We start from the raw sequence: 55,240 nt of genomic DNA on the forward strand, positions 1-55,240 counted from the left end.
TCGCGGGGGGGGGTTGAGGTTGAAATAGGTTTTGTGCTGGGGTTTGTTTTGGCGCACACCCCCCCCGGGCCGTGGGGTCCTAAAACCCCCCCCGGGGTTTGGGGGGGGGGGGGGGGGGGCTGCGCCCCGCGACCTCAACCACTCGCCCCGGAGGGGCTGTTCACAAACGGGTGGGGTGGGGGACCTAAAGCGCGACCCCGAGCAGCGCGTCAACGGCCCGAGAGACCACACCCGGCGCACCCTCGTCGTCCCCGCCGTCGGACGACTGCAGCGCGGCCCAACGATCGACGGCGGCCAGCGCCGCGGGTGCGTCCAGGTCGTTCGACAGGGCCTCGCGGACCTCCGCGACGAGCGCGTCGGCCGACGGCCCGTCCGGCCGGGACACCGCGGCCCGCCAACGGCCGAGCCGCTCGACGGCGTCGCTGAGCACCTGGTCGGTCCACTCCCAGTCGGCCCGGTAGTGGTGGGCGAGCAGCGCGAGCCTGATGGCGGCCGGGTCGACGCCCTCGCGCCGCAGCGCGGACACGAAGACGAGGTTGCCCTTGGACTTGGACATCTTCTCGCCGTCGAGCGCGACCATGCCGGCGTGGACGTACGCCTTGGCCATCGGGAACTCGCCGGTCAGCACCTGGGCGTGCGAGGCGCCCATCTCGTGGTGCGGGAAGGCGAGGTCGGAGCCACCGCCCTGGACGTCGAAGCCCATGCCGAGGTGGTCGAGGGCGATGGCCACGCACTCGATGTGCCAGCCGGGCCGCCCCGCGCCGAGCGAGCCGCCGTCCCAGCTGGGCTCGCCCTCACGGGCGGCCATCCACAGCATCGGGTCCAGCGGGTTCTTCTTGCCCGGACGGTCCGGGTCGCCGCCGCGCTCGGCGGACAGGAGCCGCATCGCCGCGGCGTCCAGGTTCGAGACGGACCCGAAGTGCGGGTCGGCCTCCACGGAGAAGTAGATGTCGCCGTCGAGCTCGTAGGCGGCACCGGCGTCGCGCAGTCGCTCGACGAGCGGCACGATGCCGGGTATCGCCTCGACCGCGCCTATGTAGTGCTGCGGCGGCAGCATCCGCAGGGCGGTCATGTCCTCGCGGAACAGGGCGGTCTCGCGCTCGGCGAGGCCGGTCCAGTCGATACCGTCGCGCACGGCCCGTTCAAGGAGAGGATCATCGACGTCCGTCACGTTCTGGACGTAGTGAACCTGCCGCTTGGTGTCGAGCCACACGCGCTGAACGAGGTCGAACGCGTTGTAGGTCGCCGCGTGACCCATGTGGGTCGCGTCGTACGGCGTGATGCCGCACACGTAGATACGGGCGACGGGACCGGGCTCGAGGGTGACGAGTCCTCCGGTCGCGGTGTCGTGGATCCTCAGGTCGCGGCCCTTGCCAGGCAGGGCGGGGACCTCAGAAGCGGGCCAGGCATGCATGCATTGAGCCTAACCGGACGCAGCTTCCACATACGAACCGGACCGGGTCCCGGGGCCGAAGAGGCCCTCTTGCGCGCCCATGATCCGTCCGCTAGGCGACGACCGTGGCCCGGATCGCGTCCGAGAGCCCGAAGTGGCGGATGCCGTGCTCCAGATAGGCGCGCAGGTCGCACACGAAGTACGTCCAGCCCTGTGTCTGCCCGACGGCGCGGGCGGCCCCCTCGACCCCGTCGCCCATGGGCTGCTCGGTGATCGTCAGCCGCGTGGCCTCCTCCTCGGCCGCGAGCTCGATGGTGACGTCGCCACCGGGCCAGCTCCAGGAGATCAGCCGATCCGTCTCGATCTCACCGATCCGCACGTCGAACGTGGCGTCCGCATGCCCGAAACGCCAGGTCACGGTCGTGCCGGGGATCATCGCGGCGGACGCCTCTGACGTGAAGAAGCTCGACAGGCCCTCGGGCGAGACGATCGTGTTGAACACATCTTTGACCGGGCGGTCGATCCGGTCCTCGACAATCAGCTTGGTCATGGGACCGAACGTAGCCCCGCCCACTGACAATCGCCCGTGGACGGGGAAAACCCGCAGGTCAGAAAGGTGCAGGTGGAGGTCGGGCAGGGACGGGCCGGAGAGCGACGGATCAGATCGGCGGCCAGGGAATCGCGGGCCATTCGCCGCCGGGCTCGCGGTGCCGACCGCTCTTCAGCAGGGCCGCCACCCGCTCCCGTACGGCCTCCAGCTCGGCCTCGGTGATCAGCTCGGCGAGACGCACGGCGAGCGGTTCGCCCGCGCCGAGGCGCTCGCGCAGCGCCTCCAGGGCCGCGGTCGCCTCCTCGGTCAGCGGCTCCCCCGCCCAGCCCCACAGCAGCGTGCGCAGCTTGTCCTCGGCGTTGAAGGTGACCCCGTGGTCGATGCCGTACAGGTGCCCCTCGGCGTCGACGAGCAGGTGGCCGCCCTTGCGGTCACCGTTGTTGATCACCGCGTCGAGTACGGAGAGCCGGCGCAGCCGGGGGTCGTCGGCGTGCACCAGCAGTGCGGTGCGCCCCTCCCCCACCTCGGCGAACGCGACGGCCTTCCAGCCCTCCTCCGGCTCCTCGGCGTCGACGAGGGCGAGCAGCTGCTCCGGCTCCCGTACCGCATCGCCGTCGGAGCCGTCAGAGCCGTCCGTGTTGTCGGAGCCGTCCGTGCTGTCAGAGCCGTCCGTGTTGTCGGAGCCGTCGGGACCGTCGATCCACAGCTGGCACATGCCCTCGCCGTACGGTCCGTCGCGCAGCACGGTCGGCGGCACGAGGGCCCAGCCGAGCGCCTCGGAGACCTCGTAGGCGGCGACCTCGCGCTGCGCGAGCGTCCCGTCGGGGAAGTCCCACAGGGGGCGCTCGCCGCGCACGGGTTTGTAGACGCAGGCGGCCTCGCGGCCCTCGTACGTGACGGTGCACAGCAGGACGGCGTTCGACGCGTCGCGGATCTGTCCCTCGACGTGCAGCTCACCCAGGGCGAGCAGGTCCAGGTCGCTCACGCGTCGCGCCGGTATCCGTTCTGGCGCGGACATACGTGTCCCTCCGGGTCGAGCGGCAGGCTGCACAGCGGGCAGGGCGGGCGGCCCGCGTTCACGACGTCCAGGGCCCGCTTGGCGAAGGCGCGGGCCTGCGTCCCGGTGAGGCGCACGCGGAGCATCGGCGGGCCGTTCTCCTCGTCCTGGAGAAGCCTTTCCTCTGCTTCCGCCAGGTCCTCGTCCGAGTCGGCGTCCAGCTCGACGAGGGCCTGGGCCTCGACGATCATGCGCTGTTCGTCGCCGTCCCAGGCGAGCGCCATGGTGCCGACGCGGAACTCCTCCTCGACGGGCGAGTCCAGGGGTGCCGTGTCACTGATCTCGGTGGGCACCACGGCGGGCACCGGAGCGTTGCCCCCGCTGCGTCGCACGACCTCGTCGAGGAGCTCTTCCATGCGCTCGGCGAGCGCGGCCACCTGGGTCTTCTCCAGCGCGACGCTGGTGACCCTGGTTCCTGCCGAGGCCTGCAGGAAGAAGGTGCGGCGCCCGGGGAGTCCGACCGTGCCGGCCACGAAACGCTCCGGAGGGTCGTAGAGGAACACCTGACGGGACACGTCCTGATCTCCTGGGATCTGGGAATCGACTGGCTGTGGTGCGGGCCGCGGCCGGCCGGACCCGACCGTGCCTACGGCTGCTTCACCCTACTGCGGCCGACGATCACGGTGCGCCCGCGTCGCCGCCCACGGGTGCGTCCGGGCCCTGGGGTTCCTCACGCGGCGCCAGGGAAGCGAAGTCCCCGGTGTCACCGAGGCGTACGAGAAACGGGCGCAGACGCGTGTAACGGATCGCGGTGATGGAACACGGCTCTACGGAGATGCGCTGAAAGAGGTCCAGATGCAGCCCGATGGCGTCCGCGACAAGGGACTTGATGATGTCGCCGTGCGAGCACATGAGGTACACGGCGTCCGCGCCGTGCTCGCGCTCCACGCGCGCGTTCCACTCACGTACCGCCTCGGCGGCCCGGTGCTGCATCTGCCGCATGGACTCACCGCCGGGGAACGCGGCGGCGGTCGGGTGCTGCTGGACGACCTGCATCAGCGGTTCGTCGGCGAGTTCGGCGAGCTTGCGGCCCGACCAGTCGCCGTAGTCGCACTCGCCGATCCGGTCCTCGCTGTGCACCGGCACGCCGGGCCGCGCAGCGATCAGCGGGGCGAGCGTCTCCCGACAGCGCTGCAGCGGGCTGGTGACGATCCCGGCGAGCGGCAGGTCCGCGAGGCGCTCGGGCAGCGCCGCGGCCTGCGCGGCCCCGCGCTCGTCGAGGGCCACGCCGGGGGTCCACCCGGCGAGCAGGCCCGCGGTGTTGGCGGTGGAGCGTCCGTGCCGGACGAGAATCAGCGTGGGCATGGCAGCCACCCTAAGTCAGGCCACGTGCCGGGACGGAAGTGTGCCCCGAGCGCCTCCCAGGGAGAATGCGGTTCATGATCGTCGACTGCGCCATCTATCGGGACGGGCGCCGGACCGAGGGCCCCGCGGACTTCTCCGACGCGCTCGCCCAGGCCCGCGCGAGCGGCGACGCGTTCGTCTGGATCGGCCTGCACGAGGCGACCGAGGACGAGTTCGCCCTGGTCAGCGAGGAGTTCGGGCTGCACCCGCTGGCGGTCGAGGATGCGCTGAAGGCACATCAGCGGCCGAAGCTCGAGGTGTACGACGACTCGCTCTTCGTCGTCCTCAAGCCGGTCGTCTACGAGCCGAAGAGCGACCAGGTGTCGACGGGCGAGCTGATGCTGTTCCTGGGCGACTCGTTCGTGGTGACGGTGCGGCACGGCGAGGGCGCCCCTCTGGCGGCCGTACGCAAGCGGCTGGAGGACGACCCCGAGTTCCTGGCCCACGGGCCCACGGCGGTCCTCTACTCGGTGACGGACGCGGCCGTGGACCACTACCTGGAGGTCGCGAACGAGCTCGGCACCGACCTGGAGGAGCTGGAGGCCGAGGTCTTCTCGCCGGATCGCGGCGGCTCGCGGGACGCGGCGTCGCGGATCTACACGTTCAAGCGGCAGATCCTCGAATTCCGGCGCGCCACCGGCCCGTTGGCGCTGCCGCTGGCCCGGCTGTCCGGCGTGGGTCCGTGGGGGCTCGCGTCGGTGCCGTTCGTGAACGAGGACGCGAAGCCGTTCTTCCGTGACGTGAACGACCACCTGACGCGGGTCAACGAGTCCGTGGACAGCCTCGACCGCCTGGTCTCGGACATCCTGTCGGCGCACCTGGCGCAGATGAGCGTGCGGCAGAACGACGACATGCGGAAGATCTCGGCGTGGGCGGCGATGGCCGCGGTGCCCACGATGATCGCGGGCGTCTACGGCATGAACTTCGACCACATGCCCGAGCTGCACTGGGTGTGGTCGTACCCCGCGGTGATCCTGCTGATGGCCGCTCTGGAGCTGGGCCTGTACCGGTTGTTCAAGCGACGCGGCTGGCTGTGAGCGCGTACCTGCCCACACGGGCGTACGTGCCCACGCGCGCGGGTCAGGCGAACTCCACCGACGTGGTCGCCGGGCCGCCGAGCGCGTCACGCCGCTGCGGCATCTTCAGGGACACCATGCGCCGCCAGCCGCCTGCCCGTTCGTACGCGTACACGGCGTGGATGCCCGCGGCGAGCACGGCCGACTTCGCCTTCGGCCAGCCCAGGATGCGGCCCATGTGGTCCATGACGGCCAGACTGACGTCCCGGTAGACGGCGATCTCCGCGAGGGCGCACTCGCGCAGGACGCGCTGGATGGTGCGGCCGTGGCCCGCGTACGCGAAGCGGAGCAGTTCCTCGTGGCAGTAGGCGAGGTGGTTGTCCTCGTCGTTGGAGATCATCTTCACCGCGCGGCCGATGTCGGGGTGGTCGGCGAAGTGCTTGCGCAGGAGCTCCATCTGCTCGGAGGCGCGCTGTTCGGTGACCCGGCTGTGTGCCAGGTACGTGACGATGTCCTGCACGGTCAGCGGTTCGTCGCGCCGGAGCTGTTCGTGGGCGAGCCCGATGCCGTGCCGTTCCAGGAGCATCGTGTAGTCGGCCTCGTCGGGGACGGGCACCGGTTGCAGGCCGCGCTTCTTCATGAGGGCGTGGAAGATGCGTCCGTGCTTGTCCTCGTCGGCGCCGTGCCGGGCCACCTTGGGGGCGAGGGCCCGTTCGCTCTCGGGGACGAGGGCCGCGATCCGCCCGTTCTCCCAGCCGCCCTGGGACTCACCGCTCGCCGCGATGGAGCAGAACAGCCGGAACGACTCGTCGTCGTCGAGGATCTCCTGGAACAGACTCTTGGCCGACAGCATCGGGGTACCTCCATGCCTCCACGCGGGATCCGATGTTCCGCAAAGAACGAGTCAAATGCGGTGCGTGAAGAGGGGCAACAGGTACCGCGGACGACTCGGCCGAACGGAGGACCCGAACACCGGGGAAGGGCGTAACCGCGCGCCGCATGGCGCGTTGTTCCCGTGACGGCCGTGGCGGGGAAGACCCCCCGAGCCCCCACCACGGCCGCAGACTTCCCTAGGCGAGACCCGCGCGCTCCAGCGCCTCGGTGCCCGCCCGCAGCGCCGCCACCCGCTCGTCGAGCGTGAAGCCGGCCGGATTGATCGTCAGCGTGGTGACCCCGGCCGCGGCGTAGGCCTGCATCCGGTCGGCGATCCGCTCCACGGAGCCGAGCAGCGTCGTGGAGTCGATGAGCTGGTGCGGGATGGCCGCGGCCGCGCCCTCCTTGTCGCCGCCGAGGTACTTCTGCTGGATCTCGACGGCCTCCTTCTCGTAACCCATGCGCTGGGCGAGCCGGTTGTAGAAGTTCTGCTTGGGGCTGCCCATGCCGCCCACGTAGAGCGCCGTGTACGGGCGGAAGAAGTCGGCGAGCGCGTGCACGTCCTTGTCGGCGCCCACGGCGAGCGGCAGCGTCGGACAGACGTCGAAGCCCTCCATGGTCTTGCCGGCCTTCTCACGGCCCGCGCGCAGCGGCGCGATGGTGGTCTCTTCCAGGTGCTCGGCGGACGGGAAGATCAGCAGGGCGCCGTCGGCGATCTCGCCGGTCTGCTCCAGGTTCTTCGGGCCGATCGCGGCGATGTAGAGCGGGATGTGCTCGCGCTGCGGGTGCAGGGTCAGCTTGAGGGGCTTGCCCGGGCCGTCCGGCAGCGGCAGCGTCCAGTGCGCGCCTTCGTAGGAGACCCGCTCGCGGCTCATCGCCTTGCGCACGATCTCCACGTACTCGCGCGTGCGCGCCAGCGGCTTGTCGAACTTGACGCCGTACCAGCCCTCGGAGACCTGCGGCCCGGAGACGCCGAGGCCGAGGCGGAAGCGGCCGCCGGAGAGCGAGTCGAGGGTCGAGGCCGTCATCGCGGTCATCGTGGGCTGGCGGGCGGGGATCTGGAAGATGGCCGAGCCGACGTCGATGCGCTCGGTCTGCGCGGCGACGTACGCGAGGACGGTCGCGGCGTCCGAGCCGTACGCCTCGGCGGCCCAGCAGACCGCGTAGCCGAGCCGGTCGGCCTCCTTCGCGACCGCCAGGTTGTCCGCGTCCATGCCCGCGCCCCAGTACCCGAGATTGATGCCGAGCTTCATTGACCACATCCCCTTAACGCCGTGCGGATCCGCTGGTTTACCCATCGGTAACGTCCCTTGCCGGGCACCCTAGCGCGCCGGGCCGCGCGACAGTTGTCCACAGGGGCCCCGATCCTGACCTTCGGCCAGTAATCTCAGCGCCCATGGAGCAGAGGCATCTCGGCCGCACCGGCCTGCGCGTGTCCCGGATCGGGCTCGGCACCCTCACCTGGGGCCGGGACACCGACGAGCACGACGCCGCCGACCTGTTGAAGGCGTTCTGGGAGGCGGGCGGCACCCTCGTCGACACGGCCGACGTGTACGGGGACGGGGAGTCGGAGTACCTGCTCGGCCGGCTCGTCGAGGGGCTCGTGCCGCGGCGGGACCTGGTCATCTCCACGAAGGCGGGCAGCGTGCCCGACCCGGACCGCCGCTTCGACGGATCGCGCGGCCATCTGCTCTCCGCGCTCGACGCCTCGCTGGCCCGGCTCGGTACGGACTACGTCGACCTGTGGCAGGTGCACGCGTACGACCGCGAGACGCCGCTGGACGAGACGCTGCAGGCCCTGGACATCGCGGTCAGCAGCGGCCGCGCGAGATACGCGGGCGTCTCGAACTTCTGCGGGTGGCAGCTGGCCAAGGCCGGCACCTGGCAGCTGGCGGCGCCGGGCATGCGCACGCGTCTGGCCAGTACGCAGATGGAGTACTCGCTGCTGCAGCGCGGCGTGGAGCGCGAGGTGCTGCCCGCGGCGCTCGACCTGGGCATCGGCCTGCTGCCGTCGTCGCCGCTGGGCCGAGGGGTGCTCACGGGCAAGTACCGCAACGGCACGCCGACGGACTCGCGGGGCGGGTCCGACCACATGGCGCCGTTCGTCGCGCCGTACCTCGACGAGGCGGCCGGGCACATCGTGGACGCGGTCTCGATAGCGGCGGACGGGCTCGCCGTGACGCCGCTGCAGGTGGCTCTGGCCTGGGTCAGGGACCGGCCGGGGGTGGCCGCGCCGATCGTCGGCGCGCGCAACGCGCAGCAGCTCACGGCGGCATTGTCAGTGGAGGCCCTTAGTCTTCCTGACGAGATCTGCCAGGCGCTCGACGACGTGTCGGCGCCCGTGCACCGCTATCCCGATCAGGACTGGAGCACGTTGTGAGTACGGAGTCCGCTGCCGCGGAGAACGAGTCCGGGGCGCGCCCCGACGCCGGGCCGGACACGGAGACCGAGACGTCTGCCGAGACGTCTGGCGAGACGTCTGCCGAGACGTCTGGCGGCGCATCGGTCGAGACGCCTGCCGAGATGTCGGCCGCGTCCTCCGAGGACGCATCCTCGCAGGACGCGGAGCCGGCGGCCGAGGGCGCCTCGGGGACCGCGTCCGCGGAGAGCGCCGAACTCTCCGAGGCGCAGGCCGAGTTGGCCGCGCAGCGTGAGCTCCGGGAGAAGATCGCGGAGCGCAGGGCCGCCAAGGAGGGGCCGGTCGACGCCGGCGCGAAGCTGAGCGGGAAGGCCGCGGACCTGCTGGCCGCCGTACGCGCGGTGGAGAGCGGCGAGAAGCCGTCCGCGGCCGTGTTCGCGGAGCCGGTGCCCGAGCCGCGCAGGCCCGTCGCGCCCGAGCCGGTGCGCAGGCCGGCACCTTCCGCGCCCGTCGTCGACGCGGGCCCCGACGCCGACACCGTGGGCGCGGTGCGGGCCGTGCTCGTCGAGGGCGGGGCGCCCGACGCCCTGGCCGCCCAGGCCGCCCGGACGCTCGGCGAGGGCGCGCAGGAGCAACTGCGGGCGGACCCCTGGCAGTTGCTGCGGGTCCCCGGAGTCCGCCCCGAGCAGGCCGACGGGTTCGCGCGGGCGCTGCTCGGCGCCGAGTGCGCGCCCGACGACGAGCGGCGCGGCCGTGCCGTCACCGTCTGGCTGCTCGAGCAGGCCGCGACGGCCGGGCACACCGCCCTCGATCTGCCCGTCCTCGTCGAGGCGCTGGGCAAGCGCGGTGTGCCGGAGCCGGACGCCGCCGTGCAGGGCGCCGTCGCGGAGGGGGACGCGCTGCTCTTCCAGGACGCGCTCGACGACGCACCCGTGCCGGAGCCGGCCGGGGACGAGGACGACGAAGAGGGCGCCGAGCGGCCGGTGCGGGTCCTGGTCGGCCTGGAGCGGTGCGCACTCGCCGAGGAGAGCCTCGCCGACGGACTCGCCCGGCTGATCAACTCCTCGGACAAGGAAGGCGGTTCGGTCGCCGGCGACTGGGAGGCGGCCGCCGTCGCCGCGGGCGGTACGACGGCCGAGCTGCTGCGCGCGATCGGCACGCAGCGCCTGGTCCTGCACACCGGCGGCGAGGCGGCCCGCGCGGAGCCGGTCGCCACCGCGGCGGCCGCGGCGCGACTCGGGCTGCGGGTGTGCGTCGCGGCACCGGGCGCGGACGGGCGGCGACGGGCCGCCGCACTGCTCGGGCCCGACGCCCCCGAGTCGGCGACGGCCACCGTGGAGGGGCTGTTCGCGGAGACGGAGGGCCCGGGGCGGGAGGCCGACGGGTCGCTCGCCCTCGACCTCCTCGTCGTCCTGGACGCGCCACAGCTGGACGTGGACGATGCCGCACTGCTCGTGGAGCTCCTGGCCGACGACACCTGTCTGCTGCTCAGCGGCGACCCGGGCACCCTGTGGTCGGCGGGGCCCGGCCGGGTGTTCGCGGATCTCCTGGCCGCCGGGATCTGCCCGCGGATCGCCTCCCGCACACCGGACTTCGGGCCGATCGGCGAGCTGGTCTCGGGCATCGGCATCGGCGAGCTGAACCAGGTGGAGGCGCCCGGCAAGGAAGTCGTCATCGTGCCCGTGCGGGACGGTGCGGAGGCGATCCACCGCACCGTGCAGCTCGTCGCCGACTCCGTGCCCCGGGCGATCGGGGTGCCGGCCGACCAGACGCAGGTGATCACTCCGGGGCACGGCGGCGCGGCCGGGACGCGGGCGCTGAACGCGGCACTGAAGGAGCGGCTGAACCCAGGACCCGGGCGGTTCGGGGGGTACGACCCCGGGGACCGGGTGGTGTACGTACCGGCTCCCGGACGGGTACGGCCCGGGCGGGTGCTCGGCGCCGACGCGGAGGGGTTGCGCCTCGAGTGCGAGGGCGAGCCCATCGTCGTACCGAAGGAGCAGGTCGAGCGGGTCGTGCGGCACGGATGGGCGGTGACCGGGCACCAGGCCGTGGGGCTGCGGTGGCCCGCGGTCGTGGTGGTGCTGCCCGGCGATGCGACGCAGGCGTTGAGCCGGCCCTGGGTGTACTCGGCGTTCAGCCGCGGGGAGCGGCACCTGTCCGTGGTGCACGGGGCGGACGCGGCGCTCCCCCGCGCGGTGGCCGAGGTCCCCGCCAAGCCGCGGACGACGCGCCTGCAGGGGCTGGTCAGGGCCCAGGTTCCCGGAGCCTAGGCCCTGGTGCCACAAGCAGCAGGCGGCCGCCCCCGTCGGGAGCGGCCGCCTCGGCAGGTGCGGGGCCGTCAGCGCTCCGCCTCCTCCAGCGGCTCGTCCAGCTCCACGTCGTCGTCCACTTCCGGGTCCGGGTCGTCCTCGTCCAGCTCGTCGTCGAAGACGGCACTGACGTCGAACCGGCACACGACCTGCTGGGGGTCGGTCTGGTCGAACGGGGCCTCCAGCCATTCGCCCGGTTCCGACGGCTCGTCCGCGGCGGTGACCCAGAGCGTCGAGTCGCCCTCCTCCAGGCCGAACTCCTTGTGCCGGGAGGCGATTTCGTCGGGTTCGAACTCGCCGAAGAGGACGCCGAGCGCGGCGTGCACGCTGCTGCCCGCGCCGGTCGCCGACTCGGTGTCGATGTCCGGGTCCCCGTCGAGGTCGGCGACCCGGCCGGCCTGGGCGAGAAGACGCTGCGGCTCCACCACGGCGTAGTCGCGTCGGATCAGCACGCTCAGCGCGTTCGGCTCCTGCGGTCCGGTGTACGGCGGCAGCCCGTCGTCGCCGCCGGGGATCTCGAAGGGAGTGACCTCGTCGTAGCGGTCGTAGAGGAGCTCGTCGTACTCCTCGGCCGCGGCGGCGAGTTCGTTGAACGCTTCGTAGACGGCCGGGTCGTCCTCTCCCAACCTGCGCTCGACAGCCGCCAGGTGGCGGTCGAGCGCAGCCTTGACCGCCTCGGCGGCGGCGCGTACCTCGGCAGCGGTGGGCTGCGCAGCATCAGACATAGTGCAGACGCTATCCGTACCGGGGCTCTGCCCGCACAATAGATGCGATGCCGGAATACGAATTTGTCGACGTGTACGTACCGCGCGGGGTCTCCCGCAAGGACGCGACGCGACTGCTGACGGACCATGCCGAGTACGGACACTGGGAGTTGGACCGACTGAGCCTGCACCGCGACGGCAGTCGCCGGGTGCGTCTGCGGCGGCGGATCATCCGCCAGCTGCGGGCCACGTGGTGACCTGAACCTGACGGGTCGGGCCACGCAAACGGAGCGGGCCCCGCCGATGCGGGGCCCGCTCCGTTCGTACTGCCTGCTCGGCTCACGCCGTCATGCGGCCGCCTTCGACCGCCGGTAGAGCACCGCTCCGCCGAGCAGCGCACCCGCGGCCAGCGCACCCGCCGCGCCGATCGGCAGCTCGCTGCCGGTCATCGCGAGCTGGGACTCGCCCTTGGGCTTGGTGACGGTCTGCGTCCCCGGCTGGTTGGGAGTGTCCGCACTCGGCGCACCCGGCTTGTCCGGGTGGTGCCCGGCCGGGGTCGTCGGGTGGTGCGGCTTGCCCGGGGTGTGCGGCTTGCCCGGCTGGTGGGGCTTGCCCGGGGTGTGCGGCTTGCCCGGCTGGTGGGGTTTGCCGGGGCCGCTGGGTGGCGTGGTGGTGTGTCCGCCACCACCGGTGTTCGTGCACTCGTTGCCCGCGGTCGCGTTGCCGAGACCGACGACGTCGACCGAGTTGCCGCACACGTTCACCGGCACGTCGACCGGCAGCTGCACGTCGTTGCCCGAGCCGACGCCGGGTGAGTCGCCGGTGTGGCCCGTGGCCTGCGATCCGCCGCCGGACGGCTTGTGGTGCGAGCCGCCGCCGCCCTTGCCGGAACCCGAGGTGTTGGCGCAGCTGTTGCCGGCCGCCGGGTTGAGCAGCCCGATGACATTGACGGTGTTGCCGCACACATTGACCGGGACGTCCACGGGGAGCTGGACGGAGTTGCCGGACAGGACGCCCGGTGAGTCCGAAGAGCTGCCGTGCGCGCCCGAGTCCGCGTGCGCGTAGCCACCGGTGACGGCGAGCACGCCGGTCGCGGCCGCCACGGTGATCAGGCCTTTGCGCGTGACCTGTCGCATAGCTTTCCCTGCCTTAGAACTTTGCCTAAGTACCTTCTGGAAAGGCGCGGGACGTGGTGCCTCCGCGCCGAATGCCCGATCGGCCCCGGAGTGCATGGCGCGCACTCCGGGGCCGACGGACTCAGACCCTCAAGGGGTGAGGCACAACAACGTCAGCTGTTGGTGCAGGTGTTGCCGAAGGTGGGGTTCAGCAGCCCGATCACGGAGACCGTGTTGCCGCAGACGTTCACCGGCACGTGGATCGGCGCCTGAACGACGTTGCCCGACAGCACACCGGGGGACTTCACGGCGGCACCCTGGGCACCGGCGTCGGCAGCGGCGATGCCCGCGCCAGCGAGCACGAGACCACCAGTGGCAGCCGCAGCAGCGACGACCTTCTTGATCATTATTCCTCCTTGTTGGCAATGCAGTCCCAGCCGCGGACTGCACTCCCTGTAACGAGGAGAAAGTTATGGGGCTACGAGCGTATGGTTCCTTTCACTCTTTTCAGTCAAGTACGCACGTGCGGCCGATTGTTGGGATTTCAGGATGCGTCGATGAACCGGTCGAGCACCCGGACCCCGAACTTCAGTCCGTCGACCGGAACGCGCTCGTCCACGCCGTGGAACATGCCCGCGAAGTCGAGCTCGGGCGGCAACTGCAGCGGTGCGAAGCCGAAGTTGCGGATGCCGAGCTCCACGAAGGACTTGGCGTCGGTGCCGCCGGAGAGCATGTAGGGGATGGCCTTGCCGATCGGGTCCTCGGCCTCGATCGAGGACTTCATGGCCTCGACGAGCGCCCCGTCGAAGGTGGTCTCGACGGCCTTGTCGGCGTGCACGTCCTCGCGCTTGACCTTCGGGCCGAGGATCCGGTCCAGGTCGGTGAGGAACTCGTCCTCGTGTCCCGGCAGGAAGCGTCCGTCGATGTGCGCGGTGGCTTCACCCGGGATCACGTTCACCTTGTAACCGGCGCCCAGCTGCGTGGGGTTGGCGGTGTTGCTGAGCGTCGCGCCGATCAGCTTGGCGATGCCGCCGAGCCGGGCGAGGGTCGACTCCATGTCCTCGGGGTCGAGTTCGGTGCCGAGGGCGTCACCGAGTTCGTCGAGGAAGGCGCGGGTCGTCTTGGTGACGCGGACCGGGAACTCGTGGCGGCCGAGGCGGGCGACGGCCTCGGACAGCTCGGTGATCGCGTTGTCCCGGTGGATCATCGAGCCGTGCCCGGCGGTGCCGGCCACGCTCAGCTTCATCCAGTGCATGCCCTTCTCGGCGGTCTGCACGAGGTAGAGCCGGCGCTGCTCGCTCACGGTGAACGAGAACCCGCCGACCTCGCTGATCGCCTCGGTGACGCCGTCGAAGAGGTCCCGGTGGTTGTCGACGAGGTGGCGCGCACCCCACGTGCCGCCCGCCTCCTCGTCGGCGAGGAAGGCCAGGACGATGTCGCGCGGGGGCTTGCGGCCGCTGCGCAGCCGGTCCCGTACGACCGCGAGGGTCATCGCGTCCATGTCCTTCATGTCGACCGCGCCGCGGCCCCACACGCATCCGTCGGCGACCTCGCCGGAGAAGGGGTGGTGGGTCCAGTCCGCGGCGTTGGCCGGGACGACGTCGGTGTGGCCGTGGATGAGGAGCGCGGGCCGCGACGGGTCCTCGCCCTCGATGCGGGCCACGGTGGAGGCGCGGCCGGGGTGCGACTCGAAGATCTGGGGTTCGAGGCCGACCTCGGCGAGCTTCTCCGCGACCCACTCGGCGGCCTTGCGTTCACCGGGACCCGAGTGGTCGCCGTAATTGCTGGTGTCGATCTGGATCAGTTCGCGGCAGAGGTCGACGACCTCGTCCTGTCCGGAGGCGGCCCTGCCCGTGCTCGACTCACTCACGCTTGTTCCTCTCTCCCTGTGGATCCCCCTCATCCTCTCTCTCCGGGCGCCGACACCCAAGGGCGGGCACCGCTCGACACATGCCGTTCACAGCTCCGACCTGCGAGAAGGGGTCGTGATCGAACCACTCCGAAACCCTGGTAATGTTCTCTGTGTCGCCGCGGGAAACGCCCCGCAAGAAGGCGGCAGACACCTTGTCCGGGTGGCGGAATGGCAGACGCGCTAGCTTGAGGTGCTAGTGCCCTTTATCGGGCGTGGGGGTTCAAGTCCCCCCTCGGACACAGAGAAAGACCCCAGTTCATCTGGGGTCTTTTGCGTTGTCGGGGGTCGTGGTGCGGCGGTCGAAGACCAGGGGGCGGGCCGCGCGCAGAGCCGTGGTGAGGGCGCCGAGGAGAACGGCGTCGTCACCGGTGGCGGATGCCTCGACGCGGGGGCGCAGCGGGGTCAGTCGGTGCAGCGTTCCGGAGACAGTGGTCAGCAGGAGGTCGGCGCCGCGGCCCACTCCCCCGCCGAGCACGACGAGGTCGGGATCGAGGACCGCGGTGACGGAGGCGACGGCCAGGGCGAGGCGTTCGCCCTCCTGTCGTACGGCGGTGAGGGCTGCCGGGTCGCCGGTGCGGGCGGCGTCGAAGACGCGCTTGGCGGTGAGGGGGCCCGCCAGGCCCGCGGTGCGGGCGGCGCGGACCACGGCGTCGGCGGAGACCGCGTCCTCGAGCAGGCCGCGGCGGGGGGCGGTGCCCTTGTCGGGTACGCCGTCCAGGGGCAGGAAGCCGATCTCGCCCGCGGCGCCGTGCGCGCCGAGGAACAGTTCGCCGTCGGCGACGACGCCCATGCCGAGGCCGGTGCCGATGAGGACGTACACGAACAGGCGGCTGCCCGCGCCCGCGCCGAAGGCGTATTCGCCGAGGGCCGCGAGGTTGGCGTCGTTGTGGACGGACAGCGGGGTGCCGAGGCTCTCGCGCATCCGCTCGACGAGCCCGGCGCGGCCCCAGCCGGGGAGGTTGACGGCGTAGCGGACGCGGCCGGTGGTGCGGTCGAAGACGCCGGGGGTGCCGACGGCCGTGTGCACGATGTCGGCGGGGGCCAACTCGGCTTCCGCGAGGGCCTGTTCGGCGCAGGTGACGGCGGCGTCGGCGACCGTGGTGGCGCCGCGGCCCCGGTTGCGTACCTCCGTACGGGAGACGATGGCGCCGGACAGGTCGGCGACCGCGGTGCGCAGCCGGGCGCGGCCGATGTCGATGCCGAGGACGTGGCCCGCCTTCGGGTCGGGTTCGTACAGGACGGCGACGCGGCCGCGGCTCTGGGCGTGGGTGCCGGCCTCGCGGACGAGGCCGGCGCGTTCCAGGGCGGCGAGGGCGGAGGAGACGGTGGGCTTGGACAGGCCGCTGTCGCGGGCGAGTTGGGCTCGGGAGGCGGGACCCTGGGTGCGTAAGCGCTCCAGGAGGAGCCATTCGTTGTTGCTGCGCAGGCGCGTGCGGTTCCAGGGGGGTGTCGTCACGAGGCGGGCCCCGGCGCGGTGACGTGGCAGGCGACGGTATGGCCCGTGCCGACCGGTTGCAGGGTCGGGGTGACGCGGTGGCAGAGGTCGGTGGCGAGCGGGCAGCGGGTGCGGAAGCGGCAGCTCGGGGTGGGGTCGATGACGACGGGCGGGTCGCTCTTGGCGGCGGCCGCGTCGCCATCGAGAAGGGCGCGGGGGGCGCGCGGGTCGGGGACGGCGGACAGGAGGAGGTCGGTGTAGGGGTGGCGGGGTGCGGCGAGGATGTCCTCGGTGGGGCCGGTCTCGACGACGTGGCCGCCGTACATGACGGCGATGCGGTCGGAGAGGTAGCGGGCGCCGGCGATGTCGTGGGTGATGTAGAGGAGGGAGACGCCTTCGGTCTCGCGCAGGTCTGCCATGACGTTGAGGAGGCCGATGCGGATGGAGACGTCGAGCATGGAGACCGGCTCGTCGGCGAGGATCAGTTTCGGGCGGTGGGCGAGGGCCTGGGCGAAGCCGATGCGCTGGCGCTGGCCGCCGGAGAGTTCGTACGGGAAGCGGTTGAGGACTTCGGCGGCGGGGCTCAGGCCGACGGCCTCGACGACGCGTTCGGCCTCCGACTGCCGTGCGGCGCGGCCGAGTTCGGGGCGGTGGAGCGTGAGGGCGCGCAGGATGCCGTGGGAGACGCGGTAGGCGGGGTTGAGGGAGGAGAAGGGGTCCTGGAAGACCATCGGGACGGCGCCGCGGTAGGCGAGTTTCGCCCTGCGGCCGCGCTGGGCGCTCAACGGGCTTCCCTGGTAGCGGATTTCGCCGCGGGTCGGCTTGTGGACCTGGGCGACGAGGCGGGCGAGGGTGGACTTGCCGCTGCCGCTCTCGCCGACGAGGGCGACGATCTCGCGTTCGCCGATGGTCAGGTCGACGTCGTCGACGGCGTGCAGGACGCGGCGGGTGAGGCCGGTGCCGACCTTGAAGTGGCGGGTGAGACCGACCGTTTCGAGGAGTGCGCTCATCGGGCGGCCTCCGTCTCCGTGAGGTGCAGCAGACAGCGGGAGTGGGCGGCGCCGACCTCGTACAGGGCGGGCTCGGTGGTGTGGCACCGATCGTGTACGAGGGGACAGCGCGGGTTGAAGCGACAGCCGGCCGGGAGCGCGGCGAGGTCGGGCGGGCTGCCCGGGATGCCCTTGAGCGGGACGCGCGGGCCCCGGATGGAGGGGAACGCCTCGAGCAGGCCGCGGCTGTACGGGTGGGCCGGGTGGTCGAAGACGGTGCGGGTGGGGCCCTGCTCGACGACCTGGCCCGCGTACATGACGAGGAGCTGGTCGGAGAAGTGACTGACCAGGGACATGTCGTGGGTGACGAACACGACTGCGAAGCCGAGGAGTTGCTGGAGTTCCTTGATCTGGACCATGAGGGAGCGCTGGGCGACGACGTCGAGCGCGGAGGTCGGTTCGTCCATGATGACCAGGTCGGGGGTGAGCAGCAACGCCATGGCGATCATGGCGCGTTGGCGCATGCCGCCGGACAACTGGTGCGGGTAGCTGTGCAGATGGACCGGGTCGATGCCGACGAGGTCGAGGACTTCGACGGAGCGGGCGCGGATCTCCTCCTTCGTGTACGTGCCGTGCGCGGCCATCGCGTCCTTGTACTGGGCGGCGAGGGTGGTCACGGGGTTGAGGGCGTTCATGGCGGACTGGAGGACGACGGAGAAGTCGCGCCAGCGCAGGGCGTTGAGTTCGCGCTCGCTCATCGTGACGAGGTTCTCGCCGCGGAAGCGCACGGTGCCGCCGGTGATGCGGGCGGGCGGGTTGAGCAGGCTCGCGACGGCGAACATCAGGGTGGACTTGCCGCAGCCCGATTCGCCGACGACGGCCATGAACTCGCCCTTTTCGAGGGTGAGTTCGACGTGGTCGACGGCGGCCACCGGGCCGCGTGCGGTGTCGTAGGCGACGCTGAGGTCGGTGACGGCGAGGAGAGGTTCGGTCATGTCCGGCGCTTCTTTCGTACGGGACGCAGGGCCGGGTTGCCGATCTCGTCGAAGGCGTAGTTGACGAGGGCGAACGCGACGCCGAGCAGGGCGACGCAGAGTCCGGGGGCCAGCGACCACAGCGGGGTGCCGGTCTGCAGGGCCTGCTGGTTCTGGGCCCAGTAGAGCATCGTGCCCCAGCTCTGGGAGTTGGGGTCGCCGAGGCCGAGGAACTGCAGGCCCGCCGCGCTGAGGACCGAGTACAGGGCCGCGCCGAGGAAGTTGGCGACGATCAGGGACGTCATCGTCGGCAGGACTTCGCAGACGATGACGTACGAGCGTCGCTCGCCGCGGGCCCTGGCCGATTCGAGGAACTCCCGGTTGCGCAGGGACAGGGCCTGGGCGCGCATCTGGTTGGCGCCGTAGGACCAGCCGGTGAGGACGAGGACGGCGAGGATCACCGTGAGGGAGCCCTTGCCCGCGTACTTGGCGAGGATGATCACGAGGGGGAACGCGGGGATGACGAGGACGACGTTCGTGAGGAGGGACAGGAGGTCGTCGGCGAGGCCGCCGAGGTAGGCGGCGGAGACGCCGATCAGGACGGACAGGACGGTGGCGAGGGCCCCGGCCACGACCGCGATGACCAGTGACTCCCTTGTTCCGTAGATGAGTTGGGAGTAGATGTCCTGGCCGAGGCCTGTGGTGCCGAGGAGGTGTGACGTGGAGATGCCTTCTCGGGGTGGGTAGTTGAGCTGGTCGGGGTGGTCCACCGAGGTGAACATCCCCGGGAAGGCGGCGATGAGGGTGAACAGGAGGAGGATCCCGAGGCCTGTCATCGCCTTGGGGTTGCTCTTGACGGCCCGTAGGAGACCTGAGCCGGCTCGGGTGCGTGAGGCTGCTGTGTCGGGCGGGGGTGTGGTGACGGCGGTAGTAGAGGTCATCGGTGGGTTCCTTCGCCCAGGCGCCGTAGGGGTTCCGATACGTCGGCGAGTACGGATTCGTCGTGGCTGGTCGCGCAGTTCCTCGCGCCCCTAGGAAGTCATCCCTTGGCCCTGGCTCTCGGGTCGAGCCAAACAGTCGCTATGTCCACCGCCAGGAGTGCCACCAGCACCGCCGCCGTGAACAGCATGAACAGGGCCTGCATCAGCGGGTAGTCGACGTTCTGGACCGCGTTGTAGAGGAGGTAGCCGACGCCGGGGTAGTTGAAGACGTACTCGATGAGGATCGCGCCCGAGATGACGAAGCCGAGGGACATGGCGAAGCCGGCCAGGTTGGGCAGGACCGCGTTGCGGGCCGCGTAGGCGTACATGATGCGGCGGTTGCCGAGGCCCTTGGCGCGGGCCATGCGGACGTAGTCCTCGGCCAGGGTCGTGATCATGTTGTTGCGCATGGTCAGGATCCAGCCGCCGATCGTCGTGATGAGGAGCGTGGCCGCGGGGAGGATCGCGTGGGTCAGGACGCTGCCGACGAAGCCCGGGGAGAAGCCGGGGACGAGTGAGGTGTCGTAGTTGAAGTTGGCGGGGAGCAGGCCGTCGGTGCCCTGGGAGAAGACGAGGATGAGGAGCAGGCCTACCCAGAAGTAGGGCAGCGCCGAGGTGACGACGAAGACCGGGGGCAGGATCGCGTCGAGGGCGCTGCCGCGGCGCCAGCCCGCGACGGTCCCGATGAGCGTGCCGAGCACGAACGCCAGGACCGTGGTGACGCCGACCAGGCCGAGCGTCCAGGGCAGGGCGCCGCCGATCAGCTTGGTGACGGGCTCGCCGAGGGACTGGCCGATCGAGCGGCCCCAGTCGCCGGTGAACATGTGGCCCAGGTAGTTCACGTACTGGACGGCCACGTTCTCGTGCGGTGTGAAGCCGAACGACGTCAGCATCTGCTCCAGGGAGTCCCGGGAGACCCGGCCGCGGGTGCGCACGGTGAGTGCGTCGACCGGGTCGCCCGGCATGAAGCGCGGGATGAAGAAGTTCAGGGTCAGGGCCACCCAGAGCGTCAGGACGAAGAAGCCGAGGCGGCGCAGGATGAAGCGCACGGGTCACCGCCTACTGGGCCGACTTGGAGTACAGGTGGGTGAGGACCTGGCCGGTGTCGGGCCAGGTGTACGCGGAGGGCTGGGCGTAGGGGTTGTCCTGTGTGGGCCAGCCGTCGATGTCCTTGGTGTTGTACTGGAACCAGTTGACCGACTCGACGACGGGGATCACCGGGACGTCGTCGACCATGTACGTCGCGACCTCCTTGACGATCTCGGTCTGCCGGGTCTCGTTCGCCGACGCGTACTCGTTGAGGAGCTGGTCGACCTTGGGGTTCTTGTAGCGCTCCCAGTTGGTGGAGGCGTTCTTGCCGAGCGGCGCGGTGTTCGCGGAGTGCAGCATCTGGCGCAGTTCGTAGTACGGGGTGGGGCCGCTGGACTGCTGGGCGTAGTACGCGAGGTCGTAGTCGCCGGTGTAGAGCTTGCCGACCATGGTCTGCTGGGCGAGGTCCTGGACCTGGAGGTCGATGCCGACGGCGGCGAGGTCCTGCTTGATGACCTTGAGCGAGGCGTCCCAGTCGGTGTACCCGGTGATCGTGATGATCTTGAGCTTGAGCGGCTTGCCCGGTGAGTAGCCGAGGTCGGACATGAGCGCCCGCGCGCGGCCCGGGTCCGGCTTGTCGAAGCCGCCCTCCTTGACCGTCTTCGCGTCGTAGTACTTGTCGAAGGTCGGCGTGACGATGCCCGACTGGTTCGCGGCGGGCTCCTGCCCGCCCACGCCGATCTTGGAGACCTTCTCGCGGTCGATGGCGTACGAGATCGCCTGGCGGACCTTGAGGTTACTGGTCATCTTGTGGGACGGGTCGAGGTTCGGGTGGATGCTGACGTTCAGGACGGGCGGCGACCAGGTGTGGTTGTCGGGCGACTTGTCCAGGTAGAACTGCTTGATGCCCGGGATGAACTGGCTGCCCCACTGCGCCTTGCCGTTGGCGAGGTCGAGGTTGGCGGGGCCGTTGTCAAGGTAGGCCGGGTACTCGACCTTCTGTATGTACGGCTTGCCGGGCTGCCAGTAGCCGGGGTTGGCCGTGTACTGGATGTTGTTGGGCGTGCAGGGGTCGACCTTGAACGGGCCGGTGCCGACGGGCTTCTTGTCGACCCAGGTCTCGGGGTGTTCGGCCGCGGCGCCGGTGCCGAAGACGTGCTCGGGGACGATGGCGACCTGGTGCGCGAAGGCGTAGAAGTACGGCTGCGCCGCCTGCTTGAACTTCAGGGTGACCTGGTCGCCGGAGGCGGTGACGGACTGGAGCCCGGCCGTGGTCCACAGCGCGTACAGGTCGGTGGCCGGGGCCTTCTTCATCAGGTTGAAGGTGAAGGCGACGTCCTTGGCGGTGAAGGGCTGTCCGTCGTTCCACTTCACGCCGGAGCGGACCGTGAAGTCGATCTGCGTCTTGTCGGCGTTCCACTTGTAGCTCTTGGCGAGCATCGGCGTCTCGGCCGCGTCCTTGAGGGTGTTGACGAAGACCAGCGGCTCGTAGACGAAGCCGATGGAGGTGTTGTAGACGGCCGGGTTGAACGGGTTGAAGTTGCACGGCCAGGTCTGTCCCGCCGTGTTGGCGATGGTGACCGTGCCGCCCTTCTTCTTCGGGCCGCTGCTCTGTGCGGAGTCGGTGCCTTGGCCGCCACCGGAGTCCTTGTGCTTCGTCTCGGAGCAGGCCGTGGCGGCGAGTCCGAGGATCAGTGCGGTGGCGAGGATGCGCGTGGGCCTCATTCCAGCCAGTCCCTTCGGGTCCTGGTGCGTCAGATACGGGTGCGCGCGGCCTCGACGGCCAGCGCGAGTGCCCCGAGCAGGGGCGCGTCGTACGGATGCGCGGCGGGTACGAGCTGGGGCGGATAGGGCACGGCCGCGTCGAGGGCGGCGCGCAGCGGGTCGTGCAGCGCGTCCCAGGAGCGGACCATGCCGCCGCCGACGACGATCCGCTCGGGATCGACGGCGATGGTGAGGTTGACGAGGTGGAAGGCGAGCTCGTCGAGCAACTCGCCGATGTGGTCGGCGAGTTGGGTCGAGCCGTGGGCGGCGGCGCGGGTGAGTGCCTTGCCGCTGACGGCCTCTTCCAGCGGGGTGTGGTCGGTGCGGCCCACGTCCTGGAGGGAGCGCAGGTTGTAGCCGATCTCGCCGGAGGCGCCGTTCCGGCCGGTGAGGACCGTGCCGCCGACGACGAGGGCGACGGCGAGTCCGGTGCCGAGGTTGAGGTAGAGGCCGGGGTCGCAGCCCCGCAGCGCGCCCGCGTCGTACTCGTGGCGGGCGGCGGCCTTCACGTCGGTGGCCAGGCGCAGCTCCGACTCCGGGAAGGCCAGGGCGAGTTCACGGCCGAGGGCGAGGTCTTCCCAGCCGGGGATGTTCGGGGCGAGCGCGACGCCCTCGTTGCCGGGGATGCCGATGGTGGAGACGCCGACGGCGACCGGTTCGCGGCCGTCGAGGAGGGTGCGGGCGGCGTCCACGGCGCGCTTGAGTCCTGCGTGGGCGCCGTGTTCCGCCGCGGTTTCGACGGTGAGGTCGTGGAGCCTGGTGCCGTGCGGGTCGGCGACGGTCAGAGCCGTCTTGGTGCCGCCGAAGTCGAGAGCGAGGACGACGGGCGTGGCGGGGGGCACGTTCACATGGAGCTCCTCACGCGGGTGGGAGGCGCCAGTAAAGTTACGTAACTATATGAGCGACCGCCGCTGTGCGTAAGTCCTCGGTGAGGACCCGTCGTTCACTCGGGCGGTTTGTCGATGAGAGGGATTTCTGTGCGGCGTCAGCGCGGTGGTGGGCGGGATGCCCGCTGGTGGTTCACGTGCGGCGGGATCGCGTTCGGGGCCCTGTTCCTGGGGATCGGGCTGTTGCTCGGCGGGTCGTCCGCCTCGATGGTGAGCGGCGGCGAGCACGCCCGGGGCATCGTGGTCGACCTGGAGTGGAGCGCGGGGAGCGATCCGGTCGCGCACCCGGTGGTCGCGTTCACCCCGGCCGGCGGCGAGCCGGTGCGCTTCACGAGCTCGATGGGGTCGAGCCCGCCCGCGTACGACCTGGGCGAGCGCGTCGACGTGCTCTACCGGGCCGATGATCCCGGGGACGCGCAGATCGACGGGTTCGTCTCGCTGTGGCTGCTGCCGCTGGTCTTCGGCGGGGCCGGTCTGGTGATCCTCGTGATCGCGCTCGCCTTCGCCGTGGCGCGGCGCAGGCGGTCCCGGGCGGTGCCCGGCGGGTCCGTGGCGTCCGACGTGTCCGACGTGTCCGACGCACCGGTCGTGCTCACGAAGAGGTAGTTCGGCGAGCAGGACGTGCAGGAGCCCCCGGCCGGACGGCCGGGGGCTCCTGCACCATCAGTGCCGTGCGGTGCGGCTCAGCCGGTGAAGCCGGCCGTGATCTTCGTGAACTGCCAGTTGTCCTGGGCGATGCCGGAGCAGTTCTCGGCGACGCCGCCGCCCGCGCACGGCCGGTCGCGGTTGACCGACCAGAAGGCGAGGCGGGCGAGGTGCTTGCTGTTCGCCCAGTCCTTGATCTGGGTCCAGATGGCGGGCGTGGTGATCTCGCTCTGGTCGCTGACGCCGTTCATGCCGGAGATGCCCATGTGGGCGTACGCGGTGGCGTCGTCCCAGCCGTAGACCGACTTGAGCTTGGTCTTCAGGCCCTCTGCCGCATTCACGGTGTTGCCGTACATGTCGCTGCCGCCGCCGAAGTCGAACGGCATGATCGTGAAGACGTCGATGCCCGCGTCCAGGGCCTTGGCCTGCTCGATGAGGCGGTTGCCGTAGTACGTCGGTCCGGTGGTGGCCGTGCCGAAGGTGAGGATGGTCCGCAGACCCGGGTTGTTCGCCTTGACGATCTTCAGGGCGCCCAGGATGCGGTCCTGCACGGCGGTGTTCTCGAACTCGTCGCTGTTCTCGATGTCGACGTCGATCGCCTTGAGCCCGTACGCGTCGATGACCTTCTGGTACGCGCCCGCGAGCGCCTGCGGGGTCGAGCAGTTGGGGCCGAGCTTGTTGCCGCTCCAGCCGCCGATGGAGGGGACGATGTCGCCGCCCGCGGAGCGGATGGCGTTGATCGCGGTCTGGTCCTGGCCGCCGGTGAGCGGACGCGCACCGTCCCAGGCCGGGTTGCAGCCGCCGGAGGACAGGATGAACGCCATGGTGAACCACTTGACGCCGGTGGCGCTCATGACGGTGGACGGGCTCGGCGGATCGCCCCAGCCGGTGTAGAAGTACGGGGCGGCCTGCTTGAAGCCGGTGGGCGGGGTGCCCGCGTTCGTGGTCACGGAGACGGCGTTCGAGGCGGGTGAGCTGTTGCCCGCCGCGTCATGGGCCTTGACCGTGAAGCTGTACGCGGTGGAGGGCGAGAGCCCGGAGACGGTGGCCGAAGTCCCGCTCACCGTAAGGAGCTTGTTGCTGCCGCCGGAGTAGATGTCGTACCCGGTGACACCGACGTTGTCGCTCGACGCGCCCCAGGACAGGGAGACGCTGGAGGACGTCTTGCCGGTGGAGGTCAGGTTCGTGGGCGCGGTCGGTGCCTGGGTGTCGCCGGGGTTGCCGCCGGGTCCGTCGAGGCTGATGTCGTCCGCGTAGTAGGTGCCCTGCGCGTACCAGCCCTGGGTGTAGATCGTGGCGCTGGTCTGGCTCGCGCCGGTGGTGAACTTCACCGTCAACTGGCTGTACGAGGACGGGGACTGGGTCCAGGTGGAGGCGCCGCCGTCGACGCCGAGGTAGACGTAGTTGCCGCGCAGCCAGCCGGAGAGCGTGTAGGCGGTGTTCGGCTGGACGGCGACGGTCTGGGTGCACTTGGCGTTGTCGCTGGAGGTGGCCGCTCCGGCCAGGGCCTTGGTGCCGCCGTGGACCGGGGTGGAGACGACGGAGCCGAGGTTGCCCGAGCAGGTCCAGGGGCCGAGCGAGCCCGATTCGAAGCCGGGGTTGGACAGGACGTTGGCCGCCTGGGCCGTGCCGGGGAGGGCGACGGCGCCGGCGAGGGCGAGCGCGGCCGCGGCGACGAGGCCGAGAAGGCGGGGTCTTCCCCGGCGGGGACTGCTGTGGTGTGGGGACACGCGAACTCCCGTGGCGGTAGGGGGATTTGGGGGTGTGCGTGGAGCGTGTCGTTCCTGTGGCCCTCATAAGTTGGTATGGACCAATGCGGTTGTCAAGGTGGTCCGCCGGACTGCGCTGCACCGCCGCTGGGGCGCGTGATGCAATGGGGGCCACAGAGCGGATGCGGGGTGGAGTGCGGCGTGGTGACGAACGGTGGGCCCGGCACGGAGGGCATACGTCCCCTGGAGGACGGCGACCCGCGGGCGGCGGGTGCCTACCGGCTTGTGGCGCGGCTCGGCTCCGGCGGCATGGGCCGGGTCTACCTGTCGTACACGCCGGGCGGGCGGGCGGTCGCCGTCAAGGTGATCAGGCCCGAGCTCGCGGAGGACCCCGAGTTCCGGCGCCGCTTCCGCGCGGAGGTCACGGCCGCGAGCCGGGTGCACGGGCTGTACACGGCGCCGGTCGTGGACAGCGACACCGAGGGGTCGATGCCGTGGTGCGCGACCGCGTACGTGCCCGGTCCCTCGCTCGCCGAGGCGGTGCGGGAGCACGGGCCGCTGCCGGTCGACACGGTGCTGAAGCTGATCGCCGGGGTGGCCGAGGCGCTGCAGGCGGTGCACGCGGCGGGCATCGTGCACCGTGACCTGAAACCGTCGAACGTGCTGCTCGCCGCCGACGGCCCCCGCGTCATCGACTTCGGCGTCGCACGGGCCTGTGACGCGACGTCGGTGACGCAGAGCGGCACGGCCGTGGGCACGGTGGCGTACATGGCGCCCGAGCAGGTGCTCGGCGGCGAGGCGTCGGGCTCGGCGGACGTGTTCGCGCTGGGTCAGACGGCGGTGTTCGCGGCGACCGGGCGCGGGGCGTTCGGCGAGGGCGATCCGCACGCGGTGCTGTACCGGGTCGTCCACAAGGAGCCCGATCTCGGCCACGTGCCGTACGAATTGCGGGACTTGATCGCCCGCTGCCTGCGCAAGCCCGCCACCGAACGGCCGTCCGTCGCGGACGTCATCCGTACGGTGCAGGTCGCCCGCGAGGCGCGCGGCCTCGACTCGGGGGCGTGGCTGCCGGGCGAGCTGGTGGCGGGGATCGCGGCGCGCGCCGAGGGGGCGCGGATCGTGGGGGCTGCGCCCACGGATGCCGGTCGAGTGGCGCCGCCCGCGGGCGAGTTCGGGCCGCCTCCGGCCTCCGGGTCGCATGCCTCGCTGCCCGGGCCGTTCGTGCTGGGGCAGCAGGCGTACGCGGCCACTCCCCCGCCCGCGCCCGCCCGTCGTACGCGGCGGCCGCGGGTCTGGCTGCTCGCCGCTGCCGCCGTGGCGTTGGTCGCGTGCGGGGCGGGTGTGGCCCTGTTCCTCGCGCCCGGGGACGCGAAGACGGACGAGAAGGCCGACGCCCCGGCGCAGAGCCGGTCGGCCGCGGCGCCCGGGGCGGCGAGCGCGTTCCCGTCGGCCTCGAAGTCGGCCTCCCCCAGCGCCTCCAAGAAGCCGAAGCCGTCCAAGTCGGCTGCCGCGCCCGGCACTTCGCGCCCCGCGGCGCCGACGACCTCCGCGCCCCCGGCCGCCACCACGAGCAGGCCGGCGACTCCGACGACGCCCGCCCCGTCGACGTACGGCGGCATCGTGATGACGAAGAGCCACGACCTGTATCTGGCGGACAGGCCGGTGCGGGCCAAGGCGGACGACGGGCGGTCGAACGAGGACCTGACCTACGCCGTCTACAGCTCGGGCGCGGTGCTCGCGCCCGGTACGACGTCGGGCAGTTCGCTGGCGCTGCTGCCCGCGGGCCGCGTGGGCGGGCTCGACGCGTGCCGTGCCGCGACCGGCTACAAGACGTACATCTGGGTCAAGGACCTCACGGTCGGCCAGCAGATGTGCGTGATCAGCGGGACGGGACACGTGGGCCTGGTGACGTACCGCGGAGGCCGTACGGGCGACGCCCCGTCCGTGACCCTCGACGTGAAGGTCTGGCGGGGCGCCGCCTGAAGTGCCGTGCGAGGGGCCTTACTTCTTCTCGACCGCGTGGCCGCCGAACTGGTTGCGCAGTGCGGCGATCATCTTCATCTGCGGCGAGTCGTCCTGGCGGGACGAGAAGCGGGCGAAGAGGGACGCCGTGATCGCGGGCAGCGGGACCGCGTGGTCGATGGCGGCCTCGACGGTCCAGCGGCCCTCGCCGGAGTCCTGCGCGAAGCCGCGCAGGTCGGTCAGGTGCTCGTCGTCGTCCAGGGCGTTGACGGCCAGGTCGAGCAGCCAGGAGCGGATGACCGTGCCCTCCTGCCAGGAGCGGAAGACCTCGCGCACGTCGGTCACCGAGTCGGCGGCCTCGAGCAGCTCCCAGCCCTCGGCGTAGGCCTGCATCATGGCGTACTCGATGCCGTTGTGAACCATCTTGGAGAAGTGGCCCGCGCCGACCTTGCCGGCGTGGACGTAGCCGAAGTCGCCCTCGGGCTTGAGCGCGTCGAAGACCGGCTTGACGCGGGCGATGTGCTCGTCGGCGCCGCCGACCATCAGGGCGTAGCCGTTCTGCAGGCCCCAGACGCCGCCGGAGACACCGGCGTCGACGAAGCCGATGCCGCGCTCGGCGAGCTCGGCGGCGTGCTTCTCGTCGTCGGTCCAGCGGGAGTTGCCGCCGTCGACGACGATGTCGCCCTCGGACAGGAGCCCCTTGAGCTCGTCGACCGTCGACTGGGTCGCGGCACCCGCCGGGACCATCACCCAGACCACGCGCGGGCCTTCGAGCTTCTCGACGAGTTCGGCGAGGGAGGCGACGTCGGAGACCTCGGGGTTGCGGTCGTAGCCGATGACGTCGTGGCCCGCGCGGCGGATGCGCTCGCGCATGTTGCCGCCCATCTTGCCGAGACCGATGAGACCGAGCTGCATGTCAGTTCACTTACCTTCAGTGCTAGTCGAAGCGGTGCTAATCGAAGCAGTGCTAGTCGAAGCTGTGCTAGTTGCGGCCGCGCAGCGCGCGGTACGTGGCGACGAGGGACTGGGTGGAGGCGTCGAGGCCGGGGACCTGGGCGCCTTCCGTGAGGGCGGGCTCGACGCGCTTGGCGAGGACCTTGCCGAGCTCGACGCCCCACTGGTCGAAGGAGTCGACGTTCCAGATCGCGCCCTGGACGAACACCTTCTGCTCGTAGAGCGCGATGAGCTGGCCGAGGACCGAGGGGGTCAGTTCCTTGGCGAGGATCGTCGTCGTCGGGTGGTTGCCCTTGAACGTCTTGTGCGGGACGAGCTCCTCGGCCACGCCCTCGGCGCGCACCTCGTCGGGCGTCTTGCCGAACGCGAGGGCCTGACCCTGCGCGAACAGGTTGGCCATCAACAGGTCGTGCTGGCCCGCGAGTTCGGGGCTCAGCTCGTCGACCGGCTTCGCGAAGCCGATGAAGTCCGCCGGGATCAGCTTCGTGCCCTGGTGGATGAGCTGGTAGTAGGCGTGCTGGCCGTTCGTGCCGGGGGTGCCCCACACGACCGGGCCCGTCTGCCACTCCACGGGGCGGCCCTCACGGTCCACGGACTTGCCGTTGGACTCCATGTCGAGCTGCTGGAGGTACGCCGTGAACTTGGAGAGGTAGTGCGAGTACGGCAGCACCGCGTGCGACTGGGCGCCGTGGAAGTTGCCGTACCAGACGCCCAACAGGCCCATCAGGAGCGGGGCGTTGGCCTCGGCCGGTGCCGTGCGGAAGTGCTCGTCGACCAGGCGGAAGCCGTCGAGGAGCTCGCGGAAGCGGTCCGGGCCGATGGCGATCATGAGGGAGAGACCGATGGCCGAGTCGAAGGAGTAGCGGCCGCCGACCCAGTCCCAGAACGCGAACATGTTGGCCGTGTCGATGCCGAAGTCCGCCACCTTCCCGGCGTTGGTCGACAGGGCGACGAAGTGCTTCGCCACCGCCGACTGGTCGCCGCCGAGGCCCGCGAGCAGCCAGGAGCGGGCCGCCGTCGCGTTGGTGATCGTCTCGATCGTCGTGAAGGTCTTCGACGCGATGATGAACAGCGTCTCGGCCGGGTCGAGGTCGCGGACGGCCTCGTGCAGGTCGGCGCCGTCCACGTTCGAGACGAAGCGGAACGTCAACTCCCGTGCGGTGTACGGGCGCAGGGCCTCGTACGCCATCGCGGGGCCGAGGTCGGAGCCGCCGATGCCGACGTTGACGACGTTGCGGATGCGCTTGCCGGTGTGGCCGGTCCACTCGCCGCTGCGGACGCGGTCGGCGAAGACGGCCATCTGGTCGAGGACGGCGTGCACCTTCGGCACGACGTTCTCGCCGTCGACCTCGATCACGGCGTCGGCGGGTGCGCGCAGGGCGGTGTGCAGCACCGCGCGGTCCTCCGTCGTGTTGATCTTCTCGCCGCGGAACATGGCGTCGCGCTGCCCGAACACGTCGGTGGCGGTGGCCAGTTCCTGGAGGAGGGCGAGCGTCTCGTCCGTGACCAGGTGCTTGGAGTAGTCGAGGTGCAGGTCGCCGACCTGGACGGTGTAGCGGTCCGCGCGACCGGGGTCGCCGGCGAACAGGTCCCGCAGGTGCGTGCCGTTGAACTTGGCGCGGTGGTCCTCCAGGGCGGTCCACTGCGGGCGGCGCGTCAACAGGGGGTTGGTGTCAGGCATGTTGAACGGACTCCTTGGAGGACGGTGCGCCGGAGGCGTCCCCGTGCAGCGCGACGGCGTACATCTCGTCGGCGTCGAGGCGGCGGAGCTCTTCGGCGATCAGCTCGGCGGTCGAGCGGACCTTCAGCGCGAGGGTGCGCTCCGGCTGACCGGGCAGGGTGAGGGTGGCGAGGGGGCCGTCGGGGCGGTCGATGCGGATCTCTCCGCCGGCCGTGCCGAGGCGGACCGCGGTGACGACGGGGCCCGCGGTCGTGACCCGCTCGACCTGGACGCCGAGCCGGGTGCCCAGCCAGCGCGCGAGCAGCTCGGCGCTGGGGTTGTCGGCCTCGGACTCGACGGCCGCGGAGATGACCTCGGCGCGGGCCTGGTCGAGGGCGGCGGCCAGCATGGAGCGCCACGGCGTGAGCCGGGTCCAGGCCAGGTCGGTGTCGCCTGGGGCGTAGGACGCGGCACGCCGGTCCAGGTCGCCGAGGGCGTCCTCGGCGGCGTACAGGTCGGTGATCCGGCGAGCGGCGAGGGCGCCGAGCGGGTCCTTGGAGGGCTCGTCCGGGGCGTCGGCCGGCCACCACACGACGACCGGGGCGTCGGGCAGCAGCAGCGGCAGGACGACCGAGTCGGCGTGCTTGCTGACTTCGCCGTACGTGCGCAGGACGACGGTCTCGCCGGTGCCCGCGTCAGAGCCGACCCTGACCTCCGCGTCGAGGCGGTTGCCCTGTCGGTCGCGCGGCGAGCGGGCGGTGCGCTTGATGACGACGAGGGTGCGCGAGGGGTGCTCGCGGGACGCTTCCTCGGCGGCCTTCACCGAGTCGTACGCGTTCTCCTCGTCGGTGACGATCACCATCGTGAGGACCATGCCCACGGCCGGGGTCCCGATGGCGCGGCGTCCTTCGACGAGCGCCTTGTTGATCTTGCTTGCCGTGGTGTCGGTCAGGTCGATCTTCATGGCCTGCGCCAGCTCCGTCCGTCTCGTGCGAGCATCTCGTCCGCTTCCTTCGGCCCCCAGCTGCCCGAGGCATACTGCGCCGGCCTTCCACTGCGGTCCCAGTGCGTCTCGACGGGGTCGAGGATGCGCCAGGACTCCTCGACCTCCTCCGTGCGCGGGAAGAGGTTCGCATCGCCCAGCAGCACGTCCAGGATCAGCCGCTCGTACGCCTCGGGGCTGGACTCCGTGAACGACTCGCCGTACGCGAAGTCCATGGACACGTCGCGGATCTCCATCGACGTACCCGGGACCTTGGATCCGAAGCGTACGGTCATGCCCTCGTCCGGCTGGACCCGGATGACGACCGCGTTCTGGCCGAGTTCCTCCGTCGCGGTGGAGTCGAACGGGGAGTGCGGCGCGCGCTGGAAGACGACCGCGATCTCGGTGACGCGGCGGCCCAGGCGCTTGCCGGTGCGCAGGTAGAACGGGACGCCCGCCCAGCGGCGGTTGTCGATCTCCAGCTTCACGGCCGCGTAGGTGTCGGTCTTGGAGGCCGGGTCGATGCCGTCCTCGTCGAGATAGCCCCTGACCTGCTCGCCGCCCTGCCAGCCCGCGGCGTACTGGGCGCGGACCGTGGACCGTTCGAGATCGGCCGGAAGTCGTACGGACTTCAGGACCTTGAGCTTCTCGTTGACCAGCGACTCGGCGTCGAACGCGGCCGGCTCCTCCATCGCCGTGAGGGCGAGGAGTTGCAGCAGGTGGTTCTGGATGACGTCGCGGGCGGCGCCGATGCCGTCGTAGTAGCCGGCGCGGCCGCCGATGCCGATGTCCTCGGCCATCGTGATCTGTACGTGGTCGACGTAACTCCGGTTCCAGATGGGCTCGTACATCTGGTTGGCGAAGCGGAGCGCCAGGATGTTCTGGACGGTCTCCTTGCCGAGGTAGTGGTCGATGCGGAAGACCTGCTCGGGCGCGAAGACGTCGTGCACGATGCGGTTGAGCTCGCGCGCCGACTCGGTGTCGTGGCCGAACGGCTTCTCGATGACGGCCCGGCGCCAGGACCCCTCGGGGGCGTCCGCGAGGCCGTGCTTCTTGAGCTGCTGGACGACCTTGGGGAAGAACTTCGGCGGTACGGAGAGGTAGAAGGCGTAGTTGCCGCTCGTGCCGCGCTTCTCGTCCAACTCGTCGACGGACTCGCGCAGTTGCTTGAACGCGGTGTCGTCGTCGAAGTCGCCGGGGATGAAGCGCATGCCCTCGGCGAGCTGCTGCCAGACCTCTTCGCGGAAGGGGGTGCGGGCGTGCTCGCGCACGGAGTCGTGGACGACCTGCGCGAAGTCCTGGTCCTCCCACTCGCGGCGGGCGAACCCGAGGAGCGAGAAGCCCGGCGGGAGCAGACCGCGGTTGGCGAGGTCGTAGACCGCCGGCATCAGCTTCTTGCGGGACAGGTCGCCGGTGACGCCGAAGATGACGAGCCCGGAGGGGCCCGCGACGCGCGGCAGACGGCGGTCGCGGGGGTCCCTCAGCGGGTTCTCCCAGTCGGCCGTCGGCAGGAGCGTGGTCACTTGGCCTCGCCGCCCTGGAGGCGGTCGGTGACGGTGGCGAGCAGGTCGTTCCAGGCGACGGCGAACTTGGCGACGCCCTCGTCCTCGAGCTGCTGGACGACCTCGTCGTAGGAGATGCCCTGCTGCTCGACGGCGGCGAGCTCTGCGCGGGAGGCCTCGTAGGTGCCGGTGACGGCGTCGCCGTGGATGTCGCCGTGGTCGGCGGTGGCCTTCAGCGTGCCCTCCGGCATGGTGTTGACCGTGCCCGGGGCGACGAGCTCGTCGACGTACAGGGTGTCCTTGTACGACGGGTCCTTGACGCCGGTCGAGGCCCACAGCGGGCGCTGCTTGTGGGCGCCGGCGGCCTCCAGCTTCGCGGCGCGCTCGGCGGCGAAGACCTGCTCGTACGCCTCGTACGCGAGACGGGCGTTGGCGAGGGCGGCCTTGCCCTTGAGGGACTTCGCCGCGTCGGTGCCGACCTTGTCGAGGCGCTTGTCGATCTCGGAGTCGACGCGCGAGACGAAGAAGGAGGCGACGGAGTGGATGGTGGAGAGGTCGATGCCGCGCTCGTGGGCCTTCTCCAGACCGGCCAGGTAGGCGTCCATGACGGCCTTGTAGCGGTCGAGGGAGAAGATCAGCGTCACGTTGACCGAGATGCCGAGGCCGATGACCTCGGTGATGGCCGGGAGGCCCGCGAGGGTCGCCGGGATCTTGATCATGACGTTCGGGCGGTCGACGAGCCAGAAGAGCTGCTTGGCCTCGGCGATCGTGGCCTCGGTCTCGTGGGCCAGGCGCGGGTCGACCTCGATGGAGACGCGGCCGTCGCGGCCGCCCGTGGCGTCGTACACGGGGCGCAGGATGTCGGCGGCGGCGCGGACGTCGGCCGTGGTCATCATGCGGACGGCCTCGTCGACGGTGACCTTGCGGACGGCCAGGTCGGCGAGCTGCTCCTCGTAGCCCTCGCCGGAGCCGATGGCGGCCTGGAAGATCGAGGGGTTCGTGGTGACGCCCACGACGTGACCGGTGGCGACGCTCTCGGCGAGGCTGCCGGACTCGATGCGCTTGCGGGACAGGTCGTCCAGCCAGATGGAAACGCCTTCGTCGGACAGGGCCTTGAGGGGCGACGGGGAGGTGGCGTTGCTCATGGTGTGCTTCATCTTCTTTCGGATACTGACTGCGGACTGACTTAAGCGCGTGCGGCGGCGAAAGCTTCCCGGGCCGTGGCAGCGACGTTCTCGGCGGTGAAGCCGAACTCCTGGAAGAGGACGTTCGCGTCGGCGGAGGCGCCGAAGTGCTCGAGGGAGACGATGCGTCCGGCGTCGCCGACGTAGCGGTACCAGGTCAGGCCGATGCCGGCCTCGACGGCAACACGGGCCTTGACGGCGGGCGGCAGGACGCTGTCCTTGTAGCTCTGCTCCTGCTCCTCGAACCACTCGACCGACGGCATCGACACGACGCGGGTCGCGACGCCCTCGGACTCCAGCTGCTCGCGCGCGGCGACCGCGAGCTGCACCTCGGAACCGGTGGCGATCAGGATGACGTCCGGGGTCTGCTTCGAGGCCTCGGCGAGGACGTAACCGCCCTTGGCCGCAAGCTCGTTGGCCTCGTAGGTGGGCACGCCCTGCCGGGTCAGCGCCAGGCCGTGCGGGGCCGGCTTGACCGAGCCGCGGCGCAGGATCTCGCGCCAGGCGATCGTGGTCTCGTTGGCGTCGGCCGGGCGGACGACGTTCAGGCCCGGGATGGCGCGCAGCGAGGCGAGGTGCTCGACGGGCTGGTGGGTCGGGCCGTCCTCGCCCAGGCCGATCGAGTCGTGCGTCCACACGTAGGTGACGGGCAGCTGCATGAGGGCCGACATGCGCACGGCGTTGCGCATGTAGTCGGAGAACACGAGGAACGTGCCGCCGTAGATGCGGGTGTTGCCGTGCAGCGCGATGCCGTTCATCTCGGCGGCCATCGAGAACTCGCGGATGCCGAAGTGGACGGTGCGGCCGTACGGGTCGGCCTCGGGCAGCGGGTTGCCGGCAGGAAGGAAGGAGCTGGTCTTGTCGATGGTCGTGTTGTTCGAGCCGGCCAAGTCGGCGGAGCCGCCCCAGAGTTCGGGGATGACCGGGCCGAGGGCCTGGAGCACCTTGCCGGACGCGGCGCGCGTGGCGACCTTGGCGCCGGTCTCGAAGGCGGGCAGCGCCTGCTCCCAGCCCTCGGGGAGGCGTCCGGCCACGATGCGGTCGAGGAGCTCGGAGCGCTCGGGGTTCTGGCCCCGCCACTCGGCGAGCTGCTTGTCCCAGGCGGCGTGCGCCTCGGCGCCGCGGTCCAGGGCCCGGCGGACGTGGGCGAACACGGCGTCCTCGACGATGAAGGACTGCTCGGGGTCGAAGCCGAGGGCGCGCTTGGTGGCGGCGATCTCGTCGGCGCCGAGCGCGGAGCCGTGGGAGGCCTCGGTGTTCTGCGCGTTCGGGGCGGGCCAGGCGATGATCGTGCGCATCGCGATGATCGAGGGGCGCGTCGTCTCGGCCTTGGCGGCGGCGAGGGCCTCGTACAAGGCCAAGACGTCGACGTCGCCGTTCTCCTGCGGGGTGATCCGCTGGACGTGCCAGCCGTACGCCTCGTAGCGCTTGAGGACGTCCTCGGAGAACGCGGTCGCCGTGTCGCCCTCGATGGAGATGTGGTTGTCGTCGTAGACGAAGACCAGGTTGCCGAGCTTCTGGTGCCCGGCCAGCGAGGAGGCCTCGGCGGAGACGCCCTCCTCCAGGTCGCCGTCGGAGACGATCGCCCAGATGGTGTGGTCGAAGGGGCTGGTGCCCTCGGCGGCCTCGGGGTCGAACAGGCCGCGCTCGTAGCGGGCGGCCATCGCCATGCCCACCGCGTTGGCAACTCCCTGTCCCAGCGGGCCCGTTGTGGTCTCGACGCCGGCGGTGTGCCCGTACTCGGGGTGGCCGGGCGTCTTCGACCCCTGCGTGCGGAACGCCTTCAGGTCGTCGAGCTCCAGCTCGTACCCGGCGAGGAAGAGCTGCGTGTACAGGGTGAGGCTGGTGTGGCCGGGCGACAGGACGAAGCGGTCGCGGCCGGTCCACTCCGGGTCGGCCGGGTCGTGGCGCATGGCCTTCTGGAAGATCGTGTACGCGGCGGGGGCCAGGCTCATCGCCGTGCCGGGGTGTCCGTTGCCGACCTGCTGCACGGCATCGGCCGCCAGCAGGCGGGCGGTGTCGACGGCACGCTGGTCGAGTTCGGTCCACTCGAACGGGGCGAGTGCGGTGTCGGGTCGCTGCGTGCTCATCGCTGAGACACTCCTTCGGCGTTTTGCTCGGTCTTTACGGTGGTCCGGTACTGATGCCCGACGCGAACGCCGGGATCCGGGCCCTCGGTCATCGGCCCACCGCCGAAAGGCAGGTGCACCTCGGGCCGAAAGTCCCTGGTCGAACCACCTACGAACTTAAAGGTCATACTTTTGAGGAGGTAGGTGCGCCCGTGCCAGCGTTCGGTGAAAATGGGACACCTGACAGAAGCGAAGTCGGTTTTGGCCAAGGAAAGTGGATGACGGAGCAGGGCGGTGCGCATCCGAGCGCACATCTGGGTGCGCTCCCCGCAGATCGAGCGCACATCCGGACCTACCCCTTCGACCCGAGCGCGAGCGTCTCCGGGGTGGGGATACAGGTCGGCCCGATGGGGACGGAAGGCCCGTGGGCGGGAGGCGTCGGCCTCTCGCGGCGCGTGCACCGCATCGACTTCCACGTCCTGCTGTTCTTCCGCGAGGGCCCGGTCCACCACATGGTCGACTTCACGGAGTACGAGGTCGGGGCGGGCGACATCCTGTGGATCCGCCCGGGTCAGGTGCACGGCTTCTCGTCGACGGAGCGGTACGTGGGCACGGCCCTGACGATGCAGCCCGGGTTCCTGCCGCGCGCGATCGTCGAGGCGACCGGCATGTACCGCTACGACCGGCCGCCGCTGCTCCACCCCGGCGAGGCCGAACTCGGGGCGCTCGACGCCTCGTTGGCACAGCTGAACCGCGAGTACCTGGACACGACGCTGCCGCTGAGCCTGCACACCTCGGTCCTGCGGCACGCGTTGACGGCGTTCATGCTGCGCGTCGCGCACGTCTCCGCGCAGGCGGCGGCGGACGAGTGCAGGCCGCAGCCCGACACGACGTTCACCCGCTTCCGCACCGCGGTCGAGCAGGGCTTCACGACGAACCACAGCGTGAGCGCGTACGCGGACGAACTCGGCTACTCGCGCCGCACGCTGGTCCGTGCCGTGCGGGCGGCGACGGGGCAGACACCGAAGGCGTTCATCGACCACCGGGTGGTCCTGGAGGCGAAGCGGCTGCTCGCCCACACCGAACTGCCGGTGGGCCGGATCGGCGCGGCCGTCGGCTTCGGGGACTCGGCGAACTTCTCGAAGTTCTTCCAGCAGCACGCGGGGGTGACACCGGCGGCGTTCCGGGCCGAGCAGGTCTGATCCGACCGGCCGGTAGGGTCGGGGCCATGGCACGCCCCGCCCCCACCACCTGCCCCTGCGGCCTGCCGCAGCCGTACGAGAGCTGCTGCGGCCGCTACCACTGCGGCACGGCCGCCGCGTCCACCGCCGAGGCCCTGATGCGCTCGCGGTACTGCGCCTTCACCCGGCGCGACGCCGCCTATCTGCTGCGGACCTGGCACCCGGACACGCGCCCGCCGGGCATCGACTTCGCGGACGCCCCCCGGTGGACCGGGCTGGAGATCGTGGAGACGGCCGACGGCTCCGCGTTCCACCAGCACGGCACCGTCACCTTCCGCGCCCACTTCGAGGGCGGCGTGCTGCACGAGCGCAGCCGGTTCGCGCGCCTCGACGGTGCGTGGGTGTACGTCGACGGCGACTTCATCGAGTAGCGCCCGCCAACTCCCCTTGTCCGTACGCCGGTTCAGGGCGCGAGGATGTCCAACTCCTGCAGCGCCCCGACCGTGATCTCCCGCGTGAGCGCCTCCGCGCGCTCCGCGTTGCCCTCCCGCACCGCCTCCGCGACCCGCACGTGCAGGGTGACCGCCGCCGGGTCCGGGTCCTCGAACATCACCTGGTGGTGGGTGCGGCCCGCCAGGACCTCGGCCACCAGGTCGCCGAGGTGGGCGAACATCTCGTTGCCCGACGCGTTCAGGACCACCCGGTGGAACTCGATGTCGTGGACGAGGTACGCCTCCAGCTGCCCGCCGCGCGAGGTGGCGACCATGCCGAGCGCGCACTCGGTGAGCGCCGCGCACTGCTCGGCCGTGGCGTGCCGTGCCGCGAGGCTCGCTGCGATGGGCTCGACCGCCGAGCGCAGGACCGTGAGCGAGCGCAGCTGACGCGGCCGGTCCGCGCCGGCCAGGCGCCAGCGGATGACCCGCGGGTCGTACACGTGCCACTCCCCGGCGGGCCGCACGGTGACGCCGACCCGGCGCCGCGACTCCACCAGGCTCATCGACTCCAGGACGCGGACCGCCTCGCGCATCACGGAGCGGGAGACCTCGTACTCCTTGGCCAGCTCGTCCGTGCGCAACACACTGCCCGCCGGGTACTCACCCGCGGTGATGGCGGGACCGAGGCTGTCCAGTACGCGGGCGTGCAGCCCCCGGTCCTTCGTGGTCATGGGCTCAGCGTACGCGGGAAGCAAAAGTCTGACTTTTAGATCACACCCTCTTGAATTTGTCAGACGTATTGGGTTTCAGTGACGGGACACAGCGATGTCGATGAAGACAGCGAGGCAGTACGCGATGAGCACCCCCCACGTCGTCGTGGTCATGGGCGTGGCAGGCACCGGCAAGACGACGATCGGTCCCCTGCTCGCCGAACGGCTCGGCGTTCCCTACGCCGAGGGCGACGACTTCCACCCCGCGGCCAACATCGCCAAGATGTCGACCGGCACCCCGCTCACGGACGAGGACCGCTGGCCCTGGCTCGATGCCATCGGCGAGTGGGCCCACGGCCGGGCCGGGCTCGGCGGGGTGGTCTCCAGCTCCGCGCTCAAGCGCGTCTACCGCGACCGGCTCCGCGCGGCCGCCCCCGGTCTCGTCTTCGTCCACCTCACCGGCAGCCGTGCCCTCATCGAGGACCGGATGTCCCACCGCGAGGGCCACTTCATGCCCACCGCGCTCCTCGACTCGCAGTTCGCCACGCTCCAGCCGCTCGCGGCGGACGAGGCGGGCGTCGACGTCGACGTGGCGGGCTCCCCGGAGGAGATCTCGGACCGGGCCGCCGCGGCCCTGGCCGCGCTCGACTCCGCCCCCGCACAGCAGTGACCCCGTCCCCCTCCCCGACCACGTACAAGGGATAAGACCGTGACCAGTCTCAGCGTCGAGATGCTGGCAGCGGACACCGTCGAGCCGATCACGTCCGCGGGCCATGCCCAACTCGGGATCGCCGTCCTCGCGGGCATCGCCGTCATCGTCCTGCTCATCACGAAGTTCAAGCTCCACGCCTTCCTGGCGCTCACCATCGGCTCGCTCGCGCTCGGCGCGTTCGCCGGGGCGCCGCTCGACAAGGTGATCACCAGCTTCAGCGGCGGACTCGGCTCGACCGTGGCCGGTGTGGGCGTCCTGATCGCGCTCGGCGCGATCCTCGGCAAGCTGCTCGCCGACTCCGGCGGCGCGGACCAGATCGTCGACACGATCCTCGCCAAGGCCGGGAAGTCCGGCGGCCGGGCGATGCCGTGGGCGATGGTCCTGATCGCCGCCGTGATCGGCCTTCCGCTGTTCTTCGAGGTCGGCATCGTCCTGCTGATCCCGGTCGTCCTGATGGTCGCCAAGCGCGGCAACTACTCGCTGATGCGCATCGGCATCCCGGCCCTCGCCGGCCTGTCGGTCATGCACGGCCTGATCCCGCCGCACCCCGGTCCGCTGGTCGCGATCGACGCGGTCGGCGCCAACCTGGGCATCACGCTCGCCCTCGGCATCCTCGTGGCCATCCCGACGGTGATCATTGCCGGTCCCGTGTTCTCCAAGTACGCCGCCAAGTGGGTCGACGTCCCGGCCCCCGACCGGATGATCCCGGCCCGCGCCACCGACGACCTGGAGAAGCGGCCCAGCTTCGGCGCCGCCGTGGCGACCATCCTGCTGCCGGTCGTCATGATGCTGGCCAAGGCCGTGGTCGACATCGTCGTGGACAACCCGGAGCACACCGTCCAGCGCACCTTCGACGTGATCGGCAACCCGCTGACCGCCCTCCTCGTGGCCGTCATCGTGGCCATGTTCACCCTCGGCCGCCCGGCCGGGTTCACCAAGGGCAAGCTGCAGGAGACCACCGAGAAGTCCCTCGCCCCGATCGCGGGCGTGCTCCTCATCGTCGGCGCGGGCGGCGGCTTCAAGCAGACGCTGATCGACTCCGGCGTCGGCCGGATGGTCCTGGACATCTCCAAGGACTGGAACATCTCCGCGCTGCTGCTCGCCTGGCTGATCGCCGTCGTGATCCGCCTGGCCACCGGCTCGGCGACCGTCGCGACCGTCTCGGCCGCCGGTCTGGTCGCGCCCCTCGCGGCGAACATGTCGGACACGCACACGGCGCTCCTGGTCCTCGCGATCGGCGCGGGCTCGCTGTTCTTCAGCCATGTCAACGACGCCGGGTTCTGGCTGGTCAAGGAGTACTTCGGGCTCAGCGTCGGGCAGACGGTCAAGACCTGGTCGATCATGGAGACGATCATCTCCGTGGTCGCGGGGGCCCTGGTCCTGCTGCTGTCGCTGGTCATCTAGCCCGCCCCCGTACGGAGGTACGTCGATGAGTCACCCCCTGTTCGACATCAGCGGCCGCACCGCCCTCGTCACCGGGTCGAGCCGCGGGATCGGGTTCGCCCTGGCCCGCGGCCTCCTGGAGGCCGGCTGCACGGTCGTCCTCAACGGCCGGGACGCCGAGCAACTGGACAAGGCCGCACGCGAGTTGGGCGGCGCCGTGCACACGGCGGCGTTCGACGTCACCGACGGCGCCGCCGTGGCCGCCGGGATCGCGGACGTCGAAGAGCGGGTCGGCCCGCTCGACATCCTCGTCAACAACGCGGGCATGCAACTGCGGGCCCCGCTCCTGGAGTTCGCCGACGCCGACTGGCACCGGATCCTGGACACCAATCTCACCAGCGCGTTCCTGGTGGCCCGCGAGGCCGCACGGGGCATGGTCGCCCGCGGCCACGGCAAGATCGTCAACATCTGTTCGCTGCAGAGCGAGGTGGTCCGCCCGGGCATCGCCCCGTACGCGGCCACCAAGGGCGCTCTGAAGATGCTCACCAAGGGCATGTGCGCCGACTGGGGCCCGTCGGGCGTCCAGGTCAACGGGCTCGGCCCCGGCTACATCGAGACCGAGCTGACCGAACCCCTCGTCCGCGACGAGGAGTTCAGCGCCTGGGTGCGCCGCCGCACGCCGGCCGGGCGATGGGGCCGCACGGAGGACCTGGTGGGCGGGGTGCTGTTCCTGGCCTCGCCCGCGGCGGACTTCGTCGGCGGCCAGATCCTGTACGTCGACGGCGGCATGACCAGCGTTCTGTGAGAGGGGCTCCCTGATGCTCGGCTGTGTGATCCACGGCGCCGGTGATCTGCGCGTCGACGAACTCCCCTCCCCCGCACCGGACTCCGGGCAGGCCCTGGTCGCCGTCCGGTTCGGCGGGGTGTGCGGGTCCGATCTGCACTACTGGCACCGCGGCGGCGTCGGCGACTTCCGGCTCAAGGAGCCGATGGTGCTCGGCCACGAGGTCGTCGGCACGGTCCTCGCGTACGGGCCCGGGGCCGCGGGGCCCCCGCCGGGCACCCCTGTCGCCGTGCACCCGGCGACGCCGTGCGGCGTCTGCCCCGAGTGCGTGGACGGGCGGCGCAACGTCTGCCGTGACACCCGCTACCTGGGCAGCGCGGCCCGCACGCCGCACGTCCAGGGCGGTTTCGCGGCCGAACTCGTCGTACCCGCCGACCAGTTGAGGGCGCTGCCCGAAGGGCTCCCGCTGGAGCGGGCCGCTCTCGCCGAGCCCCTCTCGGTGGCGCTGCACGCGGTGCGGCGGGCCGGGGACGTCGCCGGGCGGCACGTCCTGGTGACCGGCGCGGGCCCGATCGGCGCGCTCGTCGTCGCCGCGGCGAAGGCGGCCGGCGCGGCCCGGGTGACGGTGACCGATCTGCTGCCCAGGGCCCTGGAGTACGCGGCCGTCGCGGGCGCCGACATCCTCGTACGGGCCGACGATCCGGCCGATCCCGGGTGGCCGGACGAGGTGGACGTGGCGATCGAGGCGTCCGGGGTCGCGGCCGGGCTCGACACCTGTCTGCACCGGGTGCGGCGCGGCGGCACGGTGGTGCAGCTGGGGATGCTGCCGCCGGGGCAGAGCCCGTTCGCCGGGAACCTGGTGGTGAGCCGGGAAATCGAGCTGCGCGGGGCGTTCCGCTTCGACGCGGAGTTCGACGACGCTCTCGAACTGCTCGCCCGCACGCCCGCGCTCGCCGGTCTGGTCAGTGCCGTCGTCCCGGTGGGCGACGCGGTGCGGGCCTTCGAGCTGGCCGCCGACCGTTCGCGGTCCTGCAAGGTCCTGCTGGACTTCGGCACGTAGGTGCGCGCGGCCCTGGAAGCGGGCATCAGCTTCTTCGACACGTCACTGGAGCCATTCTCCGTGCTCGCGCTCGGCCCACTCCCGCCGTACGAATCCGGTGCGCATGCCCCTGCGGGCCTCGGGATCCCCGTACGCCATGCCGATGTGCCCCGCGAGGACGATGCCGAGGGCGAGCGCCAGCCAGTCGTGCACGAAGGTGGAGCCGGTGCGCCAGGCCAGCGGCGCGAGATGCGTGAACCACATGAGCAGTCCGGTGCCGAGCATGACGAGCACGGCACCGGCGAGCCAGGCCGCCCACAGCTTCTGCCCGGCGTTGAACTTGCCCGCCGGGCGGCCCGGTTGACGGCGTAGCACCGCGCGCAGCCACGCCTTGTCGCGCGGGCCGAAGCGGTTGAGCCGGTTCAGGTCCGCGCGGAAGGCACGGGAGGCGAGGCCGAGCAGGAACGGGGCGGGCAGCAGCAGCCCCGACCATTCGTGGACGGTGACGACGAGGGCGCGGCGGCCGACGAGTTCGGCGAGCTGGGGCAGGTAGAGGCAGGCCGCGGTGGCGACGCAGGCACCCATGAGGACGGCCGTGCAGCGGTGCACCCAGCGCTCGGCGGGGGTGAACCTCCGCACGCGGGCCGGGAGTTCAGTCCGTAGGCTCATCGCCGCGTCCGTTCGACCTGCCGACCCAGGCGTCGACGTCGTAGCCCCGGTCCTCCCAATAGCCGGGCCGTACCCGGTCGGTGACGGTGATTCCGGAGAGCCACTTGGCCGACTTGTAGAAGTACATGGGTGCCACGTAGAGGCGTACGGGTCCGCCGTGCGCGTGCACCAGGTCCTTGTCCTGCATGCGCAGGGCCACCAACACGTCCGCGCGGCGCGCCTGTTGGAGCGTGAGGCTCTCGCTGTACGTTCCGTCGAAGCAAGTCAGGCGCACGGCCCTGGCGGTCGGGCGCACTCCCGCGGCGTCCAGGATCCGCGAGAGCCGTACGCCTTCGAAGGGGGTGCCGGGGACGCGCCAGCCCGTGACGCACTGCACGTCGCGGACGAGGCGGGTCTGGGGCAGAGCCCGTAGTTCGGGGAGCGTGTAGGTGGCGGGGCGGGCCACGAGGCCGTCGACGGTGAGGCGGTAGGTCTCGGCGCTCTTGTGGGGGACGGAGGCGGCGACGGAGTAGTAACGGAAGCCGCCGCCGTTGGGGAGCAGGCCCGTCAGGCCGGTGGGGTCCTTCTGGGCGACGCCCTCGAAGGCGTGGCTGAGGGGGTTGGCCGCGGCCACGCCGAGCGCCCCCGCGCCGAGCATGCCCAGGATCAGGCGGCGCCCCAGCGGGGCGCCGCCTTCTTTGGCCGGGCCTGGGCCCGGGTGCGCGTTCATGGTTCGAATCTGGCACCCCGGGGTGGGGTTGGCCAGGGTCCGCCTGGGGCCGTCACCGTTTCGTCAGGGTCCGCATCCGGCGACGGGTGGGGCGGGGTCGGCTCAGCCGGCCTTCTTCTCCAGCTGGAACGCCTCGTTGCCCAGGCCGATCCGCGCGTGGGCCCGGGGGTTCCGCTTGCGCAGGACCAGGCTGTACGCGATGCCGCCGACCGCGGCCAGGGCGATGATGCCGGGCAGGAGCCAGTTCAGCGAGGAGTCGGGGCCCGAGCCGACCAGGACGTCGAAGTCCTTGATGGTGTAGCCCGCGATGACCAGCAGGGCGATCGCCGCGAGGCCGGAGGCGACGAGGCGCCAGGCCTGGGCGCCCGCCGCGCCGCGCTTGGCGAAGAAGGCGATGACGGCGATGGAGGCCGTGGCCATCAGGAGGATGACGCCGAGGGCGCCCACGTTGCCGCCCCAGGTGAACAGGTGGAGGACCGGCGCCGTGGGGTCGCCGGCCGGGCCGTCGTCGGCGAGCGCGAACGCGGCGACCACGACCAGGGAGATCACCGACTGCAGGACCGAGCCGGTGCCGGGCGCTCCGCTGCCGCTGTTGGTGCGGCCGAACCGGGCCGGGAGCAGTCCCTCGCGGCCCATCGCGAACGCGTACCGCGCCACCACGTTGTGGAAGCTGAGCAGCGCCGCGAACATGCCGGTGACGAAGAAGATCTGGACGATGTCCGTGAAGGTGGAGCCGAGCCGGTCCCCGGTCAGGCCGAACAGCAGGCCCGCCGACTGCTTCTGGGCCTCGCCCACGATGGCCGAGGGGCCGGTCGCGACCGTCAGGGCCCAGGAGCTGAGCGCGAAGAAGACGGCGACGCCGCCGACGGCCAGGAACATCACGCGGGGCACCAGGATGTGCGGGCGGCTGGTCTCCTCCGCGTACACGGGCGCCTGCTCGAAGCCGGTGAACGCGGCGATGCAGAAGCACAGGGCGGTGCCGAGGCCCGCGCCGGAGAGGGTGTCCGGGTTGAAGGCGTGCAGGGAGACGCCCTGGCTGCCCGGGTCGCCGATCGCGGCGATGTCGAAGACGACCACGGCGGCGACCTCGATGAGCAGGAGCGCGCCGAGCACCTTGGCGTTGACGTCGATCTTGAGGAGGGCGAGCACGCCGACCGCGACGACGGCGATCAACGCCGGGATCCACCAGGCGAGTTCGAGGTCGAGGTACTGCTGGGCGAGCGCCGAGACCTCGAAGCCGAACATGCCGTAGATGCCGACCTGGAGGGCGCTGTAGGCGACGAGCGCGACGAGGGCCGCGGCGGCGCCGGTCGTCGGGCCGAGACCGCGGGATATGTACGCGTAGAAGGCGCCCGCGTTGTGCACGTGGCGGCTCATCTCCGCGTAGCCGACGCTGAAGAGGGTCAGCACGACGCCGAGGATGAGGAAGAGCAGCGGCTGTCCGACGACGCCCATCACCGCGAACGTCGTCGGCATGACACCGGCCACCACCATCAGCGGGCCGGTCGCGGCGAGCACGGACAGCAGCAGGCCTGCCGTGCCGAGGCGGCCCGCGCGCAGCGCGCTCTCCTCGCCGAGATAGGTGCTGATGCCCGGTTCGGCGACCGCGGCTCTGCCGCTGCTCGTGCTCGAACTGCCCGTCGTCATGGCGGGGTTGTCCTTCCGGTGTGGGTTGCTGCTGACCGTTCGTTCGTCTACGCCGAGCCGAGCGCGGCGGTGCGCGCGGCCCGGAAGGCTTCGTGCGGGTCCCGGTCCGGGTAGGACCAGGGCGCCGGGGTGACGTGCGGGCCGATGCGGTGGAACAGGGCGGCCGCCTCGGCCGGGCGGCCCTCGCAGTACTTGGCGTGGGCGAGGAAGTTGAGGTCGATGCGGCCGCGCGGGTGCGCGAACCCGGCCCGGTCGTGCGGGTCGCCCCACTCCAGCCACCAGTCGAACGCGGCCTTCATGACGAGGCGGGCGCGCCGCCCCGTCCAGTGCCCGGAGGCCTTCGGGTCGTCGGGCTCGCTGCCGGCCCGGGCCAGGACGCGGTAGCGCTCGGCGTGCGCGACGACCGGCAGGACCGCGAGCGGCGAGTCGGGCGGCGCCTGTTCGGCCGCCCAGGCCGCGAAGTCGTACACCTCGTGCAGCGGGTCCTGACCCGCGAGGGCGCGCCGCTCGGCGAGCCGCGCCACCATCAGGTGGTGGGCGTGGTGGTGCACGGGGTGCCGGTGCCGCACCTCGTCGAAGAGGCGTACGACGTCCTCCTCGCGCCCCAACTCCCGCTCCAGGAACAGCAGTCCGAGCCAGGGCGTCGGGTCGTGCGGCACCAGGGCGGTGGCGTCGAGGCAGGCGTCGCGCGCCTTGTCGGCGCGGGTCTTGCCGGTGACGGCGCGGTACACGGTGGCGCAGGCGAGGAGCACGGCCGCGTCGGTGGACTCGGGTTCGGCGAGGCTCCAGTCGCGGGTCCAGGCGGCCGCGGTGGCCTCCTGCGCGAGCCCCATGATCCGGTGGCCGCGGCGGTCCCAGTCGTCACCGGTGGCGGCGAGCAGGGCGCGGGCCTCGGTCCAGCGGCCCTGGGCGAGTGCGGTGCGCGCGGTGACGAGTTCGGCGTCGTCGAGCGCGGGGTCACCGAAGTGCGCGGAGTGCGCGCCCTTCTTGCGGGGGCGCCCGAGCGGAGGCGGGGGTGGAGACACCGCGACGGTTCCTCTACGACTGTTCAGATGGGTGTCGACGTGCAGAGGGCATCGACGCGACGTTGCGCGGGCCCGGGGGGGTGCGAATGATCACGCACAGCAAACCGGTAGGGAGGGCTCCGCGTCAAGGGTGATCGGGTGACGGGCTTCACCGACCGGTGGATCAACTGCTGGCGGAATGTGATGAGTTCGGCGTGTGTCGCGCCTCTCGTCCCGGGCACTCGGGGAGCAGTTGACGCTGTGGGGCGCTATCGTCGGCAGATACCCACCCCTGCCCGTCCAGCAGCTGTCCGAGGTGCGCAGCGTGTCGGTTCTCGTACTCGTCCTCTCCGTGAGCGCGGCGTTCTGTCTGGGTGCCGGATTCGTCCTCCAGCAGAGCGCGGCACGGCACGCCCCGCTCGGTGACTTCCTCTCGCCGCGGCTGCTGCTCGACCTGATCCGGGTGCCGCAGTGGCTCGCCGGGATAGGGCTGATGGTGTGCGGCATGGTGCTCGGTGCGATCGCCCTCGGCCGCGGCGAGGTGACGCTGGTCGAGCCCCTGCTCGCCACCAACCTCCTGTTCGCGCTCGTCCTTTCGCGCCGCCGGACCAGACAACCGCTGGGCCGGCAGGGCTGGGCGGGGCTGCTGCTGCTCGCGGGCGGCGTGACGGCGTTCATCGTGGCCGGGCAGCCGCACGGCGGCACCGCGGTCGCCGATCCGCTGCGGCACTGGCTGATCGTCGGCGTGATGGTCGGCGGGGCCCTGTTCCTCGCGGCCCTCGCCAAGCGCTCGCGGCTCAGCGCGGGGCCGGTCCTGCTCGCCGTCGCGGCCGGGCTGCTGTACGGGGTGCAGGACGCGCTGACCCGGGTCAGCGGTCAGCGGCTGTCCTCCGGCGGCTGGACGGCCCTGTTCACCGGGTGGCAGCCGTACGCGGTGCTCGCGCTCGGGGTGACGGGCCTGGTCCTCGTGCAGAGCGCGTTCGAGACGGCACCGCTGCGGATGTCCCTGCCCGCGCTCACCGCCGCGCAGCCGTTGGCGGGGATCGTGTGCGGGGTGGGTTTCCTCGGGGACCGCTTGCGGATGGACACGGGGGCCTTGGCCTGGGAGGCGGCTGGGCTGGCCGGGATCGTGGTGGGGGTGATCCTGCTGGGGTTGCATCCTGCGATGCCGGGCGCAAATCAAGCCCCGCCCTTGGACGAGAGGCAGCGGGGTCCGGGGCAGAGCCCCGGTGGCTCAGCGCCGTTGCCGGTTGCCCCTTCGTCGCCGAGTGGCTCGTAGATCGTGGTTGCTCGCGCCCCGCGGCGGAGCCGCTCATGACACAGCCCCGCGCCCCTGGCCGGGTTAGCCTCCCCCGCATGAATCCCGCTGAGGAAATCCTCGACATCGTCGACGAGCACGACCACGTCATCGGGCAGGCCCCGCGCGGCCGGGCGTACCGGGAGAACCTGCGGCACCGGTGCGCGTTCATCCTGGCCCGCGACCCGGAGGGCAACGTGTTCGTGCACCGCCGCACCCGCACGAAGCTCGTCTTCCCCGGCCGTTACGACATGTTCGTCGGCGGAGTCGTCGGCGCCGGCGAGACGTACGACGAGGCCGCCCTGCGCGAGGCCGAGGAGGAGCTCGGGGTGAGCGGACTGCCGCAGCCCACCCCGCTGTTCACGTTCCTGTACGAGGGCCCCACCGGGAACTCCTGGTGGTCGTACGTCTACGAAGTCACCTGCGCGCCGCCCGTGCAGCCGCAGGTCGAGGAGATCGACTGGCACGGGTTCCTGAGCCCGGACGAGTTGGATCGGCGGATCGCGGACGGGGAGTGGGAGTGGACGCCGGACGGGCTGATGGCGTACGAACGCTGGAAGGCCCACGGGTAGTGTCCTGCGGGTGATCGAATTCGTGCGCAACGTCCGGCTCTGGTTCGCCCCGGAGCGGATCAGGGACGAGGGCGACACGCCCGACTACCGCTTCTCGCTGGCCAACGAGCGGACCTTCCTGGCCTGGCTGCGCACCGCGCTCGCGCTGATCGGCGGCGGCTTCGCCGTGGACCAGTTCCTGCCGGACCTGCGCTACGCCTGGCGGGTCGGCCTCGCGCTCGCGCTGCTCGGCGCGGGCGCGCTCTGCTCGCTGCGGGCGGTGAGCCACTGGGTGCGCTGCGAGCGGGCGATGCGGCGCGGCGAGGACCTGCCGGTGTCGAAGTTCCCCGCGCTGCTGGGCGTGGTCGTCGCCCTGGTCGCCGTCGCGATGGTGTTCGTGGTGATCGTGGGCTGGGAGGGGTGAGCGGGGTGAGCGAGGCCGTGCGCGATCCGGGCCTGCAGCCCGCGCGGACCCGACTGGCGTGGCGGCGCACGACGTTGTCGTGCACGGTGGCGGCGCTGCTCGCGGTGAAGACGGCCCTGCACGGCGGGACCGGGCCGCTGAGCGTCGTGGCCGCGGCGCTCTGCCTGGGGGTGTGGCTGGGCTTCCTGCGCGTCGCGCACCGCAGGATCACCGGGCTCGCCCTGAACGAGGCGGCGCCGCCGCTGATGTCCCGTCGGGGCGCGGCGACGGCGGCGCTGTGCACGGTCGCGCTCGCGGTGTTCGCCGCGGCGCTGGTGGCGTGACCCGCCCCCCGAGCCGGACACAACGGGGCGATTGCGACATCACGGGCTAGCCTGAGAACGTCACCCCCGCACATCACCGAAGGTGAGCGCACCATGACCACCCTCCACCAGGAACACCCCGTCCACGAGCACGCGCACGGCCCGGCCTGCGGCCACGAGGCGGTGCAGCACGGCGACCACGTCGACTACGCGCACGACGGGCACCTGCACGCCGAGCACGACGGCCACTGGGACGAGTGCGAGCCCGGCGGGCACGTCGCGCACGAGGGGCACGAGCACCGGCACGGCGCGGACTGCGGGCACACGGCGGTCGCGCACGGGGACCACGTCGACTACGTCCACGACGGCCACCGCCACGCGGAGCACGAGGGCCACTGGGACGACCACTGACGTACGACCGATGACGCGCAGGGCCCGGCGGCCGACGCCGGGCCCTTTCGTTTGCCCGCACGGCGAGGCACCGTAGGCACCGTAAGAACGATCACGTTTCCTGAGAGCCACTGGACGACATACCGACTGGTCGGCATGATGAGTCCCGTCATTCACTTTGACCGTGCGGAGGACCACGATGAGTCACCCCCGAGGCCTCGACCTCGACCAGCTGCGCGCCCACCTCGACCGTGAGCGCCCCGGCCTGGTCGGCGGTCCGCTGTCCGGACGGCTCATCGAGGGCGGCCGGTCCAATCTGACGTACGAGGTGACGGACGGGGCCACGAAGTGGGTCGTCCGGCGGCCGCCCCTCGGACACGTCCTGGCCACCGCGCACGACATGAAGCGCGAGCACCGGGTCATCGACGCGCTGCACGCGACGGACGTGCCGGTGCCCGAGCCGCTGCTGCTGTGCGAGGACGAGGACGTGCTCGGGGCTCCGTTCTACGTCATGGAGTTCGTGGACGGGACGCCGTACAGGACCGCGGCCGAGCTCGCGCCGATCGGCGCCGAGCGGACCCGCGCCACCGTGCTCGGGCTCGTCGACACCCTGGTGGACCTGCACGCCGTGGACCCCGCCGGGGTCGGGCTCGCGGACTTCGGGCGGCCCGAGGGCTTCCTCGACCGGCAGTTGCGCCGCTGGGGCAAGCAGCTCGACGCGTCCCGCAACCGGGAGCTCGCCGGCATCGACGAGCTGCACGCCGCCCTCGGCCGCTCCCTGCCCGACTCGCCCGCGGCGACGATCGTGCACGGCGACTACCGCCTCGACAACGTCCTGGTGCGCTGGGACGAAAAGGACGGCGTCGGCGTCGACCGCATCAAGGCGATCCTCGACTGGGAGATGTCCACGCTCGGCGATCCGCTCACCGACCTCGGCCTGCTCGTGATGTACAGCGAGCCGCTCGACCTGACCGAGTCCCCCGTCTCCACGACCGCTTCGGCGGCAGGGCATCCGGATCCGGCCGAGCTGATCGAGCGGTACGCGGCGCGTTCGGGCCGCGACGTCTCCGCGGTCTCCTGGTACACGGCGTTCGCCTGGTTCAAGCTCGCCGTGATCCTCGAGGGCATCCACTACCGCTACACGCTCGGCCAGACGGTCGGCGCCGGATTCGACCGGATCGGCGAACTGGTCCCGGTCTTCATCGAGCACGGCCGCACCACTCTTCAGGAAGGCTGATCCCCTCTCATGGACTTCGCATTCGACGCCCGCACCGAGGAGTTGCGGCAGCGGCTCCTCACGTTCATGGACGAGCACGTGCACCCGGCGGAGGCCGTCGCCGCCGAGCAGCGTGCCGCGCTCGACTCGCCGTGGGACACCCCGGCCGTGGTCGAGGAGCTGAAGGCCGAGGCACGCAGGCAGGGCCTGTGGAACCTCTTCTTTGTAGACCAGCACAGCCTGCCCGACGCCGAGCACGGCGCGGGCCTGACCAACCTCCAGTACGCGCCGCTGGCCGAAATCACCGGCCGCAGCCCGCAGTTGGCGCCGACCGCGCTGAACTGTGCCGCGCCCGACACCGGGAACATGGAGGTGCTCGCCCAGTTCGGCACCGAGGCCCAGCAGAAGCAGTGGCTCCAGCCGCTGCTCGCCGGTGAGATCCGCTCGGCGTTCGCGATGACGGAGCCTGAGGTCGCTTCCTCGGACGCCACGAACATCACGACGTACATCGAGCGCGACGGTGACGACTACGTCATCACGGGCCGGAAGTTCTACATCTCCGGCGCCATGAACCCGAACTGCCAGGTCTTCATCGTCATGGGGAAGACCGATCCGGACGGGCCCGACATCCGCCGCCAGCAGTCGATGGTGCTCGTGCCGCGGGACACCCCGGGCGTCGAGGTGCGCCGGGCCATGCAGGTGTACGGCTTCGAGGACCACTGGCACGGCGGCCACGCCGAGGTCGTCTTCGACCACGTACGCGTCCCCGCCTCGAACCTGATCGGCGAGGAGGGCGGCGGCTTCGGCATCGCGCAGGCGCGGCTCGGCCCGGGCCGCATCCACCACTGCATGCGGCTGATCGGCATGGCCGAGCGGGCGATCGAGCTGATGTGCAAGCGGGCCGTGGCCCGCACCGCGTTCGGCAAGCCGCTCGCCCAGCAGGGTGTCGTGCAGGAGTGGATCGCCGACGCGCGGGTGGCGGTCGAGCAGCTGCGGCTGCTCGTCCTGAAGACCGCCTGGCTGATGGACACGGTCGGCAACCGCGGGGCGCACACCGAGATCCAGTCCATCAAGATCGCGACGCCGCGCACGGTCGTCGACATCATCGACAAGGCGGTCCAGCTGCACGGCGCGGGCGGCGTCTCGCAGGACTACCCGCTGGCCGAGCTCTGGGCGGGCGCGCGGACCCTGCGGCTCGCCGACGGACCCGACGAGGTGCACCAGCGGTCGCTGGCGCGGCGGGAGTTGAAGCGCTACCTCTAGGGCGTATGCGGGCTCAGTATCCGCCGCCGCCCGTGTGGTCAAGGAGCGCCAGACGGCGCAACAGGCAGCGGGTGCGCAGGAGTTGACGGGAGAGCGCGCGGACGAGGGCCGGGACGCGGGGCGCGTACGAGGTGGTCCACAGGGCGGGTACGTGATCCATGCCGTCCACCATCGCGCCGCCCCGCTCCCCCGGTCCAACAGATCGTTTCGCTGGCACCCATCCATAGAATCGATGGGTGGAGATACGTCAGCTGCGCCACTTCGTGGCGGTCGTGACCGAGGGCAGTTTCACCGCCGCCGCCCGCGCCGAGCTCATCGTGCAGTCCGCGCTCAGTACGTCGGTGCGCAATCTGGAGCGTGAGCTGGGCGCGGAGCTGTTCGACCGGACAGGGCGGCGGGTCGTGCTCACCGAGGCCGGGCGGGCCCTGCTGCCGCAGGCGCGGCAGTTGCTCGCCGGGGCGGAGGCCGCACGGCAGGCGGTGGCCCAGGTGTCCGGGCTCGGTGCCGGGCGGCTCGCCATCGGCACCATCCAGACGCTGACCTGTGTGGACCTGGCCGGTGAACTCGCCGCGTTCCACCGGGAGTTCCCCGCGGTCCAGGTATCCGTGCGGGAGGCCCCCGTGGAGGAGCTGATCGACGGGCTGCGGGCCGGGGAGCTGGATCTGGCCTTCCTCGCGCCCGACGCCCGCAGGCTCCCGGACGGGCTCGCCCCGTTCGCGACGTGGCAGGAGGATCTCGTGCTGGTGACCGCGCCCGGGCATCCCCTCGCCGCCGCGGGGCGCACGCTCATCCGCGATCTCGCCGCCGAGCCGTTCATCGACTTCAAGGCCGGTACGGGTCTGGAGACGGCGGTGCGCAGGCTCGCCGCGCACTGCGGTCTGGAGCGGCGCATCACCTGTGACGTGACGCAGATCGGGCTGCTCGTCGACCTGGTGCGGGCCGGGATCGGGGTGGCGATCGTGCCGCGCCGGATCGGCGAGGCGGCCGGGCTGCCGTGCGTACGCATCCGGCAGCCGGAGCCTGGGCGGTCGATCGTGCTGGCCGGCCGGGCGCCCCGTCCGCGCAATCCCGCGGCCGGGGCTCTCCTGGACCAACTGGACCGACTGGACCGATTCGACCGACTCGACCAACTGGACCGACTGGACTGACTGGACCGGCTTACGGACGCAGGGCGCGCAGCAGCAGGTCCGCCAGCTGGTCGGCGAGCTGCTGCGGGGTGAGCGGGCCGTCGGGGCGGTACCACGTGGACAGGTGGTGGACCGAGCCGAAGTGGTAGTCCACGACCAGGTCGGCCGGGGTCTCGGTGGAGAAGACGCCGGTCTTCTGGCCCTCCTCGATCAGGGCCCGGAACCGCTCGTGGTAGCGGCGCCGCTCGGCCCGCACCTGCTTGTTCTTCTCCGGGCTCAGGTGGTGCATGGAGCGGAAGAAGATCGCCGCGTCGTCGAGGTTGTCGATCGTCGTGACGACCACGTCGGCCGCCGCCCCGCGCAGCCGCTGCTCGACGGGCTCGTCCCCTTCGGCGTACGCGTCGAGCCGCTCCTGCTGGAGGCGGAGCACGCGCGCGTACACCTCGTGCAGGAGATCGTCCTTCGAGCCGAAGTAGTGGTAGAGGGCGCCCTTGGTGACGCCCGCCGCCTCCACGATCTCCTGCACCGACGTACGGTCGTAGCCGCGCTCGGCGAACAGCCGGGTGGCGGCCGCGAGGAGCCGTTGCGGAACGGGCGTGCCGTCACCGTCGTCCGTCGTCGTCCTGGGCACTGCCGCCACCTGCCTTTCCGTGTCTGTGTCCGGGGTCCGGTTCCGGTCACGCCTTCGGGGAACGCAGTTCCCGCCTGAGGATCTTCCCACTCGCCGTCTTCGGCAGGTCCCGCAGGACCTCCACCTCGCGCGGATACTTGTACGCCGCGAGCCGCTCCTTGCAGTACGCGGACAGCTCGTCGGGGGTCGCGTCGGCGCCGGGGCGCAGGCTCACGTACGCCTTGACGCTCTCGCCGCGGTACGCGTCGGGGATGCCGACGACGGCCGCCTCGCGCACGGCGGGGTGGGTGTAGAGGACGTCCTCGACCTCGCGCGGCCAGACCTTGAAGCCGGACGCGTTGATCATGTCCTTCTTGCGGTCGACGACGTACAGCCAGCCGTTCTCGTCCATGAAGCCGATGTCGCCGGTACGCAGTTCGCCGTCGGGGAAGGCCTCGGCGGTGGCGTCGGGGCGGCGCCAGTAGCCGGGCACGACCTGCGGGCCGCGCACCGCGATCTCGCCCTGTTCGCCGAGGGGGACCTCGGCGCCGAGGTCGTCGAGGATGCGCACGACCGAGTCGGGGCCCGGGACGCCGACCGCGAGGGTCCCCGAGACCGGGTCGACGGGGGCCTCGACGCCCGGGGGCACGGAGGCGCAGGGCGCGGTGCACTCGGTGAGGCCGTAGCCGTTGTGGATGTAGGGGCCGAATCCCGCGCGGAACTTCTCGACGAGCGCGGGCGGCACGGGGGCGCCGCCGGAGGAGATCGAGACGAAGGACGCGAAGTGCTCGCGGGTGGCCTGCGGCTGGGCGCCGAGCGCCATGAAGGCGGTGGACGGGCCGACGGTGTAGGCGGGCCGGTGCTCGGCGAACGCGTCGAGGACCACGCCCGGTTCGAAACGGTAGGCGAGCGCGAGCGTGCCCGCGTTGGCGCAGCAGGCGACGAGCTCGCAGACCATGCCGGTGATGTGGAAGAGCGGCGCGAGCGCGAAGTACGTGGCGCCGTCGGGGAGTTGGAGCCCGGTGCGCTGGCGCTCGGCGTTGTAGGTGATGTTGCGGTGCAGGTTCGTGGCGCCCTTGGGGGTGCCGCTGGTGCCGGAGGTGTAGCTGATGAGCGCGATGTCGTCGCCGCTCAACTCCCGCCCCTCGGGAGCCTTGTGGCCCGCGCGGGCGACGGCCACGAGGTCGTCGGCGTCGTCGGCGGCCGGGGTCACGCGCGCGAAGTTCAGCACCCGCTCGTCGCCCCGCGTCTGCAGGTCGAGCTCGCAGGCGGTGAGCACGATGCGCACGGGCGAGTCGGCGGCCGTCTCGCGCAGATACGCCTCCCAGGCGCGGTCGGTGCAGACCAGCGCCGTCACCTCGGCGTCGTGCAGGACGTGCCCGACCTCACCGGACTTGTACATCGGGTTCACGGGGACGACGACGGCGCCCGCCTTGAACGCGCCGAGCAGCGCGAGCACGAAGTGCGGGGTGTTCTGCAGCATGATCGCGACGCGGTCGCCGCGCTCGAGGCCCCGGGCGGCCAGGTGTCCGGCGACCGAGTCCGACAGGGCGTCCACCTCGGCGTACGTGAGGCGGCCGTCGAAGTAGGCGAGGGCGGTGCGGTCGGGGGCGCGGCGCACGGCGTCGGCGAAGACGTGGGCGACGGACGCGGCCGGGGTGACCGGGGCCTTCTGCGCGTCGTTGAGGACGCCGAGCCAGGGCTGTGCGGCGTAGACGGATGCGGTCACTGGGCGGCCTCCCACTTCTGCTGGATGTGGTTCATGTTCGTCAGCCAGCGGTCGGGGTCCGCGGCGCGGGCCGCGTAGTACCCGGCGACCTCGGGGTGCGGCAGGATCAGGAAGCGGTCCTCGGCCATGCCCGTGAACAGCGCCTCGGCGACGTCCTCGGGCTCGATCGCGGTCGGCGCGAGCACCAGGTCGCCGGCGCTGCCCGCCGCGGTGAGCATGTCGGTGCGCACGCCCTGCGGACAGATCGCGTGGACCTTGAGGCCGCGGTGGCGGTAGGTGAGCGAGAGCCACTCGGCGAAGGCGTACGCGCCGTGCTTTGACACGCTGTAGGGGGCGGCGCCGACCATGGTGAGCAGGCCCGCGGCGGAGACGGTGGAGACGAAGCGGCCTGTGCCGCGCTCCAGCCAGTCGGGCAGCAGGGCGTGTGCGGCGCGGACGTGCGCCATGACGTTGACGTCCCAGGCCGCCGCCCACACCGCCGCGTCCGCGGCCTCGGTGCCGCCGGAGGCGAGACCGGCGTTGGCGCAGTAGACGTCGACGGTGCCGCCGAGCGCGTCGCGGGCGTCGCCGATGATCGCGGAGGCGTCACCGGGGACGGCCGTCGCGCCGATCTCCCCGGCGACGGTCGCGGCCTTCGCCGCGTCCAGGTCGTTGACGACGACGCGGGCCCCCGCGGCCGCGAATCTGCGGGCGAGTGCG

54 protein-coding genes and 1 tRNA gene (1 of these 55 cut by a window edge) are annotated in these 55,240 nt (G+C 71.4%); 21 read left to right on the plus strand and 34 right to left on the minus strand.

The genetic code is table 11. The annotated features are described in order from the left end of the window. Positions 1–184: 184 nt before the first annotated feature. From mshC to ACIBUY_RS31745, 5 genes are all read right to left on the minus strand, one after another. Complete coding sequence (gene mshC / locus ACIBUY_RS31725) at positions 185–1,414, minus strand: cysteine--1-D-myo-inosityl 2-amino-2-deoxy-alpha-D-glucopyranoside ligase (protein WP_365576128.1); 1,230 nt, start codon at positions 1,412–1,414, stop codon at positions 185–187. Positions 1,415–1,505: 91 nt separating this feature from the next. Beyond that, positions 1,506–1,943 carry an SRPBCC domain-containing protein gene (locus ACIBUY_RS31730; protein ID WP_399154430.1) on the minus strand — a complete coding sequence of 146 codons (438 nt, stop codon included), beginning with the start codon at positions 1,941–1,943 and terminating at the stop codon, positions 1,506–1,508. Positions 1,944–2,052: 109 nt separating this feature from the next. Then, positions 2,053–2,961, minus strand: a complete 909-nt coding sequence (locus ACIBUY_RS31735; RefSeq protein WP_399154431.1) for an SCO1664 family protein — start codon at positions 2,959–2,961, stop codon at positions 2,053–2,055. After that, positions 2,925–3,515: a DUF3090 domain-containing protein gene (locus ACIBUY_RS31740; protein ID WP_365576122.1), complete on the minus strand. Its 591-nt coding sequence runs from the start codon at positions 3,513–3,515 to the stop codon at positions 2,925–2,927. Before ACIBUY_RS31740 ends, ACIBUY_RS31735 begins: the two co-directional genes overlap by 37 nt. Before the next feature lie 103 nt (positions 3,516–3,618). Then, positions 3,619–4,305, minus strand: a complete 687-nt coding sequence (locus tag ACIBUY_RS31745; protein WP_365576120.1) for a histidine phosphatase family protein — start codon at positions 4,303–4,305, stop codon at positions 3,619–3,621. 74 nt (positions 4,306–4,379) lie between these two features. Here ACIBUY_RS31745 and corA point away from each other — a divergent pair, with 74 nt between their 5' ends. Continuing rightward, positions 4,380–5,381 carry a magnesium/cobalt transporter CorA gene (gene corA, locus ACIBUY_RS31750; protein ID WP_399154432.1) on the plus strand — a complete coding sequence of 334 codons (1,002 nt, stop codon included), beginning with the start codon at positions 4,380–4,382 and terminating at the stop codon, positions 5,379–5,381. 43 nt (positions 5,382–5,424) lie between these two features. Here corA and ACIBUY_RS31755 read toward each other — a convergent pair whose 3' ends face one another. Both ACIBUY_RS31755 and ACIBUY_RS31760 read right to left on the minus strand, forming a co-directional pair. Further along, positions 5,425–6,213: a ferritin-like domain-containing protein gene (locus ACIBUY_RS31755; RefSeq protein ID WP_399154433.1), complete on the minus strand. Its 789-nt coding sequence runs from the start codon at positions 6,211–6,213 to the stop codon at positions 5,425–5,427. 217 nt (positions 6,214–6,430) lie between these two features. Then, positions 6,431–7,486 carry an LLM class F420-dependent oxidoreductase gene (locus tag ACIBUY_RS31760; RefSeq protein ID WP_365576114.1) on the minus strand — a complete coding sequence of 352 codons (1,056 nt, stop codon included), beginning with the start codon at positions 7,484–7,486 and terminating at the stop codon, positions 6,431–6,433. A gap of 143 nt (positions 7,487–7,629) precedes the next feature. Here ACIBUY_RS31760 and ACIBUY_RS31765 point away from each other — a divergent pair, with 143 nt between their 5' ends. Together ACIBUY_RS31765 and ACIBUY_RS31770 are read left to right on the plus strand one after the other, a co-directional pair. Continuing rightward, positions 7,630–8,613, plus strand: coding sequence for an aldo/keto reductase (locus ACIBUY_RS31765; protein WP_365576112.1), 984 nt, complete (start codon positions 7,630–7,632; stop codon positions 8,611–8,613). Then, complete coding sequence (locus tag ACIBUY_RS31770) at positions 8,610–10,865, plus strand: helix-hairpin-helix domain-containing protein (protein WP_399154434.1); 2,256 nt, start codon at positions 8,610–8,612, stop codon at positions 10,863–10,865. The genes ACIBUY_RS31765 and ACIBUY_RS31770 overlap by 4 nt, the downstream gene beginning before the upstream one ends. Before the next feature lie 68 nt (positions 10,866–10,933). On the opposite strand, the gene ACIBUY_RS31775 is transcribed toward ACIBUY_RS31770, so the two are convergent. Beyond that, a complete protein-coding gene (locus ACIBUY_RS31775; protein ID WP_399154435.1) occupies positions 10,934–11,629 on the minus strand; it encodes a hypothetical protein in 696 nt (231 codons plus the stop codon). A gap of 47 nt (positions 11,630–11,676) precedes the next feature. Between ACIBUY_RS31775 and ACIBUY_RS31780 the strand changes: the two genes are divergently transcribed. Next, complete coding sequence (locus ACIBUY_RS31780) at positions 11,677–11,865, plus strand: DUF5703 family protein (RefSeq protein WP_093801618.1); 189 nt, start codon at positions 11,677–11,679, stop codon at positions 11,863–11,865. 90 nt (positions 11,866–11,955) lie between these two features. On the opposite strand, the gene ACIBUY_RS31785 is transcribed toward ACIBUY_RS31780, so the two are convergent. The 3 genes from ACIBUY_RS31785 to ACIBUY_RS31795 form a co-directional block, all read right to left on the minus strand. After that, positions 11,956–12,744 carry a chaplin family protein gene (locus ACIBUY_RS31785; RefSeq protein WP_399154436.1) on the minus strand — a complete coding sequence of 263 codons (789 nt, stop codon included), beginning with the start codon at positions 12,742–12,744 and terminating at the stop codon, positions 11,956–11,958. A 152-nt stretch (positions 12,745–12,896) separates the two neighbouring features. Further along, positions 12,897–13,130 (minus strand): chaplin ChpH, encoded by a 234-nt coding sequence (gene chpH / locus ACIBUY_RS31790; protein WP_365576104.1) that lies wholly within the window; start codon positions 13,128–13,130, stop codon positions 12,897–12,899. 137 nt (positions 13,131–13,267) lie between these two features. Continuing rightward, a complete protein-coding gene (locus ACIBUY_RS31795) occupies positions 13,268–14,593 on the minus strand; it encodes a M20/M25/M40 family metallo-hydrolase (protein WP_365576102.1) in 1,326 nt (441 codons plus the stop codon). 196 nt (positions 14,594–14,789) lie between these two features. Between ACIBUY_RS31795 and ACIBUY_RS31800 the strand changes: the two genes are divergently transcribed. Then, positions 14,790–14,874 (plus strand) — tRNA-Leu (locus tag ACIBUY_RS31800). A gap of 17 nt (positions 14,875–14,891) precedes the next feature. Here ACIBUY_RS31800 and ACIBUY_RS31805 read toward each other — a convergent pair. From ACIBUY_RS31805 to ACIBUY_RS31835, 7 genes are all read right to left on the minus strand, one after another. Continuing rightward, entirely contained in the window at positions 14,892–16,091 is a 1,200-nt protein-coding gene (locus ACIBUY_RS31805; RefSeq protein WP_365576100.1) for an ROK family transcriptional regulator, read from the minus strand. Next, on the minus strand, positions 16,088–17,080 hold the full coding sequence (locus ACIBUY_RS31810; protein ID WP_399154437.1) for an ABC transporter ATP-binding protein: 993 nt from the start codon (positions 17,078–17,080) through the stop codon (positions 16,088–16,090). Before ACIBUY_RS31810 ends, ACIBUY_RS31805 begins: the two co-directional genes overlap by 4 nt. Next, positions 17,077–18,054, minus strand: a complete 978-nt coding sequence (locus ACIBUY_RS31815) for an ABC transporter ATP-binding protein (RefSeq protein ID WP_365576096.1) — start codon at positions 18,052–18,054, stop codon at positions 17,077–17,079. The genes ACIBUY_RS31810 and ACIBUY_RS31815 overlap by 4 nt, the downstream gene beginning before the upstream one ends. Continuing rightward, positions 18,051–18,974 (minus strand): ABC transporter permease, encoded by a 924-nt coding sequence (locus ACIBUY_RS31820; RefSeq protein WP_365576094.1) that lies wholly within the window; start codon positions 18,972–18,974, stop codon positions 18,051–18,053. The genes ACIBUY_RS31815 and ACIBUY_RS31820 overlap by 4 nt, the downstream gene beginning before the upstream one ends. A 98-nt stretch (positions 18,975–19,072) precedes the next feature. Continuing rightward, entirely contained in the window at positions 19,073–20,062 is a 990-nt protein-coding gene (locus tag ACIBUY_RS31825; RefSeq protein ID WP_365576093.1) for an ABC transporter permease, read from the minus strand. Between the two features lie 10 nt (positions 20,063–20,072). After that, positions 20,073–21,767, minus strand: coding sequence for an ABC transporter substrate-binding protein (locus ACIBUY_RS31830; protein WP_365576091.1), 1,695 nt, complete (start codon positions 21,765–21,767; stop codon positions 20,073–20,075). A 29-nt stretch (positions 21,768–21,796) separates the two neighbouring features. Next, entirely contained in the window at positions 21,797–22,654 is an 858-nt protein-coding gene (locus ACIBUY_RS31835; RefSeq protein ID WP_399154438.1) for an ROK family protein, read from the minus strand. A gap of 114 nt (positions 22,655–22,768) precedes the next feature. Between ACIBUY_RS31835 and ACIBUY_RS31840 the strand changes: the two genes are divergently transcribed. Next, positions 22,769–23,299: a DUF3592 domain-containing protein gene (locus ACIBUY_RS31840; RefSeq protein WP_399154439.1), complete on the plus strand. Its 531-nt coding sequence runs from the start codon at positions 22,769–22,771 to the stop codon at positions 23,297–23,299. A 77-nt stretch (positions 23,300–23,376) separates the two neighbouring features. Here ACIBUY_RS31840 and ACIBUY_RS31845 read toward each other — a convergent pair whose 3' ends face one another. After that, on the minus strand, positions 23,377–25,068 hold the full coding sequence (locus tag ACIBUY_RS31845) for a fibronectin type III domain-containing protein (RefSeq protein WP_399154440.1): 1,692 nt from the start codon (positions 25,066–25,068) through the stop codon (positions 23,377–23,379). Between the two features lie 180 nt (positions 25,069–25,248). On the opposite strand from ACIBUY_RS31845, the gene ACIBUY_RS31850 reads away from it, so the two are divergent. Further along, positions 25,249–27,030, plus strand: coding sequence for a serine/threonine-protein kinase (locus tag ACIBUY_RS31850; RefSeq protein ID WP_399154441.1), 1,782 nt, complete (start codon positions 25,249–25,251; stop codon positions 27,028–27,030). An 18-nt stretch (positions 27,031–27,048) separates the two neighbouring features. Here the strand turns inward: ACIBUY_RS31850 and gnd are convergent, their stop codons facing one another. The 6 genes from gnd to tkt form a co-directional block, all read right to left on the minus strand. Beyond that, positions 27,049–27,924 carry a phosphogluconate dehydrogenase (NAD(+)-dependent, decarboxylating) gene (gene gnd, locus ACIBUY_RS31855; RefSeq protein ID WP_365576082.1) on the minus strand — a complete coding sequence of 292 codons (876 nt, stop codon included), beginning with the start codon at positions 27,922–27,924 and terminating at the stop codon, positions 27,049–27,051. A gap of 67 nt (positions 27,925–27,991) precedes the next feature. Next, positions 27,992–29,644, minus strand: a complete 1,653-nt coding sequence (gene pgi / locus ACIBUY_RS31860; RefSeq protein WP_399154442.1) for a glucose-6-phosphate isomerase — start codon at positions 29,642–29,644, stop codon at positions 27,992–27,994. Next, on the minus strand, positions 29,637–30,587 hold the full coding sequence (gene opcA, locus ACIBUY_RS31865) for a glucose-6-phosphate dehydrogenase assembly protein OpcA (protein WP_365576078.1): 951 nt from the start codon (positions 30,585–30,587) through the stop codon (positions 29,637–29,639). The genes pgi and opcA overlap by 8 nt, the downstream gene beginning before the upstream one ends. Then, a complete protein-coding gene (zwf, locus tag ACIBUY_RS31870; protein WP_365576076.1) occupies positions 30,584–32,128 on the minus strand; it encodes a glucose-6-phosphate dehydrogenase in 1,545 nt (514 codons plus the stop codon). The genes opcA and zwf overlap by 4 nt, the downstream gene beginning before the upstream one ends. Beyond that, positions 32,125–33,252 (minus strand): transaldolase, encoded by a 1,128-nt coding sequence (gene tal / locus ACIBUY_RS31875; protein WP_399154443.1) that lies wholly within the window; start codon positions 33,250–33,252, stop codon positions 32,125–32,127. Before tal ends, zwf begins: the two co-directional genes overlap by 4 nt. A gap of 41 nt (positions 33,253–33,293) precedes the next feature. Continuing rightward, on the minus strand, positions 33,294–35,381 hold the full coding sequence (gene tkt / locus ACIBUY_RS31880) for a transketolase (RefSeq protein ID WP_399154444.1): 2,088 nt from the start codon (positions 35,379–35,381) through the stop codon (positions 33,294–33,296). 257 nt (positions 35,382–35,638) lie between these two features. Here tkt and ACIBUY_RS31885 point away from each other — a divergent pair, with 257 nt between their 5' ends. Next, positions 35,639–36,562 carry a helix-turn-helix domain-containing protein gene (locus ACIBUY_RS31885; protein WP_399154445.1) on the plus strand — a complete coding sequence of 308 codons (924 nt, stop codon included), beginning with the start codon at positions 35,639–35,641 and terminating at the stop codon, positions 36,560–36,562. Between the two features lie 26 nt (positions 36,563–36,588). After that, a complete protein-coding gene (locus tag ACIBUY_RS31890; protein ID WP_399154446.1) occupies positions 36,589–36,972 on the plus strand; it encodes a YchJ family protein in 384 nt (127 codons plus the stop codon). Between the two features lie 32 nt (positions 36,973–37,004). On the opposite strand, the gene ACIBUY_RS31895 is transcribed toward ACIBUY_RS31890, so the two are convergent. Beyond that, positions 37,005–37,706, minus strand: a complete 702-nt coding sequence (locus ACIBUY_RS31895; RefSeq protein WP_365576066.1) for an FCD domain-containing protein — start codon at positions 37,704–37,706, stop codon at positions 37,005–37,007. A gap of 124 nt (positions 37,707–37,830) precedes the next feature. Here ACIBUY_RS31895 and ACIBUY_RS31900 point away from each other — a divergent pair, with 124 nt between their 5' ends. Genes ACIBUY_RS31900 through ACIBUY_RS31915 form a run of 4 tightly spaced genes read left to right on the plus strand, consistent with a single transcriptional unit; the run spans position 37,831 to position 41,624 of the window. Continuing rightward, positions 37,831–38,355: a gluconokinase gene (locus tag ACIBUY_RS31900; RefSeq protein WP_399154447.1), complete on the plus strand. Its 525-nt coding sequence runs from the start codon at positions 37,831–37,833 to the stop codon at positions 38,353–38,355. A 39-nt stretch (positions 38,356–38,394) separates the two neighbouring features. Further along, positions 38,395–39,801 carry a gluconate:H+ symporter gene (locus ACIBUY_RS31905; RefSeq protein ID WP_399154448.1) on the plus strand — a complete coding sequence of 469 codons (1,407 nt, stop codon included), beginning with the start codon at positions 38,395–38,397 and terminating at the stop codon, positions 39,799–39,801. 25 nt (positions 39,802–39,826) lie between these two features. Beyond that, the gene (locus ACIBUY_RS31910) at positions 39,827–40,585 is read left to right on the plus strand and encodes an SDR family oxidoreductase (protein WP_365576060.1); all 759 of its coding nucleotides are present in this window, start codon (positions 39,827–39,829) and stop codon (positions 40,583–40,585) included. 13 nt (positions 40,586–40,598) lie between these two features. Further along, a complete protein-coding gene (locus tag ACIBUY_RS31915) occupies positions 40,599–41,624 on the plus strand; it encodes an L-idonate 5-dehydrogenase (protein ID WP_399154449.1) in 1,026 nt (341 codons plus the stop codon). 42 nt (positions 41,625–41,666) lie between these two features. Here ACIBUY_RS31915 and ACIBUY_RS31920 read toward each other — a convergent pair whose 3' ends face one another. The 4 genes from ACIBUY_RS31920 to ACIBUY_RS31935 all read right to left on the minus strand — a co-directional run bounded on the left by ACIBUY_RS31920 (position 41,667) and on the right by ACIBUY_RS31935 (position 45,653). Next, a complete protein-coding gene (locus ACIBUY_RS31920) occupies positions 41,667–42,272 on the minus strand; it encodes a cytochrome b/b6 domain-containing protein (protein WP_365576057.1) in 606 nt (201 codons plus the stop codon). Continuing rightward, positions 42,256–42,981: a molybdopterin-dependent oxidoreductase gene (locus tag ACIBUY_RS31925; RefSeq protein WP_365576055.1), complete on the minus strand. Its 726-nt coding sequence runs from the start codon at positions 42,979–42,981 to the stop codon at positions 42,256–42,258. The genes ACIBUY_RS31920 and ACIBUY_RS31925 overlap by 17 nt, the downstream gene beginning before the upstream one ends. 102 nt (positions 42,982–43,083) lie before the next feature. Continuing rightward, the gene (locus ACIBUY_RS31930; protein WP_399154450.1) at positions 43,084–44,628 is read right to left on the minus strand and encodes an APC family permease; all 1,545 of its coding nucleotides are present in this window, start codon (positions 44,626–44,628) and stop codon (positions 43,084–43,086) included. A 47-nt stretch (positions 44,629–44,675) separates the two neighbouring features. After that, positions 44,676–45,653, minus strand: coding sequence for a hypothetical protein (locus tag ACIBUY_RS31935; protein WP_366078400.1), 978 nt, complete (start codon positions 45,651–45,653; stop codon positions 44,676–44,678). A gap of 304 nt (positions 45,654–45,957) precedes the next feature. On the opposite strand from ACIBUY_RS31935, the gene ACIBUY_RS31940 reads away from it, so the two are divergent. From ACIBUY_RS31940 to ACIBUY_RS31970, 7 genes are all read left to right on the plus strand, one after another. After that, a complete protein-coding gene (locus tag ACIBUY_RS31940) occupies positions 45,958–46,911 on the plus strand; it encodes a DMT family transporter (protein WP_399154451.1) in 954 nt (317 codons plus the stop codon). 77 nt (positions 46,912–46,988) lie between these two features. Next, positions 46,989–47,501 (plus strand): NUDIX hydrolase, encoded by a 513-nt coding sequence (locus ACIBUY_RS31945; protein WP_399154452.1) that lies wholly within the window; start codon positions 46,989–46,991, stop codon positions 47,499–47,501. 10 nt (positions 47,502–47,511) lie between these two features. Next, positions 47,512–47,904 carry a YidH family protein gene (locus tag ACIBUY_RS31950; RefSeq protein WP_399154453.1) on the plus strand — a complete coding sequence of 131 codons (393 nt, stop codon included), beginning with the start codon at positions 47,512–47,514 and terminating at the stop codon, positions 47,902–47,904. Next, positions 47,901–48,227: a DUF202 domain-containing protein gene (locus ACIBUY_RS31955; protein WP_399154454.1), complete on the plus strand. Its 327-nt coding sequence runs from the start codon at positions 47,901–47,903 to the stop codon at positions 48,225–48,227. The genes ACIBUY_RS31950 and ACIBUY_RS31955 overlap by 4 nt, the downstream gene beginning before the upstream one ends. Positions 48,228–48,320: 93 nt before the next feature. Next, positions 48,321–48,617: a hypothetical protein gene (locus tag ACIBUY_RS31960; protein WP_365567158.1), complete on the plus strand. Its 297-nt coding sequence runs from the start codon at positions 48,321–48,323 to the stop codon at positions 48,615–48,617. A gap of 178 nt (positions 48,618–48,795) precedes the next feature. Beyond that, positions 48,796–49,833 (plus strand): phosphotransferase family protein, encoded by a 1,038-nt coding sequence (locus tag ACIBUY_RS31965; RefSeq protein WP_365567157.1) that lies wholly within the window; start codon positions 48,796–48,798, stop codon positions 49,831–49,833. A gap of 9 nt (positions 49,834–49,842) precedes the next feature. Further along, positions 49,843–51,075, plus strand: a complete 1,233-nt coding sequence (locus ACIBUY_RS31970; protein WP_365567156.1) for an acyl-CoA dehydrogenase family protein — start codon at positions 49,843–49,845, stop codon at positions 51,073–51,075. 13 nt (positions 51,076–51,088) lie between these two features. On the opposite strand, the gene ACIBUY_RS31975 is transcribed toward ACIBUY_RS31970, so the two are convergent. Then, positions 51,089–51,235: a hypothetical protein gene (locus ACIBUY_RS31975; protein ID WP_399154455.1), complete on the minus strand. Its 147-nt coding sequence runs from the start codon at positions 51,233–51,235 to the stop codon at positions 51,089–51,091. A 76-nt stretch (positions 51,236–51,311) separates the two neighbouring features. On the opposite strand from ACIBUY_RS31975, the gene ACIBUY_RS31980 reads away from it, so the two are divergent. Beyond that, positions 51,312–52,223 (plus strand): LysR family transcriptional regulator, encoded by a 912-nt coding sequence (locus ACIBUY_RS31980; protein ID WP_399154456.1) that lies wholly within the window; start codon positions 51,312–51,314, stop codon positions 52,221–52,223. Positions 52,224–52,233: 10 nt separating this feature from the next. Here the strand turns inward: ACIBUY_RS31980 and ACIBUY_RS31985 are convergent, their stop codons facing one another. The 3 genes in view from ACIBUY_RS31985 to ACIBUY_RS31995 are tightly spaced (at most 46 nt apart) and all read right to left on the minus strand, a layout consistent with a single transcriptional unit that may run on beyond the window. Next, a complete protein-coding gene (locus tag ACIBUY_RS31985) occupies positions 52,234–52,833 on the minus strand; it encodes a TetR/AcrR family transcriptional regulator (protein WP_365567153.1) in 600 nt (199 codons plus the stop codon). Positions 52,834–52,879: 46 nt separating this feature from the next. After that, on the minus strand, positions 52,880–54,541 hold the full coding sequence (locus ACIBUY_RS31990; RefSeq protein ID WP_365567152.1) for an AMP-binding protein: 1,662 nt from the start codon (positions 54,539–54,541) through the stop codon (positions 52,880–52,882). After that, on the minus strand, positions 54,538–55,240 hold the 3' portion of the coding sequence (locus tag ACIBUY_RS31995; RefSeq protein ID WP_365567151.1) for an SDR family oxidoreductase. The gene runs 80 nt beyond the window's last position; only the last 703 of its 783 coding nucleotides appear in the window; the start codon falls outside the window, past its right edge — the gene reads right to left on this strand; it ends in the stop codon at positions 54,538–54,540. The genes ACIBUY_RS31990 and ACIBUY_RS31995 overlap by 4 nt, the downstream gene beginning before the upstream one ends.

This window comes from Streptomyces sp. NPDC050085 (assembly GCF_044460595.1).
Taxonomy (GTDB): domain Bacteria; phylum Actinomycetota; class Actinomycetes; order Streptomycetales; family Streptomycetaceae; genus Streptomyces.

Excerpts from the sequence above, each read along its gene's own strand:
- mshC (WP_365576128.1), bottom strand. The coding sequence starts at position 1,414 with ATGCATGCCTGGCCCGCTTCTGAGGTCCCCGCCCTGCCTGGCAAGGGC.
- ACIBUY_RS31730 (WP_399154430.1), bottom strand. The coding sequence starts at position 1,943 with ATGACCAAGCTGATTGTCGAGGACCGGATCGACCGCCCGGTCAAAGAT.
- ACIBUY_RS31735 (WP_399154431.1), bottom strand. The coding sequence starts at position 2,961 with ATGTCCGCGCCAGAACGGATACCGGCGCGACGCGTGAGCGACCTGGAC.
- ACIBUY_RS31745 (WP_365576120.1), bottom strand. The coding sequence starts at position 4,305 with ATGCCCACGCTGATTCTCGTCCGGCACGGACGCTCCACCGCCAACACC.
- corA (WP_399154432.1), top strand. The coding sequence starts at position 4,380 with ATGATCGTCGACTGCGCCATCTATCGGGACGGGCGCCGGACCGAGGGC.
- ACIBUY_RS31755 (WP_399154433.1), bottom strand. The coding sequence starts at position 6,213 with ATGCTGTCGGCCAAGAGTCTGTTCCAGGAGATCCTCGACGACGACGAG.
- ACIBUY_RS31760 (WP_365576114.1), bottom strand. The coding sequence starts at position 7,486 with ATGAAGCTCGGCATCAATCTCGGGTACTGGGGCGCGGGCATGGACGCG.
- ACIBUY_RS31765 (WP_365576112.1), top strand. The coding sequence starts at position 7,630 with ATGGAGCAGAGGCATCTCGGCCGCACCGGCCTGCGCGTGTCCCGGATC.
- ACIBUY_RS31775 (WP_399154435.1), bottom strand. The coding sequence starts at position 11,629 with ATGTCTGATGCTGCGCAGCCCACCGCTGCCGAGGTACGCGCCGCCGCC.
- ACIBUY_RS31780 (WP_093801618.1), top strand. The coding sequence starts at position 11,677 with ATGCCGGAATACGAATTTGTCGACGTGTACGTACCGCGCGGGGTCTCC.
- ACIBUY_RS31785 (WP_399154436.1), bottom strand. The coding sequence starts at position 12,744 with ATGCGACAGGTCACGCGCAAAGGCCTGATCACCGTGGCGGCCGCGACC.
- chpH (WP_365576104.1), bottom strand. The coding sequence starts at position 13,130 with ATGATCAAGAAGGTCGTCGCTGCTGCGGCTGCCACTGGTGGTCTCGTG.
- ACIBUY_RS31810 (WP_399154437.1), bottom strand. The coding sequence starts at position 17,080 with ATGAGCGCACTCCTCGAAACGGTCGGTCTCACCCGCCACTTCAAGGTC.
- ACIBUY_RS31815 (WP_365576096.1), bottom strand. The coding sequence starts at position 18,054 with ATGACCGAACCTCTCCTCGCCGTCACCGACCTCAGCGTCGCCTACGAC.
- ACIBUY_RS31820 (WP_365576094.1), bottom strand. The coding sequence starts at position 18,974 with ATGACCTCTACTACCGCCGTCACCACACCCCCGCCCGACACAGCAGCC.
- ACIBUY_RS31830 (WP_365576091.1), bottom strand. The coding sequence starts at position 21,767 with ATGAGGCCCACGCGCATCCTCGCCACCGCACTGATCCTCGGACTCGCC.
- ACIBUY_RS31840 (WP_399154439.1), top strand. The coding sequence starts at position 22,769 with ATGAGAGGGATTTCTGTGCGGCGTCAGCGCGGTGGTGGGCGGGATGCC.
- gnd (WP_365576082.1), bottom strand. The coding sequence starts at position 27,924 with ATGCAGCTCGGTCTCATCGGTCTCGGCAAGATGGGCGGCAACATGCGC.
- pgi (WP_399154442.1), bottom strand. The coding sequence starts at position 29,644 with ATGCCTGACACCAACCCCCTGTTGACGCGCCGCCCGCAGTGGACCGCC.
- opcA (WP_365576078.1), bottom strand. The coding sequence starts at position 30,587 with ATGAAGATCGACCTGACCGACACCACGGCAAGCAAGATCAACAAGGCG.
- tal (WP_399154443.1), bottom strand. The coding sequence starts at position 33,252 with ATGAGCAACGCCACCTCCCCGTCGCCCCTCAAGGCCCTGTCCGACGAA.
- tkt (WP_399154444.1), bottom strand. The coding sequence starts at position 35,381 with ATGAGCACGCAGCGACCCGACACCGCACTCGCCCCGTTCGAGTGGACC.
- ACIBUY_RS31885 (WP_399154445.1), top strand. The coding sequence starts at position 35,639 with ATGACGGAGCAGGGCGGTGCGCATCCGAGCGCACATCTGGGTGCGCTC.
- ACIBUY_RS31890 (WP_399154446.1), top strand. The coding sequence starts at position 36,589 with ATGGCACGCCCCGCCCCCACCACCTGCCCCTGCGGCCTGCCGCAGCCG.
- ACIBUY_RS31895 (WP_365576066.1), bottom strand. The coding sequence starts at position 37,706 with ATGACCACGAAGGACCGGGGGCTGCACGCCCGCGTACTGGACAGCCTC.
- ACIBUY_RS31900 (WP_399154447.1), top strand. The coding sequence starts at position 37,831 with ATGAGCACCCCCCACGTCGTCGTGGTCATGGGCGTGGCAGGCACCGGC.
- ACIBUY_RS31910 (WP_365576060.1), top strand. The coding sequence starts at position 39,827 with ATGAGTCACCCCCTGTTCGACATCAGCGGCCGCACCGCCCTCGTCACC.
- ACIBUY_RS31915 (WP_399154449.1), top strand. The coding sequence starts at position 40,599 with ATGCTCGGCTGTGTGATCCACGGCGCCGGTGATCTGCGCGTCGACGAA.
- ACIBUY_RS31920 (WP_365576057.1), bottom strand. The coding sequence starts at position 42,272 with ATGAGCCTACGGACTGAACTCCCGGCCCGCGTGCGGAGGTTCACCCCC.
- ACIBUY_RS31925 (WP_365576055.1), bottom strand. The coding sequence starts at position 42,981 with ATGAACGCGCACCCGGGCCCAGGCCCGGCCAAAGAAGGCGGCGCCCCG.
- ACIBUY_RS31930 (WP_399154450.1), bottom strand. The coding sequence starts at position 44,628 with ATGACGACGGGCAGTTCGAGCACGAGCAGCGGCAGAGCCGCGGTCGCC.
- ACIBUY_RS31945 (WP_399154452.1), top strand. The coding sequence starts at position 46,989 with ATGAATCCCGCTGAGGAAATCCTCGACATCGTCGACGAGCACGACCAC.
- ACIBUY_RS31960 (WP_365567158.1), top strand. The coding sequence starts at position 48,321 with ATGACCACCCTCCACCAGGAACACCCCGTCCACGAGCACGCGCACGGC.
- ACIBUY_RS31965 (WP_365567157.1), top strand. The coding sequence starts at position 48,796 with ATGAGTCACCCCCGAGGCCTCGACCTCGACCAGCTGCGCGCCCACCTC.
- ACIBUY_RS31970 (WP_365567156.1), top strand. The coding sequence starts at position 49,843 with ATGGACTTCGCATTCGACGCCCGCACCGAGGAGTTGCGGCAGCGGCTC.
- ACIBUY_RS31975 (WP_399154455.1), bottom strand. The coding sequence starts at position 51,235 with ATGGATCACGTACCCGCCCTGTGGACCACCTCGTACGCGCCCCGCGTC.